The organism is Pseudomonas caricapapayae, assembly GCF_001400735.1.
Taxonomy (GTDB): Bacteria; Pseudomonadota; Gammaproteobacteria; order Pseudomonadales; family Pseudomonadaceae; genus Aquipseudomonas; species Aquipseudomonas caricapapayae.
Genome location: NZ_LJPW01000005.1, coordinates 1 through 52,296, shown reverse-complemented (window position 1 = coordinate 52,296; position 52,296 = coordinate 1). Strand labels below are relative to the sequence as shown.

The 52,296-nt window shown below is 55.0% G+C and carries 75 protein-coding genes and 1 pseudogene (1 of these 76 only partly in view); 11 read left to right on the top strand and 65 right to left on the bottom strand.

The genetic code is table 11. The annotated features are described in order from the left end of the window. Both ALO80_RS00785 and ALO80_RS00780 read right to left on the bottom strand, forming a co-directional pair. Positions 1-1,814 carry the 5' portion of a conjugal transfer protein gene (locus tag ALO80_RS00785; protein WP_055007574.1) on the bottom strand. It extends 1,240 nt beyond the left edge of the window, so only the first 1,814 of its 3,054 coding nucleotides appear in the window; its start codon is at positions 1,812-1,814; the stop codon falls past the left edge of the window. After that, entirely contained in the window at positions 1,789-2,448 is a 660-nt protein-coding gene (locus tag ALO80_RS00780; RefSeq protein WP_055007573.1) for a hypothetical protein, read from the bottom strand. Before ALO80_RS00780 ends, ALO80_RS00785 begins: the two co-directional genes overlap by 26 nt. 184 nt (positions 2,449-2,632) lie before the next feature. On the opposite strand from ALO80_RS00780, the gene relB (ALO80_RS00775) reads away from it, so the two are divergent. The 4 genes from relB (ALO80_RS00775) (at position 2,633) to ALO80_RS00760 (ending at position 3,824) form a co-directional block, all read left to right on the top strand. Continuing rightward, positions 2,633-2,833 carry a type II toxin-antitoxin system RelB family antitoxin gene (gene relB / locus ALO80_RS00775; RefSeq protein ID WP_055007572.1) on the top strand — a complete coding sequence of 67 codons (201 nt, stop codon included), beginning with the start codon at positions 2,633-2,635 and terminating at the stop codon, positions 2,831-2,833. Further along, a complete protein-coding gene (locus tag ALO80_RS00770; RefSeq protein ID WP_055007571.1) occupies positions 2,811-3,086 on the top strand; it encodes a type II toxin-antitoxin system RelE/ParE family toxin in 276 nt (91 codons plus the stop codon). The genes relB (ALO80_RS00775) and ALO80_RS00770 overlap by 23 nt, the downstream gene beginning before the upstream one ends. A gap of 287 nt (positions 3,087-3,373) precedes the next feature. Beyond that, the gene (relB, locus tag ALO80_RS00765; RefSeq protein ID WP_004666885.1) at positions 3,374-3,565 is read left to right on the top strand and encodes a type II toxin-antitoxin system RelB family antitoxin; all 192 of its coding nucleotides are present in this window, start codon (positions 3,374-3,376) and stop codon (positions 3,563-3,565) included. Beyond that, positions 3,555-3,824: a type II toxin-antitoxin system RelE/ParE family toxin gene (locus tag ALO80_RS00760; protein WP_055007570.1), complete on the top strand. Its 270-nt coding sequence runs from the start codon at positions 3,555-3,557 to the stop codon at positions 3,822-3,824. Before relB (ALO80_RS00765) ends, ALO80_RS00760 begins: the two co-directional genes overlap by 11 nt. Positions 3,825-3,867: 43 nt before the next feature. Here ALO80_RS00760 and ALO80_RS00755 read toward each other — a convergent pair whose 3' ends face one another. The 21 genes from ALO80_RS00755 to ALO80_RS00660 form a co-directional block, all read right to left on the bottom strand. Further along, positions 3,868-4,254, bottom strand: a complete 387-nt coding sequence (locus ALO80_RS00755) for a DUF6750 family protein (protein ID WP_055004016.1) — start codon at positions 4,252-4,254, stop codon at positions 3,868-3,870. Positions 4,255-4,330: 76 nt separating this feature from the next. Then, positions 4,331-4,873: a conjugal transfer protein TraQ gene (gene traQ, locus ALO80_RS00750; protein ID WP_055004015.1), complete on the bottom strand. Its 543-nt coding sequence runs from the start codon at positions 4,871-4,873 to the stop codon at positions 4,331-4,333. Between the two features lie 8 nt (positions 4,874-4,881). Beyond that, a complete protein-coding gene (gene traP / locus ALO80_RS00745) occupies positions 4,882-5,601 on the bottom strand; it encodes a conjugal transfer protein TraP (RefSeq protein ID WP_055007569.1) in 720 nt (239 codons plus the stop codon). After that, positions 5,598-6,956, bottom strand: coding sequence for a conjugal transfer protein TraO (traO, locus tag ALO80_RS00740; RefSeq protein ID WP_055007568.1), 1,359 nt, complete (start codon positions 6,954-6,956; stop codon positions 5,598-5,600). Before traO ends, traP begins: the two co-directional genes overlap by 4 nt. Before the next feature lie 5 nt (positions 6,957-6,961). Continuing rightward, positions 6,962-8,020, bottom strand: a complete 1,059-nt coding sequence (locus ALO80_RS28780; protein WP_083493093.1) for a DotH/IcmK family type IV secretion protein — start codon at positions 8,018-8,020, stop codon at positions 6,962-6,964. A 56-nt stretch (positions 8,021-8,076) separates the two neighbouring features. Continuing rightward, positions 8,077-8,742 (bottom strand): DotI/IcmL/TraM family protein, encoded by a 666-nt coding sequence (locus ALO80_RS00730; protein ID WP_235812430.1) that lies wholly within the window; start codon positions 8,740-8,742, stop codon positions 8,077-8,079. Between the two features lie 35 nt (positions 8,743-8,777). Beyond that, complete coding sequence (locus tag ALO80_RS00725; protein ID WP_055004011.1) at positions 8,778-9,131, bottom strand: hypothetical protein; 354 nt, start codon at positions 9,129-9,131, stop codon at positions 8,778-8,780. Positions 9,132-9,156: 25 nt separating this feature from the next. Next, positions 9,157-13,326, bottom strand: coding sequence for an LPD7 domain-containing protein (locus tag ALO80_RS00720; protein ID WP_055007566.1), 4,170 nt, complete (start codon positions 13,324-13,326; stop codon positions 9,157-9,159). Positions 13,327-13,374: 48 nt separating this feature from the next. Next, positions 13,375-13,656, bottom strand: coding sequence for an IcmT/TraK family protein (gene icmT, locus ALO80_RS00715; protein ID WP_055007565.1), 282 nt, complete (start codon positions 13,654-13,656; stop codon positions 13,375-13,377). Positions 13,657-13,684: 28 nt separating this feature from the next. Beyond that, positions 13,685-13,930 (bottom strand): hypothetical protein, encoded by a 246-nt coding sequence (locus ALO80_RS00710; RefSeq protein WP_055007564.1) that lies wholly within the window; start codon positions 13,928-13,930, stop codon positions 13,685-13,687. Positions 13,931-13,966: 36 nt separating this feature from the next. Beyond that, positions 13,967-14,518, bottom strand: a complete 552-nt coding sequence (locus ALO80_RS00705; protein ID WP_055007563.1) for a phospholipase D family nuclease — start codon at positions 14,516-14,518, stop codon at positions 13,967-13,969. Between the two features lie 200 nt (positions 14,519-14,718). Next, positions 14,719-14,967 carry a hypothetical protein gene (locus ALO80_RS00700; RefSeq protein ID WP_055007562.1) on the bottom strand — a complete coding sequence of 83 codons (249 nt, stop codon included), beginning with the start codon at positions 14,965-14,967 and terminating at the stop codon, positions 14,719-14,721. Between the two features lie 37 nt (positions 14,968-15,004). After that, positions 15,005-15,169, bottom strand: a complete 165-nt coding sequence (locus tag ALO80_RS31200; protein ID WP_159420649.1) for a hypothetical protein — start codon at positions 15,167-15,169, stop codon at positions 15,005-15,007. A gap of 9 nt (positions 15,170-15,178) precedes the next feature. Further along, entirely contained in the window at positions 15,179-15,700 is a 522-nt protein-coding gene (locus ALO80_RS00695) for a hypothetical protein (protein ID WP_235812429.1), read from the bottom strand. 120 nt (positions 15,701-15,820) lie between these two features. Continuing rightward, positions 15,821-16,993 (bottom strand): plasmid transfer ATPase TraJ, encoded by a 1,173-nt coding sequence (gene traJ, locus ALO80_RS00690; protein WP_055007561.1) that lies wholly within the window; start codon positions 16,991-16,993, stop codon positions 15,821-15,823. Next, positions 16,990-17,790, bottom strand: coding sequence for a type IV secretion system DotC family protein (locus ALO80_RS00685; RefSeq protein ID WP_055007560.1), 801 nt, complete (start codon positions 17,788-17,790; stop codon positions 16,990-16,992). The genes traJ and ALO80_RS00685 overlap by 4 nt, the downstream gene beginning before the upstream one ends. After that, positions 17,787-18,260, bottom strand: a complete 474-nt coding sequence (locus ALO80_RS00680; RefSeq protein ID WP_055007559.1) for a DotD/TraH family lipoprotein — start codon at positions 18,258-18,260, stop codon at positions 17,787-17,789. The genes ALO80_RS00685 and ALO80_RS00680 overlap by 4 nt, the downstream gene beginning before the upstream one ends. Positions 18,261-18,296: 36 nt before the next feature. Beyond that, positions 18,297-18,788 carry a lytic transglycosylase domain-containing protein gene (locus ALO80_RS00675; RefSeq protein ID WP_055007558.1) on the bottom strand — a complete coding sequence of 164 codons (492 nt, stop codon included), beginning with the start codon at positions 18,786-18,788 and terminating at the stop codon, positions 18,297-18,299. Positions 18,789-18,790: 2 nt separating this feature from the next. Then, entirely contained in the window at positions 18,791-19,063 is a 273-nt protein-coding gene (locus tag ALO80_RS00670; protein ID WP_055007557.1) for a hypothetical protein, read from the bottom strand. Positions 19,064-19,080: 17 nt separating this feature from the next. Continuing rightward, complete coding sequence (locus ALO80_RS00665) at positions 19,081-19,287, bottom strand: hypothetical protein (protein ID WP_055007556.1); 207 nt, start codon at positions 19,285-19,287, stop codon at positions 19,081-19,083. 374 nt (positions 19,288-19,661) lie between these two features. Then, positions 19,662-20,195: a transcription termination/antitermination NusG family protein gene (locus ALO80_RS00660; RefSeq protein ID WP_055007586.1), complete on the bottom strand. Its 534-nt coding sequence runs from the start codon at positions 20,193-20,195 to the stop codon at positions 19,662-19,664. A gap of 244 nt (positions 20,196-20,439) precedes the next feature. Here ALO80_RS00660 and ALO80_RS00655 point away from each other — a divergent pair, with 244 nt between their 5' ends. Beyond that, positions 20,440-20,781, top strand: a complete 342-nt coding sequence (locus tag ALO80_RS00655; protein ID WP_055007555.1) for a helix-turn-helix domain-containing protein — start codon at positions 20,440-20,442, stop codon at positions 20,779-20,781. Here the strand turns inward: ALO80_RS00655 and ALO80_RS00650 are convergent. The 10 genes from ALO80_RS00650 to mobA form a co-directional block, all read right to left on the bottom strand. Continuing rightward, a complete protein-coding gene (locus ALO80_RS00650; protein WP_234829153.1) occupies positions 20,778-21,005 on the bottom strand; it encodes a hypothetical protein in 228 nt (75 codons plus the stop codon). The two genes, ALO80_RS00655 and ALO80_RS00650, sit on opposite strands and share 4 nt — an antisense overlap. A 37-nt stretch (positions 21,006-21,042) precedes the next feature. Beyond that, on the bottom strand, positions 21,043-22,014 hold the full coding sequence (locus tag ALO80_RS28775; RefSeq protein WP_083493092.1) for an oligopeptide/dipeptide ABC transporter ATP-binding protein: 972 nt from the start codon (positions 22,012-22,014) through the stop codon (positions 21,043-21,045). Then, positions 22,011-22,997 carry an ABC transporter ATP-binding protein gene (locus tag ALO80_RS00645; protein ID WP_055007553.1) on the bottom strand — a complete coding sequence of 329 codons (987 nt, stop codon included), beginning with the start codon at positions 22,995-22,997 and terminating at the stop codon, positions 22,011-22,013. Before ALO80_RS00645 ends, ALO80_RS28775 begins: the two co-directional genes overlap by 4 nt. Before the next feature lie 2 nt (positions 22,998-22,999). Further along, positions 23,000-23,875, bottom strand: coding sequence for a D,D-dipeptide ABC transporter permease (gene ddpC, locus ALO80_RS00640; protein WP_055007552.1), 876 nt, complete (start codon positions 23,873-23,875; stop codon positions 23,000-23,002). A gap of 1 nt (position 23,876) precedes the next feature. Further along, on the bottom strand, positions 23,877-24,893 hold the full coding sequence (locus tag ALO80_RS00635; protein ID WP_055007551.1) for an ABC transporter permease: 1,017 nt from the start codon (positions 24,891-24,893) through the stop codon (positions 23,877-23,879). 71 nt (positions 24,894-24,964) lie between these two features. Next, positions 24,965-26,545: an ABC transporter substrate-binding protein gene (locus tag ALO80_RS00630; protein ID WP_055007550.1), complete on the bottom strand. Its 1,581-nt coding sequence runs from the start codon at positions 26,543-26,545 to the stop codon at positions 24,965-24,967. An 84-nt stretch (positions 26,546-26,629) separates the two neighbouring features. Continuing rightward, complete coding sequence (gene ddpX, locus ALO80_RS00625) at positions 26,630-27,169, bottom strand: D-alanyl-D-alanine dipeptidase (RefSeq protein ID WP_055007585.1); 540 nt, start codon at positions 27,167-27,169, stop codon at positions 26,630-26,632. A 29-nt stretch (positions 27,170-27,198) separates the two neighbouring features. Beyond that, on the bottom strand, positions 27,199-28,059 hold the full coding sequence (locus ALO80_RS00620; protein ID WP_055007549.1) for a MurR/RpiR family transcriptional regulator: 861 nt from the start codon (positions 28,057-28,059) through the stop codon (positions 27,199-27,201). 227 nt (positions 28,060-28,286) lie between these two features. Beyond that, entirely contained in the window at positions 28,287-30,239 is a 1,953-nt protein-coding gene (traI, locus tag ALO80_RS00615) for a TraI/MobA(P) family conjugative relaxase (protein WP_055007548.1), read from the bottom strand. 10 nt (positions 30,240-30,249) lie between these two features. Continuing rightward, positions 30,250-30,579, bottom strand: a complete 330-nt coding sequence (mobA, locus tag ALO80_RS00610; protein ID WP_055007547.1) for a plasmid mobilization protein MobA — start codon at positions 30,577-30,579, stop codon at positions 30,250-30,252. 258 nt (positions 30,580-30,837) lie between these two features. Here mobA and ALO80_RS00605 point away from each other — a divergent pair, with 258 nt between their 5' ends. Together ALO80_RS00605 and ALO80_RS00600 are read left to right on the top strand one after the other, a co-directional pair. Further along, positions 30,838-31,182 (top strand): hypothetical protein, encoded by a 345-nt coding sequence (locus ALO80_RS00605; protein WP_055007546.1) that lies wholly within the window; start codon positions 30,838-30,840, stop codon positions 31,180-31,182. 298 nt (positions 31,183-31,480) lie between these two features. After that, a complete protein-coding gene (locus tag ALO80_RS00600; protein ID WP_055007545.1) occupies positions 31,481-31,762 on the top strand; it encodes a hypothetical protein in 282 nt (93 codons plus the stop codon). Positions 31,763-31,838: 76 nt separating this feature from the next. On the opposite strand, the gene ALO80_RS00595 is transcribed toward ALO80_RS00600, so the two are convergent. Both ALO80_RS00595 and ALO80_RS00590 read right to left on the bottom strand, forming a co-directional pair. Further along, on the bottom strand, positions 31,839-32,027 hold the full coding sequence (locus ALO80_RS00595; RefSeq protein ID WP_055007544.1) for a hypothetical protein: 189 nt from the start codon (positions 32,025-32,027) through the stop codon (positions 31,839-31,841). 131 nt (positions 32,028-32,158) lie between these two features. Further along, a complete protein-coding gene (locus ALO80_RS00590) occupies positions 32,159-32,536 on the bottom strand; it encodes a hypothetical protein (RefSeq protein ID WP_055007543.1) in 378 nt (125 codons plus the stop codon). 717 nt (positions 32,537-33,253) lie between these two features. Here ALO80_RS00590 and ALO80_RS00585 point away from each other — a divergent pair. After that, positions 33,254-33,781 (top strand): PBECR2 nuclease fold domain-containing protein, encoded by a 528-nt coding sequence (locus ALO80_RS00585; protein ID WP_055007542.1) that lies wholly within the window; start codon positions 33,254-33,256, stop codon positions 33,779-33,781. Between the two features lie 185 nt (positions 33,782-33,966). On the opposite strand, the gene ALO80_RS00580 is transcribed toward ALO80_RS00585, so the two are convergent. After that, positions 33,967-34,407 carry a TrfB-related DNA-binding protein gene (locus ALO80_RS00580; RefSeq protein WP_055007541.1) on the bottom strand — a complete coding sequence of 147 codons (441 nt, stop codon included), beginning with the start codon at positions 34,405-34,407 and terminating at the stop codon, positions 33,967-33,969. A gap of 222 nt (positions 34,408-34,629) precedes the next feature. On the opposite strand from ALO80_RS00580, the gene ALO80_RS00575 reads away from it, so the two are divergent. After that, positions 34,630-35,259 carry a recombinase family protein gene (locus tag ALO80_RS00575; RefSeq protein WP_055004170.1) on the top strand — a complete coding sequence of 210 codons (630 nt, stop codon included), beginning with the start codon at positions 34,630-34,632 and terminating at the stop codon, positions 35,257-35,259. A 341-nt stretch (positions 35,260-35,600) separates the two neighbouring features. On the opposite strand, the gene ALO80_RS00570 is transcribed toward ALO80_RS00575, so the two are convergent. The 5 genes from ALO80_RS00570 to ALO80_RS00550 form a co-directional block, all read right to left on the bottom strand. Further along, entirely contained in the window at positions 35,601-36,281 is a 681-nt protein-coding gene (locus ALO80_RS00570; RefSeq protein WP_055004169.1) for a GNAT family N-acetyltransferase, read from the bottom strand. A 159-nt stretch (positions 36,282-36,440) separates the two neighbouring features. Further along, positions 36,441-36,854, bottom strand: a complete 414-nt coding sequence (locus tag ALO80_RS00565) for a TraR/DksA family transcriptional regulator (protein WP_055004168.1) — start codon at positions 36,852-36,854, stop codon at positions 36,441-36,443. Positions 36,855-36,876: 22 nt separating this feature from the next. Then, the gene (locus ALO80_RS00560; protein WP_055004167.1) at positions 36,877-37,107 is read right to left on the bottom strand and encodes a carbon storage regulator; all 231 of its coding nucleotides are present in this window, start codon (positions 37,105-37,107) and stop codon (positions 36,877-36,879) included. 50 nt (positions 37,108-37,157) lie between these two features. Next, a complete protein-coding gene (locus tag ALO80_RS00555) occupies positions 37,158-37,712 on the bottom strand; it encodes a hypothetical protein (protein ID WP_055007540.1) in 555 nt (184 codons plus the stop codon). Positions 37,713-37,991: 279 nt separating this feature from the next. Then, positions 37,992-38,306 (bottom strand): hypothetical protein, encoded by a 315-nt coding sequence (locus ALO80_RS00550; protein ID WP_055004178.1) that lies wholly within the window; start codon positions 38,304-38,306, stop codon positions 37,992-37,994. Between the two features lie 120 nt (positions 38,307-38,426). Between ALO80_RS00550 and ALO80_RS31820 the strand changes: the two are divergent. Next, positions 38,427-38,605: pseudogene (locus ALO80_RS31820) on the top strand (tyrosine-type recombinase/integrase); the annotation flags it as partial. A 531-nt stretch (positions 38,606-39,136) separates the two neighbouring features. Here ALO80_RS31820 and ALO80_RS00545 read toward each other — a convergent pair. From ALO80_RS00545 to ALO80_RS00430, 24 genes are all read right to left on the bottom strand, one after another. After that, the gene (locus ALO80_RS00545; RefSeq protein ID WP_055007539.1) at positions 39,137-39,400 is read right to left on the bottom strand and encodes a hypothetical protein; all 264 of its coding nucleotides are present in this window, start codon (positions 39,398-39,400) and stop codon (positions 39,137-39,139) included. A gap of 15 nt (positions 39,401-39,415) precedes the next feature. Continuing rightward, positions 39,416-39,655: a hypothetical protein gene (locus tag ALO80_RS00540; RefSeq protein WP_055007538.1), complete on the bottom strand. Its 240-nt coding sequence runs from the start codon at positions 39,653-39,655 to the stop codon at positions 39,416-39,418. Between the two features lie 91 nt (positions 39,656-39,746). Continuing rightward, a complete protein-coding gene (locus tag ALO80_RS00535; RefSeq protein ID WP_055007537.1) occupies positions 39,747-39,959 on the bottom strand; it encodes a hypothetical protein in 213 nt (70 codons plus the stop codon). Between the two features lie 57 nt (positions 39,960-40,016). Continuing rightward, the gene (locus ALO80_RS00530; protein WP_055007536.1) at positions 40,017-40,277 is read right to left on the bottom strand and encodes a hypothetical protein; all 261 of its coding nucleotides are present in this window, start codon (positions 40,275-40,277) and stop codon (positions 40,017-40,019) included. 203 nt (positions 40,278-40,480) lie between these two features. Then, positions 40,481-40,864 (bottom strand): C2H2-type zinc finger protein, encoded by a 384-nt coding sequence (locus ALO80_RS00525; protein ID WP_055007535.1) that lies wholly within the window; start codon positions 40,862-40,864, stop codon positions 40,481-40,483. 463 nt (positions 40,865-41,327) lie between these two features. Next, positions 41,328-41,561 carry a hypothetical protein gene (locus ALO80_RS00515; protein WP_055007533.1) on the bottom strand — a complete coding sequence of 78 codons (234 nt, stop codon included), beginning with the start codon at positions 41,559-41,561 and terminating at the stop codon, positions 41,328-41,330. Between the two features lie 13 nt (positions 41,562-41,574). Further along, positions 41,575-41,808 (bottom strand): hypothetical protein, encoded by a 234-nt coding sequence (locus ALO80_RS00510; RefSeq protein WP_055007532.1) that lies wholly within the window; start codon positions 41,806-41,808, stop codon positions 41,575-41,577. A 27-nt stretch (positions 41,809-41,835) separates the two neighbouring features. After that, the gene (locus ALO80_RS00505) at positions 41,836-42,108 is read right to left on the bottom strand and encodes a hypothetical protein (protein ID WP_055007531.1); all 273 of its coding nucleotides are present in this window, start codon (positions 42,106-42,108) and stop codon (positions 41,836-41,838) included. Between the two features lie 364 nt (positions 42,109-42,472). Then, a complete protein-coding gene (locus tag ALO80_RS00500) occupies positions 42,473-42,847 on the bottom strand; it encodes a hypothetical protein (protein WP_055007530.1) in 375 nt (124 codons plus the stop codon). 78 nt (positions 42,848-42,925) lie between these two features. Continuing rightward, positions 42,926-43,171, bottom strand: coding sequence for a PapB/FocB family fimbrial expression transcriptional regulator (locus ALO80_RS00495; protein ID WP_055007529.1), 246 nt, complete (start codon positions 43,169-43,171; stop codon positions 42,926-42,928). Between the two features lie 209 nt (positions 43,172-43,380). Next, complete coding sequence (locus ALO80_RS30355; RefSeq protein WP_144434189.1) at positions 43,381-43,695, bottom strand: hypothetical protein; 315 nt, start codon at positions 43,693-43,695, stop codon at positions 43,381-43,383. 201 nt (positions 43,696-43,896) lie between these two features. After that, on the bottom strand, positions 43,897-44,085 hold the full coding sequence (locus ALO80_RS00485; RefSeq protein WP_055007527.1) for a hypothetical protein: 189 nt from the start codon (positions 44,083-44,085) through the stop codon (positions 43,897-43,899). Positions 44,086-44,188: 103 nt separating this feature from the next. Next, a complete protein-coding gene (locus ALO80_RS00480; RefSeq protein ID WP_055007526.1) occupies positions 44,189-44,437 on the bottom strand; it encodes a hypothetical protein in 249 nt (82 codons plus the stop codon). Between the two features lie 135 nt (positions 44,438-44,572). Beyond that, positions 44,573-45,091, bottom strand: coding sequence for a hypothetical protein (locus ALO80_RS00475; RefSeq protein ID WP_055007525.1), 519 nt, complete (start codon positions 45,089-45,091; stop codon positions 44,573-44,575). An 85-nt stretch (positions 45,092-45,176) separates the two neighbouring features. After that, positions 45,177-45,452 (bottom strand): 4-fold beta flower protein, encoded by a 276-nt coding sequence (locus tag ALO80_RS32385; RefSeq protein WP_083493094.1) that lies wholly within the window; start codon positions 45,450-45,452, stop codon positions 45,177-45,179. A gap of 253 nt (positions 45,453-45,705) precedes the next feature. After that, a complete protein-coding gene (locus tag ALO80_RS00470; RefSeq protein ID WP_055007524.1) occupies positions 45,706-46,371 on the bottom strand; it encodes a competence protein CoiA in 666 nt (221 codons plus the stop codon). A 12-nt stretch (positions 46,372-46,383) separates the two neighbouring features. After that, positions 46,384-47,079: a hypothetical protein gene (locus ALO80_RS00465; RefSeq protein ID WP_055007523.1), complete on the bottom strand. Its 696-nt coding sequence runs from the start codon at positions 47,077-47,079 to the stop codon at positions 46,384-46,386. Between the two features lie 11 nt (positions 47,080-47,090). Next, positions 47,091-47,342: a hypothetical protein gene (locus ALO80_RS00460; protein WP_055007584.1), complete on the bottom strand. Its 252-nt coding sequence runs from the start codon at positions 47,340-47,342 to the stop codon at positions 47,091-47,093. 66 nt (positions 47,343-47,408) lie between these two features. Further along, positions 47,409-47,621, bottom strand: coding sequence for a hypothetical protein (locus ALO80_RS00455; protein ID WP_055007522.1), 213 nt, complete (start codon positions 47,619-47,621; stop codon positions 47,409-47,411). 88 nt (positions 47,622-47,709) lie between these two features. Continuing rightward, positions 47,710-47,988 carry a hypothetical protein gene (locus ALO80_RS00450; protein WP_055007521.1) on the bottom strand — a complete coding sequence of 93 codons (279 nt, stop codon included), beginning with the start codon at positions 47,986-47,988 and terminating at the stop codon, positions 47,710-47,712. 216 nt (positions 47,989-48,204) lie between these two features. Further along, positions 48,205-48,825 (bottom strand): hypothetical protein, encoded by a 621-nt coding sequence (locus tag ALO80_RS00445; protein WP_055007520.1) that lies wholly within the window; start codon positions 48,823-48,825, stop codon positions 48,205-48,207. Positions 48,826-49,118: 293 nt separating this feature from the next. Next, positions 49,119-49,760, bottom strand: a complete 642-nt coding sequence (locus ALO80_RS00440; protein WP_055007519.1) for an SOS response-associated peptidase — start codon at positions 49,758-49,760, stop codon at positions 49,119-49,121. A gap of 56 nt (positions 49,761-49,816) precedes the next feature. Then, positions 49,817-50,140: a stability/partitioning determinant gene (locus ALO80_RS00435; RefSeq protein WP_235812428.1), complete on the bottom strand. Its 324-nt coding sequence runs from the start codon at positions 50,138-50,140 to the stop codon at positions 49,817-49,819. After that, on the bottom strand, positions 50,130-50,828 hold the full coding sequence (locus ALO80_RS00430) for a ParA family protein (protein WP_055004034.1): 699 nt from the start codon (positions 50,826-50,828) through the stop codon (positions 50,130-50,132). The genes ALO80_RS00435 and ALO80_RS00430 overlap by 11 nt, the downstream gene beginning before the upstream one ends. A 548-nt stretch (positions 50,829-51,376) precedes the next feature. On the opposite strand from ALO80_RS00430, the gene ALO80_RS00425 reads away from it, so the two are divergent. Continuing rightward, complete coding sequence (locus ALO80_RS00425) at positions 51,377-52,219, top strand: DUF3800 domain-containing protein (RefSeq protein WP_055004033.1); 843 nt, start codon at positions 51,377-51,379, stop codon at positions 52,217-52,219. Positions 52,220-52,296 lie beyond the last annotated feature (77 nt).

Below are 52,296 nucleotides of genomic sequence, written 5' to 3'. Positions count from 1 at the left end.
TTGCCGGTGGAAGGATCGATGCACATGGCCGTGAGCATGCTGATGATCCAGTTACGCTCCGGTGCGATGGGGGAGCGTGCGCCCAGCTGGATATCGAACAGGTTCCGGCAATGCTGAGCACTGTTCTGCAGCACGATCCCCACGACCTCGTCCTTGCGCTCCGGCGGCAGACTGTCGCGTAGCAAGGCGACTTGACCTTGCATCGAGAAGCCTTTGTCCACCCCTGCCATGAACGGTAATCGCTGCTGGGCGCTGGACACCATGACATTGCCCAGCTTGTTCAACAGCACCGACTTGCCCAGGCCCGAAGAGCCGCAGACCACACTGGTGAGCTTGTTCTGCTGGGTGGTGGCCAGACCGACCGGATAGAGCTTGCCATCGAGCGTGGAGAACAAGGCGTTGCCGTCTTCCTGCCACGCCGAGGCCGGGCGGGTCAGCGGTAACAGGTTCAGCGCCTCGGAAAGCGGCGGATACAACAGGTGCGGACCACTGCCCTTGCTGGAAGCCACCAGGGTCGAGGCCCATGCGCGTACCGGGTTGCCGAAGGTTTGCGTCACCTCGCACACTCCCCAAGCCTGAAAGGCCTGGGTCAACAGCGTCAGGTTGCGCGTGACCGTAGCCTGACTGTCACCCCAAGTGGACGCCATGATCGTCATGACGCACACCGGCTCCTGCTGCTCAACGGCCATCAGCGTTTCGATGGAATTCCACACAGGGCGAAGCGCCGGCACAAACGCAATGAAATTCAGCGTGTTTTTCTTCACCCCTAACGACTTGATCCCACCCGGCATGATGTCCATGCGCACCCGCCAGGGTACGCCTCGGGGGACCAACGCTTTGAGCTTGGCAAAGGTCTGCGGCGTCTGCGGCCCCAGAACCACCGACAGGCTGCCATGCCACATCCCGTTGACGCACAGCTTGTTGCCGTTGGTTTCCATGTCCTGGTTCATCAGCTGAAAATTGAGCTGAGGGGCCAGAAAAGGGGTGTGATCGTCGCCGTTACGCACACCGTGCGGGGTGATCGGATCATCAGGGAGCAGCGGGTACCAATGCTCACTGGTCCCAAGCCGGTCCACTTGAGCGCGCAGCGCCTGGCCCACCGCGTGGGCATCGAGCAGTTCCATCAAGACGCCTTGGCCGTCATCACCGAAGGCACCTTCAACAGCGCTCATGAAGGCGTCGTGACGAATTTTCAGGCCGGCCATTTCAGCCAAGACAGGGTTTTGCCCAAACCGTGCGTCCGGGCTTTGGCCGATCATCTGCTTGAGATGGCGGTTTTCATCGACCAGCTCATGGGCCGAGAGCGCCTTGCGCCCGGTGTAACACACCAGGTAGCAGCGTTCGCGCGAGACCCAGGGGGCCAGCTTTTCCACGTTCTCGTCCAGGATCGGCGTCAGGTCGATGCCCGTGCGCTTGACCGAGGCGTATTGAGGGATCAGCAGGCGCTCGACTTCCTCACGGCCCCGCTCCTGGTCATCTTCGAACACCAGGCTGATTTTGTGCCCATGCCGGCGATAGTGGGCTGTCAGGGCGTGCGTCATGCGCTCCAGGCGGCCGGCCCAGGAATAAGGGGCCTCCAGAGGTGCGGCTTCGTCGGTGTCACAAAAACTGCCGGCAACGGCATACACCGAGCAGTAATCGCCATCGTCGTTGACCAGTACATAGGGAGCGTTGAGGGCTGGGTGGCGGGTGCGGTCGTCATCCTTCAGACGCAGCACCGTGTTCAGGTCGCAATAGTCGGGCAGGTCCCGTGACACGGCAAACCGGGAAGTTTCAGTGATCAGGTCTTCAACCCAACGGATCAGGCTCGGCATAAAAGTCACTCCGGGTGTAGGTGTCCCAACTGCGGGAGGTGAGCGCTGACGCAACGGTTTTGCCGGTGGGCAGCAACAACGTCAGATCGGCAAACATGTCAGCGGGCAAAATCAGGGCGCAGCCCTCAAGGCGGGTTTGCAGCGCCAAGCGCTTGTGGGGGGCAAGGCGCTGCAGAGCCAGTGCGAACTCCCCTGCGCGCGCTGTGCCCCAGGCCTGCTCCACTTCCCGGCCATGTCGAGCCAGCCAGAGCAAAACCCTTTTGCCTTGGGCACGCTGCGGGCGGGTGCCGCCCAGAATGGCAATCAGTGCACGGCGCTGCAGGTGATGCACGTCGGTCATGGCCATGCCCGGCAGGTAGGCCAGAAGCCCATGCGCCGCCGTAGGGCTGTCCAGATGCCCGGCCAGGTAACACAAGGTGCAAACCGCATGGGAGGCGGTGAACCCTGATCGAGCCCCCTGCCACAGCTTTTCGGTCCACAGCCCACAGCAAGCGCATTGCTCACCCGGCATTGCCGTCGGCACCGGTGTTTCGGGCTCGCCGCTGATATCAAGCATCAGCGGCGTCAGTGACGGTTGCTCACGGTCAGCTCGAAACGCTGCACTCAAGGGGGTCTCTGATAGATCGACATCCATAGGTTCTCCTTCCGGATTAGTTTCAGAATTTGGAAAAGTCGTGGTTATTTGACGTGCACGGCCAGTCGCCGCAGGTTTGCGTCAGAAATACAGCGGTTGATTGGCAGTGGGGCACCTGGTCCGGTCTAAACGACAGAAAGACCCGGAAGGTTTAAGCTGTTGGGTATCTATATAGGAGGTCTCTATGAGCACCCAACTGTCCCCCATCGTTTCCGAGTTCGAAACGCAGGAACAAGCAGACAGCTACGACCGGTGGTTTCGCGCCAAGGTGCAGGAAGCCATGAACAGCACTAAGCCACGTTTGCCCCACGACGAGGCAATGGCGAAGGTGCAAGCCGCTTTAGCAGAGCGAAGGAAGGCCCGTGCTAACAATTCGCTGGGCTGATGAGGCCTCCACCGACTTGGTGGAAATTATCGACTACATCGAGCAGCGCAACCCCATCGCCGCCGAGGCGCTGCACGCCAACATATTGAAGGCCGTTGAAGGCCTTCCATCAGCACCCTACCTGTTCCGCCACGGTCGCGAACCCGGAACGCGTGAATGCGTTTTGCATCCCAACTACCTAGTGGTTTATCAGGTAGGAGCCGACACTATCGACGTGCTGCGCATCCTACATGCCCGCCAGCAATACCCCTAAACGGTAGCCCTGCGATGACGCAGGAAAGGTTGGCCTAGCCCACATCCACAGGCGAAAGGCCGACATTTATGTTCAAGGGGGTCTCTGATAGATCGACATTCATAGGTTCTCCTTCCGGATTAGTTTCAGAATTTGGAAAAGTCGTGGTTATTTGACGTGCACGGCCAGTCGCCGCAGGTTTGCGTCAGAAATACAGCGGTTGATTGGCAGTGGGGCACCTGGTCCGGTCTAAACGACAGAAAGACCCGGAAGGTTTAAGCTGTTGGGTATCTATATAGGAGGTCTCTATGAGCACCCAACTTTCCCCCATCGTTTCCGAGTTCGAAACGCAGGAACAAGCAGACAGCTACGACCGGTGGTTTCGGGCCAAGGTCCAAGCATCACTCGATGACCCGCGTCCCAACATCCCCCACGATCAGGTGATGTCTGAAATGCGTGCACTCATCGAGTCCAAGAAGAATAAGCATAATGCTGGTTGAGTGGCGTCCCGAAGCACGAGCCGACCTCTGGAGCATTTTGAACTACATCACGGATCAAAATCCGATGGCAGCCGAGAGGCTGAACCAGACTATTGAGGCGGCTACAACGGCCCTTCCACAACACCCTTATCTATACCGATTTGGGCAAGTTTCTGGTACTCGGGAAATGGTCGTACACCCCAATTACGTAGTGGTTTACCGGGTGACTGATCGAATTGAAATCGTCAACGTCCTCCATGCCCGCCAGCAATACCCCTAAACGGTAGCCCTGCGATGACCGAAGTCACCGCAGGAGGGTTGGCTTAGCCCACATCCACGGGCGTCAGGCCGACCTGCGCTTGCGAGCGCTTGATGATTTCCGGCACAACCACCAGGCATACCCCGAACAGGATGGACGCGATAATCGCGCCGGTTTTGATCTGCGGGTTGTCCTTCTTGTTCTTGGCCGCGATTAGCCCACCGATCACGAAGATCACACCGGCAAACTGGGCGATGGTCAGTGCAGATTTCTTCAGCGACGTGGCGCCCACAGCTGCCGAGCTGCCCATGCCGGCAATGTCGGCACCGGCAAAAGCCAGCACCGGGTTGGCAGCCATCGCGGCCGTCAGGCCCTTCAACACACGTTGACGCAAACCGTCTTTGAAAACCGACAGGCGAACAGCAGCGCACAGCATTACGTCTTTGGACATAGCCAACTCCTAATAGATTGATCAGTTCGATGTAACAATTGAAGGTGCGCCTTGGCGCGTTGGGTTCCCGCCCCGCTTACAGCAGGCCGAGAGACTTTTGCAGGGCGCTCAGCAGGTACGGACTGCACACGCAAAAAACGCCCAGAATAAACTTGAGGGTGCCGCTTGAAACATCCTGACTGGCCGACAGGCCGGTATGCCCGTCCTTAAACGAGCGCTTCCAGGAGAGCATGCCTTGCAGCGCGAACCAGACGCCCAGCATGCGCACCAGGCTCAACACGGCGTTGGCCGCGTCTGCGGCCACCCCAAAGGTGCCCACATCCACGTAGCTGATGGCGTCGAAGGTTGCACCCTGCCAACCAAGCTGACGCGCGGCGGCACCGATCATTTGATCGAGGCCGACCAATCCACCGCAGAGCAGTAACACGGCGATGACCTTGCCGCCGCCTTCGGCCTGGCCAGGCGCTTTGCGAGCCGTGCTGGCGTGAGTCGCAAGATAGATCACCGCGCCCGTGACACCCAGCAACCCTCCCAGGGTAAAAGCCAGGTTGACGAAGGAACTCAGCACGTTGTGGGACAGATTGACCAACATTTGAATCGCGTCAGTACTGCCGCCCATGATTTACCTCATTTGATTGTGCCCGCGCTGGTCAGCACTTCGCGGGTCTGGGGATTGATGCCGGTGACGGTCACCTGGCCCAGTTTTTCACCGGCACTGACGGCCCAGGTCTTGTCCTGCCAGTACACCCAGGCCATGCCGTTCTGAATGGCTTGCACGCGCATGCCATTCAACGGCGAACGTGCGTTGGCGACGGGCTTGCCGGTCTGTTGAGGCGGCGCTGTGGTCATCGCACTAGGTCGTCCTTCCAGGAAAGACACACGTGCCGACAAGACGCTGTTTTGCGCTTGTGCCTCGCTCAATTGCTGTTGCAGCGCCTGTTGCGCAGCCCCCTGAGTCTTGACCGTTTCGGCCAAGCGCTGGATCGCGGTGCGATTAACCTCTGCGTAGGTACGCACCCCGCCGATCATGGACGCGACCTCGTTTTTGAACGGGCCCAAATCAGACTCGGCAGCGGCGGCAGCAGGGTGGGTACTTGACTGTTCAGCAGGCAAGGGCTGCTGTTCCAAGTCATTTTCAAAAGCCAGACGATTGACTGACGCGCTTTTTTCGGGGCCAAACAAGTACCAGCCGACCAGTGCCAATAACAGGGCAATGCCGATCAGCCAGGGGAGTGAAAGCCCCATGACAATAGGGCGTTGCCACACTTTAGGGCTGGGAGCCGGGGTGGGGGCCGGCCTTTCAATCGTCGATGCCTTGGGCTCTGCTGTGGAACTGAACTCGCTCATGGTTGACTCTCCTGCAGCTTGCGCTGCGCCTGGATTCGCGTCTGGGTCTGTGCACGCCATTGATCAGGCGTCAGCGGTTGGGCTGGGGACTGGGGTTGGGCCGACATGACGGCCTGAGCGGGTGCCGCAGGTTGCACCGTTTCACCGCTTCGCCCAGGAGCCACGGCATCACCGGCGTATACGCCTCGCATGAACTGAATAGCGACCACCTGCCCCTTGAACACATTGACCTGGGTGGCCGGGGTGCGGGCGGCGTCTTCTGTCAGCACTTTGGCCGCCTGACCAGCGGCACCGCCCAGAATGGTGCCGGCGACGGCGGTTCCATCCGGCATGCCTGGTCGGGCGGTCTGGGTGGAAAAGCCGTTGCTGAGCACCTGGGTATTGGCCTGTGAGTACATGTCGCTGATATTGCCGATGCCGCCCAGTACCGCAGGCAACACAATGCGTGACATGTAGCGGTGGTTCACTTCAGAGGCTACGTTGGCCAACAAAGTGTCGTCCTGAAGCGCGTAGGCATCGACTTTGTAATTGACGCCTTTGAAGGCCATTTCAGTGAAGTGGATCACCACCCCATCGCCCGCCAACCTGGCACCCTCGGGGGCCTTGAGTACAGCGCCGGCATACGGGCCGGACAGCTTGCCCAGCACCGGCGTGGTGCTGTTGTCCGAGTCCACACCGATATCGATCACGCCGGCCCCGCGCCAGTACGGCGGCACCACTTCGACGGGTGAATACGGTTGTGCGGTACTTTGGGTGGAAGCGGTTTTCAGCTTGCCACCTCCCGGCAGGGTTTCACTCCAGCTTTCATAGCCCCCGGCAGAGCCCGCCGTCGTATCGCCAGCGCCATTCAAACCGTTACTCCCCCCTAAAACATGGGCAAAGACCAGTCCAGACTGCCGCTCTTGGGGTTTGGTTTCAGGGTTGATCCGTTGAAGCAATGCCTTCAGACGCGGATCCTCTTTCTTCTCGGAGTCCTTTGCGTTCTCGTCCTGGTAAGTACGGCTACGCCGGGCGGTGGGCTCTGGCTGAGGCGCAGGCTTGGCCTTTGATACAGGCAGCATCACGCTCGTCTGCTCCATGGGCATACTGGCAATGAAACTGCTGTTTTCGTTTTTAGCCGTGCTGGCCCCTTCCTGGTTGTATTGCTTGAGCAGGTCGCGATAGGCCGGGCTTTCCGTACTGTGGCTGCGCGAAGCCTGTGCCACTCGACCCAGGTCTACCTTCGATTGCGCCGGCGCAGGCCTGGCCAGCCAGTCCCAAAGGCAATAGGCACCGCCAAGAACGACTACCAACACAGCTCCAACCAGCGTTACGGTGAGTTTCATGTCGCGCTTGGCATCGTTTTCGTTTGCCATGGTGGTTACTCCAAAGCGACGTTGAGGGCCGCTGTATGGCCCATGACCGAGAACGACACATAGGGCGTCACGGGTAATTTCCACAGATGCGTACCGTCAGCCGACGACAACGTGGATTCGAACTCGTCCCGGATATCAGCCCGCGTGCGGATGTACAGGTCGTCGCCCATTTGCCACACCGTGGTGTCTGGCACGTTGCCGGTGGTTTTGAGTTGTTTGGCCTCCTTGGGCGGAACGCCATCGAGAAAACCCTGCAGCACCCGATCGTGCAAGCCGATACGGACCTCGGGAGCCGCGCCTGGCTGAGCCCCTGGCCCACGCCTGGGCACACGTAAGTCCAAGCGACTGTCCACTGTCCACGTATGGGTTTGGGTATCCGACTCCCCGCTGCTGACGTTGAGCATGATCGGCACCGCTAACCCTTCCAGGTAAACCGTGACGTTTCCGCTGGCAAACGGCTTTTCGGCGTACAAGACCATGACCGGGCTATTGGGTACGTAATACGGCGTGATGTCGGGGTTGCCACTGATGGGCGCTGCGCCCAGTTTCCACGGCGCCCCGGTGCTGTCGATAAAGGTCAACGAACTGGGGTAGTTCACCGCCGTGCGAACCAGCGGCAAACTGGCCCCCGGAGACAGATTCACCGTCTGCGCGCTGATTCTCGGCACAATGGCGACCTGCGGTGCGGCCATGGCTTTGTCAACCTCTCCCACCTGACCGCGCAGTTGCCGAATCTCTTGGGTCGTCAGCGGAGAAACACTGTCCTGGGCCTGTTGATAAAGCTCGGATGACGGTGGCGGAAGCGGATCATTTCCAGACGATGGCTGAGCCGGTGCAGCATTCACATGACCATTACCTTGTGCCGGCGCTCCGGCTTTCTGTGCTGCTGGGTTAACACCCACGCCCGTAGCCCAGCCCGAGGGTGTAGCCCCCACTGCCCCCGTAGCAGGCGTCGCGGGGGGAGCAGCGGATTGAGCAGGAGCGGCCTCTGGGCTGACCGTTTCATCCGCCCAGGCGTAGCCGCCTGCCGCTAGCCATAGGGCCAGCGCAATTGAAGTTTTCATAGGAGGTTCCTGTCTAGCGGAGCCGATTAAACGCGCACCAGATGCACCAGTGCGTATCAGTTAGCGTTGGTGGTGATGACCTGGGTGACTTCAAGACCGGCGCTTTTCACACGAACGTCCGTCTGCTGAATGCGCAGCGTAAAAATGAAGCGTTGAGGCGGACTTCCAGATTGCTGACCGTCCAGCTTCAACGTCACGGGGTACTGATACTCCCAGGCAAACTTGTCCCCGATCGTCCCGCTACCGCGAATCACTCCTGGACCCACATCCACCCAAAGGTTCATGCGCTGATCCTTGACCGCTTTGAGCACGTTGGAGGCCACCAAGGCTTTGTAATAATCCTCAAAGCCCACTTCCGAGTAGCGCTCCCCCAGTTGGGTCATCTGATCGCGGTAATGCACAAAGTCCAGGGTGAAACTCTGGCGAATGGTGTCGGCCCCAAAAGCCGACACATCACGTCTGCTATGCCCGGGTTTGTCGGTTGGGATGATCTGGGTCACCCGCCCCCCCTCGGTCGCGAAGTACTTCACCGGGGGATTGGCGACTTGCCAGCCCAGGTAGCCATTCACGCAGACCGATAGCACCAGTGCAGGGGCCATCCAGAGCACTGCGCTCAGACAGCGATGGGCGAAAGCCGCACCTAACGCCCGGTCACGCTGCAACTGCATGGCATGCTCGAACGTATGCTGATCTTGCGCCGTGGGGAGGGAGGGTTTTTCCAAAGATGCTTCCACCGGCAACTTTTCTGATGAGTCCGTCACAATGAACCTCCTACCGACTGCCAAGGGTCCGAGCCGCTGGGGATGTGGCTGTTGACCTTGTCCACCGCCGCCTGGCAGACCTGATCGACCACCTGGTTCATCAGGTCTTCCAGGCTTGGGAACGAGGGAAGGCTGGTGCTGGTAGTGCGAATGCGCGACAAGCATTCCTGGAGTTCGTCTGAGACGGTGCGCTCGCGTTCTGCCCACACATCCGACGCCTTCCTGGCCCGCTCATACGCAGTCTGACTGCCCACACTGGCCGCTTGTCCGGAGCGGCACACCGCTGCGCTTCCCACAGCGGGCAGGCAGCACACGGCCATCAGCAGTGCACCGCACATGCTTTTCTTCATGATGAGTTCCTTTGCTGTTTGCGTTTTACACCGGGCGTGGATCGCTCGGCTGTACTGACGGTGCCGCTGTGGGAGCTGACTTTGGGAGAACGTTGTCCTCTTTCCAGCGCTCATTGAAGCCCAGTAGGGAATGCAAGGCCGGGGGCACCTCGCCTGGCGCATCAAGCTTGCCAATGCGCACAGCGCTGTCGCCTTCAAGCTTGAAGGCAATGTGCTCTCGCGAAACCGGCTCGCCACCTGAGCGGTTGATGCCATTGCCCGTGCCGATCGGCTGCAGGCCCTCAGGCGTAATGGCGTTAAACACCATCGACGGCCCATCGTCACGGCCAGGCAAACTCACCAACACATGCTGAATCTGATCACCCTGACGCACCACACCTTGCAGATAGGGACCGTCACCGCGCACCAGGTACATGTCCAGATGCCCGTCCTGTGACCAACTGCTGATGACGGGTTGTCCCGCTGTGTGGTTGGGGTCGATCGGCGGACGAGGGGCTGACAGTTCATCACCCGTTTTGGCGCTGCCTTCACCGTTTGGGGTCAACCAATACAGGCCATCGGTAGGGGGTGTGGGCATGGGGACCTCCACACCCAATTGCGCAAGCCAGCCCTGTTGCACCACGGCAAAACGCCCGGCGTCATAGGCGCCGAGTTTGACGCCCTCATCCTGGCCAGAACGTACTGCGGGGTTACCCGCGACCTTAAGGGCCCATTGGTTGCGATGGACGTCTTTATCGTCGTAGCCCACGGTGACGCCGTCATTGTTTTTGCGGGGCACCTTGACGGTAACCGGGTAATTGCCCTGCCACTGCAACGTCACCATCTTGCCTGGCTGCACACGGGTTTGGCGCAGCAGCCCCGCCAGTTCCTTGCCCCAAAAAGTCTGGACACCGTTCTTGGTACGCAGTGTGATGAAGGTGCTTTCGGGCTTCTCAGGCTCAAAACGAAACGGTGCCTGGCCACACTTGAGTATCTTGCCCGTCACGCCATCCTTGGCCGCCTGGAAAGGCTGATGAATGGCGGGCGACACCTGCTGATTCGCGGGTGTTGCAGGCTGATCCGTTACTGGAGCTGCCGATGGCGGCTCAATGACCGGAGCTTCGGTCTGTGCCTGTGGCGCAGCGGGTTGTGCCGGCGGGCGTTGCAGACCCTCAACCTCCAGGGGCTGATAAGCAGTACTCACTGGCGCTGACGGAGTCGAAAGACCCGGTGCCGGCGCGGCTTGTTGAGCTTGCGGAGCCTGTGACGGCTGTGGGCCACCATACGGCGGCGGTGTATCACCATGAATGGCATCAAGCGTTACAGGCGGCTGCGTCAACGCATTACGGGCATCGTCCAGCAACATTTGCTGGGCAGGATTCTTCATTTCAACGTTGATCTGGTGCAGAGCGATCAAGCCGATGGCTTTTGCCTTGAATTCATCACTGCCGGTCAGTTCGATGCGCCCCCGGTAGAACCGTGCTGCCGTGAGCAACGCAGCGATTACCTTTTCATCGTCCTGACCGGCGCCCTTGGCCATATCCAGGCGCGACCCACGATCAACGAAAGCAGGCTCGGCATCGAGCTTGTAGAGCACCGAATTGTCACCTTGAACCTCGCGGCTGATGCGGGACAACAGAGCGTCTTTGTCGATGTTGCTGGCTTGCGGTTGTGGCTCGTCAGCACCAATGGGAGCCCCTACAAAGATGGCATCCGGTACGACCGCCGGACCGGTCTTGCGAGCGGTAGAGAAACGACGCGGCAGGGACCCAAACACCGGAGCCTCCCCGTCTGGAAGGCTTGCATTGGCCTCCTCTGGCGCCGTGCCCCTCGGGGCGATGATCGGCTGATCATCAACAATAGCGGAAGTGTCCGGATCGGCCTCAGCCGACGTCTGTTGCTTAACGGGTGGCGCTGCCTCGACCGACGCCGAGGCAGGTTGGGCAGCTTCATCTGACACTTCGGTCCCAGGCGCTGATGCAGGCTTCGGCTCCTCTGCCGGCAATGCTTCGGGCAACGCAGCCGGCGGTGTTGGCTCAGGCTCGATCACCGCCGCAGGTGGCTGAACAGGCACGGCCAATGGCGCTTCGGGCACTGGACCCGAGGCAGGCTGCGGGTCCTCTACAGGCTGGGCTTCGGGCAACGCTACCGACGGTGTTGGCTCCGGCTCAATCGCCGCCGCAGGTGGCTGAACAGGCGCATCCACAGTGCCGCCGGCCAACGGCGCTTCGGTCACAGGCACTACAGGCGGGGTACTTGACTGATCAAGTCTCGTTGCGACTTCATCGCGAATTGACTGGTGGGTTTCTTGCTTATCCTCACTCTCAGCCGTTGATGTTGGGTCGCCAGATTGCACCAGGTCGGCCTGCGGCTGTACCGCTACATCCGGTATCGGCAAGGCAGGTGCGACATCCGGTGCCTGGGTATTCGAATCTTTTGCCATGGGGGTTACCTCGTCGTGCCGCTGAATCAGGGGAGCGGTCTGTTCGCGCACCGCGTCCAGTCCTCGTGATTGGTGAAGGTCGTTGAAGTCCGTGAAACCACGGGCAATTTCGGCGTCGTTGAACGTTGGGTGCAGAACCTGCCCCCCCACCGCTATGGCCGCCTCATTGGCCATGATCAATCCCTTGTTCACCTCCTTGGCATGATCAAAATCGGCCATGAACAGGTGCCGGCTGTCGGGATACTGCTGATGCAGCACCTTGGCCACCGCCACCATGTTGCCGGCGTCGATGGTCATCACCACCGGCAGTTCAGTGGCCAGGTTCAAGCTGCGCGCCGTGGCATAGCCCTCGGCATACAGGATGGGTTTGGCCGGATCGAGCGGGCCGCCCACCACCAGGAAATGCTCTTGTTTGGGGGCATCCTTGAAGAGGAACTTCTCACCCTCAGGAGGGATGTACTGCAGCGTCTTGAACGTTCCCGAGGCATTAAAAAACGGCACCACCAGGGCACCGTTTCGTGTTTGACGAATGTCGGGCGTCGGGGGTATTCCCTTTCGCACCAGGTAAGGGTGCGCAGGATCTGCGGCGGGCAACCGGTCGTAAAGCCTCTCGGCAGCCAACGTCTGCTTGGCGTAGGTAGCGGCGCGATCACGGGCCGCGTCTTCCTGAGCTTGCTTGGCCCCAGCCCGAATGTGCACGCGGGTGATCGGATCAGACTCTCCACCCGTCGCCGCCCAGTTGGTCACATCCTTGGGCGAATCAGCGCGGTGGTAGTTGATGAACCAGCCTGCAGGGCGACGATCCAGAAAACCGCAATAGACGCCGCTTTTCTTGCCATGCTTGTCATCGACCGTCGCGACACGTTGCCGGCTACCGTCCATCACTGGCATGCCTTTGACCAACAGGCCGGCTTGAGTCAGTACATCCAGAAACTCTGATTCGGCGTCACCACCGCCGGCGCGGCGGCTTGGATCAGGCAACCAGGCGTTGATGCGATCAAGGTCACACCCAGGTCTGGCAAACCACAGCTTTTCCTCCTTGTTCCAGGCAATGGCCGCACGACCGTCAGCGAGCCGTCCGGCAGACAGACGCGCTTGTTCACGATCGTCAGGCGGCACGGCCAGCCAGACCGGGTATTCGGAGGTGCGGGGGGCTGCGTCAATCTTGAACTGGGCATTGTCCGACGCCGGGAAGTTCTGTTGCGACCGGCTGCGGTCGTGCATCCCTTCCGCCACCATCGTCGTAAGGTTGATGAGGTCACTGACCTGCATCGCACGCGTACGCTCTATGCAGGTTTCGTGAAAAGAGCGGGCACCTTCCAGAGCATCAGCAGGGGTGTGCTGCTCGATGTTTTCACAGGCAAAGGCAAGCACTTCCTCAGCTTTACGTAAATCGCTAATCCCCGGATAAAGCTGATCTACCTTGGTCCAGAGGGCTGCCGTGCCGGGCTCAGTACGCGCATCAATCAGTGCGTTTAGGACTGCTCTTTTTTCGGCGGGGTTGAAGGTATTGATCCCAAAGTGTCCAAGGATTTCGTGCCTAAGAGATCTTGTAAACTCTTCGTCCTGACTAAAGTTGGCAGTGGCAAAAACGGCTCGTCGTCCTCTAGGATGAAATGAACCGAGGATGGTTCCAGCGGCTTCTCGGGTGGCTTGCGGTCCATAAAGCTCCTCCTGGGTTTCTCTGATTTTGTAGCTGATGGTGGACGCTACCGGGTAGGTCGCACAGAATTCAATAACCAACTTTTTCGCATGATCAATGGTTAACGTCATTGTCTATCGCCTCCATTATGGGCGCCATTTGCAATAGCAGGTTCATCGCTACCCCCGTTCAGTAAAGCGTCGATACCACCAGGGCCGACCGGACAAGCGCTTACCGCGCATCAGGTAAGCCAGTCGCACCACCAGGACCTTGAGCGTCCAGCCAAAGAACGAGAGCAGCCGAAAGCCACCAATAATGGCGGTGATGACGCAGAGCGTGATCATGCTGGGGAAGCGAAACCACGCCAGGTACAACAAGAACAAGGGGGCTGGTATGCCGTACAGATTGAGAAGGCGTGAGGCGTTGCGCCAATAGCCCGGTTGCAGTTGCTGGTCAGACATCGATAACTCCTATGCTGCGGTTGGGCCGCTAGCCCGATTCGTGATCTCCTTTTTTAGCCGGTGCGAGGTCCGGAAACTCAACCAGCAATCCCGTGTTGCCTTGGGCAATGTGTTTCATCACCGCCCGCCTGATGTTTTCACGCACGTGCCCTATCGACACGAAGTACATGCCCCAGGCCTGATCAGGCGTGCAATGGCCTATCTGTTCCTCAATGTCGCGGTAGGCCTTGCATTCCTCTGGGGTTAAACAGCACTGCTGAGCGTTTTGGCACATGACATTTCCTTCCCTAGTCGTTTCAATACACCCTCTTCAGTAAGTCGGCTGATAAGGCTGACCCTGTACCCAGCGTGATTGCCAATGCTCCAGGTAAACGCTGGCCACCGCAGGAACGTCCCTCATCACCACCGCATTTTCGCTGTTGGCCTTGGCGGCCGAGGCCGAGTAGTTGAACGAGCCGGTCTCGACGTTCTGGCCATCAGTGATGATCACCTTGTCGTGCTGAATCTTGTACGCAGCGTTGGTGCGCACCGGGATTTGCGCGTTGGCCAGCAGGTTCATCGCTGCGCGACTGGCCCTGTTTTCGTTGCCATGGGCATCGACCACCACCTGGACATCGACGCCGCGCCGTTTGGCTTGCACTAAGGCCTTGACCACGCTCGGTGAAGTGAAGCTGTAGGCCATCAGCCGTATCTGCTGTCGGGCTTGCTGGATCACATTGAGTACCAACTGCTCAGCGCTGCCCTCGGGTGAAAAACCCACCTCAATTTCCGCCGCCTGAACGGTAAAGGTCAGATGGCACAGCAGCGCCGAGGCCACCAGCCCACGACTGAACGGTCGGGTTAACGCCGATAAGGCAGTCATGACACGGCTCTCTGTTCAAAAGCGCTGGAGACTCCTCGATGCGCTTCTGTTTGTTTGTCTGGACGGTATGAGTTCAATGGCGTGCTCATTTGAAGTGAGTCTCTGCGTAACTGTGCACGTCGCAGAGCCGACGCCGTAATGCGTTGTGCGGGATGGTTGTCCCATGATCAGGATGACCCTGCTGGCCCTGCACCAAAGGCTTAATCATGGTGCGCCCCCTTTGGCAGGGCCTGAGCATTGCGCTGGGCCTGCAGGTTGTTGCTCTCGATCTGGAGCGACATCTGGGTTTTCTGCAGTGCCAGGGCTTGAAGCTGGTTGGCCTGAATCTGCAACAGATTGGTATTGATCAGCAGCAACTGGTCGTTATGCTGCTGGAGTTGGGCCGAAGTAGCACAACCTGTCAGGCAGGTAGTGACCGTAGCGGCCACGAGGATGGCGCGAACATTCATTGTTAAGTCCTTTGGCTGGAGGATTACGGACGTTTTCTTAACGTGGGTTGAACAGGTCAATCTGCCTGTTGGCCGGATCGGCCTTAGGCGCGTTCAGTGGATGACCCAGCTGGCGACGTATCTCGGCCAGCCAAGCCTTGTGAATCACTTGCGAGACGATGGATGTTGTATCGGCCTCTCGATGCGCTCGTGCTTGTTGCACCAAACTCAATCATGGCGTGGCACCCTTGGCAGGCTTGCACAGAGCTGCACCGAGATTTTCAGCGGCAACCCTGAGCCATTCGTTTGCATCACGCATGGCACCGGCGTCTATGGCTGTGTCGGTCTTGTCCTGGCGGCACAACATGAGAAATTCATAGGCTTTCTTGACCTGATCGATCTGCTCCCGACTATCCTTTTCCGACCCAGCCAGTTCGGCCTTCAGCTGCTCTATCTCGGCCTGGAGCGAGTCGACAATTTTCGGAGCCTTGCCAGAACCAATTGGCGAAGCTTGCACCATTGTTGCCAGTACCTGCGCCATGTCGTTCCACGAAACACCTATGAACTTTCCATCAGGAGCGCACAGCTCCAGAAACTTCTCTCCGCCGCGCAGGCACATGAGATGCGTCGGTTCAAAGATGGATTCGAATCGGGCGATTTCGCCTTGCAGGAATTTGATCCGGTCCCGACTGCCTGCCAGGAGGCAGCGAAGTGTCTCTATCTCTTCGTCTATCTCTTCGAATTCGTTGCTCATTTCAATTCCTTCGCGCTTTGCGCATAGAGGGCCTGACGCTGCGTCGAGCAGTGCTTCCACCCGAACTGGGCCGCGCCTTGTTTGCCAGACTGGCGGAACTGAACTGCACCAGAAGCTCAATCATGGCGTGGCCCGCTGTTCGAGTTCCCGCAATTGAGAGGCGGTCATGGCCACCGCCAGTTCGCGCCGGTCAATGCGTCCGTCCAGGTGAAGACGCCAGGCATGATCAGCGAAGCGTCGTTGCTCCTGGCGAATGATGGCGTCGATATGTCGGCCCCATTCGGGGTAAGGCATGCTGGCCAGCTTGGCGCGCAGCGCATCGTCGAAGACGATGTATTCGCGCACGGCCTGGCGTTTGCCATCAGTGGTGCGCAGCAGCTTTTGCACGATGATGTATTGCAGAACGCTCAGTAGATCGTGGGCCGTAGCTTCGCGCATTTCCGAGGGCACCATGGTCAGGCAGCGAGGAATGGCCTCTCCAGGTGAATGGATGTGCAAGGTGCTCAGGTTGAAGTGGCCCACCTGGCCCGCCAGAACAGCCGCCTGGAAGGTCTCCAGGTCTCGCATTTCCCCCACTCCGATAATCGACGGTGCCCGGCGAAGGTCTGCTCGGATGCCGTCGGCATAGTTGTCAACGTCTCGCCCAATCTGCAGCTGCGTCGTGGGCAATACATCCCCTGGCCGCGCGAGAATGAACTCGATCGGGTCTTCGATCGTGGTCACCTTGCGGTCAGGATCGGTATCCAGGCAAAAGCGGTAGATACCCGCTGCCAAGGTACTTTTACCCGACCCCGTGATTCCACCAATGAGCCCCAGCCCATTGGAGGGCAGCAACGCCTCGAACAGATCCTGCTCCAGCCCCATCTTCGTTAGATCCGGGATATCAGACGGAATGATCCGCATCGTCAGGGCTATGGTGGTGTCCAGCCGTCCAGCAGTGGCCTGCACGAAGTTGCAGCGAAAGCGCAATCGCTCGCCACGCCCCAGGCCGTAGCGCTGGTTAATGTCGCCATCCAACTGGATGGCCCGGTCTACAGGGCGCCCCCCGCGTACCATCGGCCGAATCTCAGGGCTGAACAGCTCATCGAGCAGCTTGGACCAGGTATCGTCGGCCAGCACAAAACGGCTGGCCTGGCGCAAGCGGCCCTGATGCCCCACCACCAGGTGGTTACCGCCCTGGATGTGAATGTCGCTGGCGGACTGCCGTGCACACCAGACGAAAAAATCGCGCAAGGTGTCTTCATTAAGTCCCTCTTCAAATGCGTAGGGGGCAAAATCTATCGTCTGTGTCATGGCTGCACCTTGCGTACCACCGGATGCCACTGAGTTTTGTCAGGAACAAAGCCGGCGTTCTCCTTGAGGTTGCGGACGCGATCCCCCGTGGTCAGCTTCTGACGATCCCCCGTTACGGTCTGCTGTTGGTCCGTAACGACCGGCGCCGTGACGAACCCCTGACGCAGTAACTGCGAGTACATCAGCATGCCCCGGTAATCACGGGTCAGGCGGTTGAAATTGGCTTCAAGGGTCTGGTCGGCACTTTGCCGTCCTTCACCCCAGCCCTGACGAACTGCCGCTTGCCATAGCGCCTTCTGCACACGGTTTTCAGGCGTGATTGACACCGTGTCGTCAGTGCCCGCCGATGACAGTCCCGCCATCAGCCAGCTGCGCCATGACGGCGGGTTGCTGACGAACCGTTCGGGCACGATGATTTCGTAGACATGGCTTGCGGTGCGGATCTGCCGTGGCGTGATATGGGCCACATCCACGGCCTCGTCGATCACAGGCGGTAGCCAGCCTTCGCGGCTGATCAGGGTGCGAAAGTCATACAGGGTATCGAGCCGCCCGATCTGCCCGTCCAGTGCCTGGCGTAACTCCCACGCTCGCTCAGCCTTACCGCCGCGAAACCCTGTGTTGCGCCCTGATTCCTCAAGCAGCTGTTGGCGCGATTCGGACACGTCCGCTGACGGCGGATCAGCAGGCACCAAATAGCTTTCCAGTGACGCCGGCGTGTCGGTGGTTGTGGTGGGTGGCGTATGCGCACACCCTTGCAGGCCCTGCAGCAGGGCAAGCGCCAGAATGGATTTTTTCACTGACGCCCTCCCACCTTTCTGACAGGCTCTGCCTGCGCAAAGGCCAGGGTCAGTTGCCCTGGAAGCTGAGTCAGGGTCGCACGCCAGGCCGTTTGCATCTCGATCAGGCGCAACAGATTCGCATAGGTGATGCCATTGACCTTGAGGTTCACCGGTAAAGGCAGGCGCACACCGGTCCAGGCAAACTTCTGGCCGCGCTGGCGGGCCAGATGGGACAGCAACTCGATCGCATCACCGCTCCAGTCAACGGCCACCAGGTCGCCCTGAGCACTGATAGCATCGGCAGGCAACGTTGACCGGGTATTGATCGCACCTTCCATCCAGAGCGTTTCTTGCTGTAACGCAACCCGATCAAGCACCGGCGCAGCCCTGGCAACTGACGCAGGAGCCGCCGGCGGTTTCTCACAAAAACTCTGGCAGCCAGACAGCAGCAATGCCGCCGCCGGCGCAGCCCAAAGGGAGTATTTCATCGATAGTCTCCTGACACCCCGAACCGGGCGCAGTCATTAGCGGATAGCGAGGTGGGCCGGTGCAGCGCCCAATGCTTTAAGGCGGTTGTAGAGGTTGCGCACTTGCTGCGCATACTGCAGGCGCCGTTGCTCCTGGCGTGACGAAGGATCAAAGCCTGCGTTATACGACCCCAGGCACCGCCAGGTATTGCCGCACACGCGAAGGTGTTGGGCCAGTACCCATGCCCCAGCCTGTACGTTGAAGCAGGCGTTGGTGAGCAAGTCCTCCGCACGCTTGATCAGCCCCATGCTGACCAGGCGGTTAGCATTACCCGTGCTGATCTGCATGACGCCATAGTCGGTGCTGAGCACGTTTCCAGACGAATCGCGGTTAAGGTTCACAGTACCAGGCTGCAGGTTGCTTTCCTGTATGGCGATCGCTTGCAGCAGCAACGGATCAACCCCATAGCGCCGGGCAGCCTCCTGGAAACAGAAAGCAGAGGCCTGCAGCGGTATCGACAACACCAAAACCAGCCATAGGCAGCGCATGGCTAACCCCCAGTAACAGGCACAGGCCTGACCGCAGGTTTGACTGCGCGAGCCGGTGCTTTGGTGGTCGGTGTGGCCGGTGCCGACAGGGGGGTGAAGGACGGAACAGCGCTGGTCTGGTGCAACCGGCGTTGCGCCAGACTGACCGAAGACGCGCTCAGCTGGATCTGCTCGTCCACCCACTGACCCGCCGGCTTCTGTGTGAACGGGGCCGCTGGATGGCTGCACCCTGACAAATAGATGAGCAGTACGGAAAAAAGGAGTCTCTTTTGCATTGCGGCCTCCCGAATGACTACCTTTTGGAGTCGTCGATCATTTTTTGGATGGCCGCTTCCAGGAAGTTATCGATGACGTAACGAGCCACTTTGGAAGGGGAGATTTGCCGAGGGCTGTTGGTTTCATAACTCACCCGTATGGCGGCTTTGTTCAGAGCATCGACCCTGCTGGGTCGAATGTAGACACTGCTGGTCTTGGTGGTCGCATCTTCTGATAACGCCATGGGAACTCCTAAAGGGCTGTGAGAACGCAAAAACACACCGCCAGGCAAGACCCGGCGGTGTTGGCCCGTTGCCCGCTGCTGATTACAGGGCTGGCCGGTCATCGTCGTTTGGGGCGGTGAGCTTCCTCCTCAAGGCGTCAATCAGTATCTATCTGTTCGCCTTGGATCACAGGTCCCTACAACATGCACGCTGCAGCTCGTTTGCCCGGATAGGTGGGCAGGGTGCATGAGGTCCGGCCCCCTTAACGCCGAAGCTCAGAGGACTAATTCAAATCGGGTCTGCCCCTTCTACCGATGGGATTCGCCGACAGCCAAAAAAACACCGCCAGGCAAAACCCGGCGGTGAAATGGGAAATCGTGGGAAGTGGTAATGCCTAGGCGGCACGTACCCTCGAGTAGCAAAGGGTTCCGTGACGCCTGACAACGCGTTCCAGCGCTGCGTCCTGGGCCAGGAGCGCAAGAAAAGCCGCTCTACGCGCAGCATCAGACTTCATGTCGATGATCAGACGCAGCGTTTTTTCCAGCTCTGTCGGCAAATTACGAAACTCGATGCAGTCAAGCTGACGGTTAGAACGAACCAAGGCAGCGGCTTTTAATTGCTCGACCGTAGCGTCCTGCACAACACAGGCCCTACCGCCAAACTCACAGGAGCTACCGCCAAACTGAACGAACCCATGAGCGCCATTCAGCGCGGTGATCGTCGTCGTGTGCGTGACCTGGGGATCGAAGCGCAGCAGCAGATAGCCAGGAAACAAACGCACCTTCGTCTCTACCGATGAAGGGCGATCCGGACGTTTGCGGTAGGTCGTGCTTTCGGGGGAATACACCTCCACGTCCAACTGTTCGATCAACGTGATAAGTGACTGATGTACAGCAGAATTATGCATCAAAACACGCCAGTTTTTCATGCTCATAACCTTTTGATCAGGCGCTCTTTCGAATTCCCAAACCGCTGAGCGCAGGGGCGAGTGGTGTGCCGATGGAAATCAGCTCCATCTGTGACTGGGCCAGGAATGACCAACAGGTGATGGATTTGTAGGGAACAAAATAAATCAGCTAACAGCAAAAGTAAACACATTATGTACTAAAGATACGCATGTTGCCTTTTTATGAAACCAAGCTTATGAAATTATTGGCTTTTTTGGAGACACTGTGGACACCCTAAGGAGCGTAGTCGGAGCAAAAATCAAGGTTCTCAGGAAAATAGCCGACCTGAGTCAGGCCGAGTTAGCCGCCCTGATAGGGTGTGATGCTCCTATTATCGGACGATATGAAAGAGGCATACACATGCCCAGCATTGAACAATTGATTAAGCTTTCCACTGCCCTGAAGGTATCTCCAGCTGAGTTACTCCCAAATCAAGATGATGAAATCCGACAACAGCTAATTAGCTTAAGATCGCAGCTTTCCCTAATAGGAATGAAAATCGACTCCCCACTAATATTGGAGCAGTTAATTGAGCACGCAAAAAAGCTAGACCCCAACCTAGACTAATCCACGCCAAAAAACTTACTACTTTCAACCGAAAGCTCTTCTATTATGACTTGAATCCTCTTGCATCTAATAGCCTGACACTTAAATGACTCTTCATCTTCATAGACAACATCATCACTAGATATATAATAATATTTGCTTGCCACTTCAGATAGCATATGTAACTCTTTTACTTTTCTTGCTATTTCTTCCATCATACCCTCATCCTCCCCACCAGCTTTCATGCATATTTACCGAGACGAATCAAGACACAAAAATTAATCATTGACTTTGTAAGTTACATCGCACCAGTACTGATTCACACTTTATCAATTTTTGAGGATTACTGCACTCGGATGTATAATAGTTACAGCGAGCCCTGAAAAAACATCCAACTGGTAGTTTGCGGTTACCTGGCAATTCGATAGGAGCCGCAATTGATTCAACATTAGGTACAGCAGCTAACCGCGGTACTGCTTCGAGTAACAGTCGAGTATAGGGATGGCGTGGTCGATCCAAAACTTGAGAAGCGCTGCCAAGCTCAACGATTTGCCCCAGATACATTACCGCTATACGGTTCGACATATGTCGTACTACTGATACATTGTGGGAAATTAAGATATAGGTTAGTTTCCGTGCCGCTTGCAACTCTGCTAGAAGATTTAGTATCTGTGCCTGAATCGAAATATCCAAGGCCGATGTAGGCTCGTCCAGGACAATAATATCTGGATCAGAAGAAAGGGCTCGGGCAATCGCAATGCGCTGCCGTTGACCTCCGGAAAACTGGTGGGGGAACCGGTCTAGGTACTCTGGACGAATGCCAACCTGGGCCGCGACTCTTGCTGCCACATCCCGCATCTGTGCACGTGGGGCAGGGCCTAGCACGTATAATGGCTCAGTGATTATTTTCCAGATGGGAAGGCGTGGATCAAGCGAAGACTGAGGATCTTGTAAAACGATTTGAATGTTACTGCTGTTTTCACCTCGTCGCTCGGCCCAATGCAGCTCACCGCTACTGAGTGGCACCAAGCCCAGTAATACTTGCGCCAATGTGCTTTTACCGCAGCCTGACTCTCCTACAATACCCAATGTTTCACCGGCGTGTACCTGAAGGTCAATGCCATTCAAAGCGTGTGCATATCCACTTGGTCGCCCGAGCCAGTCCTTGCTGACGGGAAAACGAACGCGAACATCGTTCAGTTGAAGAACGGGGGATGCCTTTTTATTAACGGTGTGAATGACGGCATTGTTCATAGCGAACACTCCTTCAGTGGTAGCCAGCACGCGCTTCTATGCTGGTCGCCATCGTTGATTGCGATGAGGTTCGGGCGCTTGGCACAAGAAGGTACGGCGTATGTGCAACGCTCCTGAAAAGTGCAGCCCATTGGCAAGGAGGCTAAGTTCGGAACTTGACCTGGGATCGTCATCAACGACTCACCAGGCTTTACCACTTCTGGAAGGCATCTGAGTAACCCTAGCGTGTAGGGATGCTGTGGATTCCCTATGACATCGGCAGTGCGGCCCTCCTCAACCACAGCGCCTGTGTACATTACGTACACCCTATCGCAGAACTGCGAAACCAATGCGATATCATGAGTGATCAACAGAATGGCGGTGCCCCGTTGCCGAGCTTTTTCTCTTAGCAGAAGCATCACCTGACGTTGCACGGTAACGTCCAGTGCAGTGGTGGGTTCATCAGCAATTAGCAATGTTGGTTCACAGGAGAACGCCAGCGCGATCATTACGCGTTGACGCATGCCTCCGGATAATTCGAAAGGATAGCTCTCCAATACCTGTTCTGGGGTAGCGATGTGCATGTCGCGCAACAGTGCTATCGCCTTGATACGGGCCTCTTGATGGCTTATTTTCTGATGATGGGTGATCACCTCTAGCATTTGCAGGCCGATGCGCCTTGTCGGATTCAGGGCAGTCATTGGCTCTTGGAAAATCATCGCTGCATCGCGACCTCGAATTCTGAGTAGCTCCTTCTCTGAAGCCGCCAACATGTCTCTGCCGAGCATACGTAAGCTACCGGCAGTCACGCGATAGCTGCGCTCCGGCAACAGACGCATGCTCAACATGGCAGTCACCGACTTGCCAGAGCCCGATTCGCCCACGACACCGACGATTTCACCGGGATTGATGTGCAACGACAATCCGTTCAGAGCCTTGACGTTGTTCTTGTAGGCAGGAAATTCCAGACACAAGTTGTCGATGGTCAGTACTGGACTCTGCATGCTTATTTCCCCTGTTGCCGTGGATCAAGCAGATCGCGCACACCATCTCCCAGCAAATTGAAGCCAGTTGCCGTAATGAGAATTGCCAGACCCGGAAAGGCCGAGTACCACCAGTTGTCCAGAATATAGTTGCGTCCGGTGGCAACCATCGCACCCCACTCTGCTGTAGGTTGTTGCGCTCCCAGACCTATGAATCCTAGGGCTGAAGCCATAAGAATCGCGCTTCCGATGTCCAAGCTCAGTTGCACCAGTAAAGGCGGCATCGCATTACGTGCTACATGCCAGTGCACCAAGTGCCAGCGACTGGCACCGAAAGTCTGGGCGGCCTTGACATACCCCATCTGTCGAATACTCAACGCTTGGCCACGGGCTAACCGCACGTAGGAGGGAATACGCACAAGGGTGATTGCCAGCATTGCGTTGAAGAGGCTCGCGCCCAAAGCAGCTGAGAGAGCCATGATCAATACCAGTGATGGTACTGATAGCATGATGTCCATAAGGCGCATGATGACCGTGTCGCACCGACCGCCAATTATCCCTGAAGAGCATCCAAGTAAGCCGCCGATGAGACAGGATGCAAATGCCACGAACAAGCCAACACCCACCGATTGTTGGCTGCCGAAGATAACCCGACTGAACAGGTCGCGCCCAACCTCGTCGGTTCCGAACCAATGAGCCCAGGTCGGTGGCGACAGGCGCTCGGCTAGATTCAGTGCGTTGGGGTCGTGGCTGGTGATCCAAGGCGCACAGACCATGCACAGCAAAACCAGAAAGATAATGGCAAGACCTGCCAGGGTCAGCGGGCTGCGACAGACTTGGTGTGCCAGGTAGGCGATTTCTGCATTCCGCCGTGCGCGGGTCGTCAGGATTACGTACATGTCAATTCACCTGGCCAATGCGTGGATCAATCACGCGGTATATAAGATCGATCGCCATGTTCAACAGTACATAGATGAACGAAACCATGATTGCGAAGCCCATGACCGCAGGAAAATCCAGCGACTGGATCGATTTGACGACATAGGCTCCCATGCCTGGCCAGGCAAATACTGTTTCAGTCAGTACTGCGCCATACAGCAAATCCCCCAACGTCAGTCCAAGGACGGTCACTGATGGGATCAGGGCATTGGGGAGCGCGTGGCGCAGAATAACGGTCCATTTGGACAGCCCATACGCGCGTGCGGTACGGATGTAGTCTTCACCCAGTTGATCGAGCATCGCTGAACGAATCTGTCGTGCGATAACACCAAGGGTCACAAAACCTAGAGTTGCAGCAGGGAGAATAAGATGCCGCGCAGCATCGAGAAATAATCGGCCATCACCGGCGATCAACGAGTCGATCAGATAAAATCCGCTGTTTGTAGGTGGAGGCACGAGCCCATCGGACAACCGTCCGCTTCCGGGCAGCCAGCCAAGGTGACCGTAAAACAGAACGATTGCACCAAGGCCGAGCCAAAAGGCTGGGGTGGATATTCCGGTCACCGCCAAGGTACGGGCGATATGGTCTACGGCACGGTTGTGGTATACCGCTGACAGCACGCCAAGTGGCACGCCCACCAAAATCGCCAGCATCAGCGCTACCAGCGCCAGTTCCAAAGTAGCCGGAAAAAACGCTTGCAAGTCCTCGAGCACGGGACGGCGAGTCCGTATTGACGTTCCCAGGTCACCGTGCAGCAAGTCCATCAGGTAACGACCGTATTGCTGATATAGCGGTAGATCCAATCCCAACTGATGACGTATACCTGCCACCAAGTCGTCACTGGCACGGTCGCCAGCTATCAGCCGGGCTGGATCACCCGGGATCAGGTGCGATATTGCAAATGTAATAAGCGAAACACCGAATACCACCAAAATCAGGCCAAGCAGGCGCTTACGCAAAAAAGTCGGAAAGGCCATTTGGCACCTCGCTAATGCGGACATCGAAAATCAACGCTCTAGCCACGAAAGACTAGCGGGAGGAAGTAGGTTTACTTGGTCATACTTCCCAAGTTGAATACTTGCTCAAGCATGGGGTTGAATACATACCCCTTGACTGAATCACGCATCGGTACGGTGTAGTTCTTCTGATAGAGGTAGACATACACGCTATCCTTGAGCACCATTTTTTGGGCAACCTGGTAAAGCTCAACACGCTTTGCGGTGTCGCTGGTGGCTGCCGCTTCGCGGATCAGCGTGTCAACTTCCGGACTGCTATAAAATGAGCGGTTGCCTTGGAGGCCCTGCATCTTGGAGTCAAACCAGAAGTTCATGAACATGTACGGATCAGCAAAGTCAGGACTCCAAGTACCCGCCGCAATGTCATAGTCCGCTTGGCCCACTCGCTCACGCAGAGTGGCATTGGCAAGTTTTTCCAGCTTGAGATTGATGCCTAGTGGTGCCAGTGCTGCCTGCAGAGTCAGGCCGATCGGCTCCCAGTTAGGGTCCTTGTCAGAATACATGTAGCTGAGCGTAGTGATTTTCTGTTGTGCTTTGGCGAGGCTGCCCTTGGCGGCTGAGATGTTCTGGTTCATGGCTGGCAGCGAGCTGTCGTAAGCCCACATTCCGTGCGGGATCGGCCCGTTCATAAGCTTGGCCTTGTCCTTCAAGATACCTTTGACGATACCGTTATAGTCAACCGCTTCGGTAATCGCACGCCGCGCATCAACACTGGTGAGTGAGCCCCTTTTGTTGTTCAGGTAGAGGTATGTTACCCGCAGTGACGGAAACTCTTTAACGGTTACTCCTGGTTTGCTGCCGAGTGCAGCGAGCTGGTCCTCGGGCATGTCTTCGACGATGTCCAGGTCGCCACGCTCCAACTGCAAGCGGCGGACGGAAGGCTCACCGATGATTTTGATGACCACGGTTTTTAGCCCAGGTTTTGGGCCAGCGAAATGGGTGTTCGGCTCCATGGTCAGCGACTGGCCTTTCTGCCAATTGCTCAAGCGGAAAGCGCCAGAGCCAGCGGTGTGGCTCGACAGCCAGGCGTTTACATCCGGACTCTTATGAACCACATCCGGATTGATGATCGAAGCGCCGTTGTGGGCCAGGGTAAACAGAAACGGCGCAAAGGGTCTTTTCAGGGTGAACCGAATGGTCTGCGAATCGATGACCGCCACTACCATGTCCTCTGGAAATGCCCCAGAAGGACCTTGCTTCATAGTCATAAGACGATCAAAGGAGAACTTCACGGCAGCGGCATCAACTATGGTGCCGTCATCGAATTTATTGCCCGGTTTGATTTTGAACTCCCAAACAAGGTTATCCGGGGAAATGGTCCAGCTCTCGGCCAGATCACCCTCCACTTCCGTACTGCTTTGACCACCCTCGACTTTGTATCCGACCAACCGTTGATATGATGGGTATGTAATGGTCCAGTCATTGTTATCAAAGGTAACGGCAGGATCTAGAGTTTGCGGATCGGCTGGTTTTCCGATAACCAGAGTGTCATTAGGTACAGCCGCCATTGCCGCCTCCCAAGACCCTAAACTCAATGCGCTGCTCAAAACGGTCAGCAGCAGCTTGCTGGTGCTGAGAAAGGACTTGCTGGTTACGGTACCCATGAGTGTCATCCCTGTTTTCTAGATCATTCGATGTATGCAAGAACGCTATCATTTAGCAGCTGGTTATATTCTTTCTACTCCACGTACCGTCTCTTATTCGTCATCAAGCAATGGATGATCGTCGGCATTTGGTAGCTCGTAATGCCACCACTCAGTAGCAATTTCGCGAAAACCAGCAGCAAGCATGATGCCCAGCAGCAACAGACGATTGCGTTGCACACTCACTGGCAAGTCGGCGTAAAAATGGTGTGACGATTCCTCCATAGTGTCGAACGCTGTCCCCATGTCCAGCGGCTCGCCTTCAGTACCTACCAGGGTCAAATCCAGTGCCACGCCACGGCTATGGTGTGAGCCCGAGAGGGGGTCACGTACATAGTCATTATTCGGTAATGCTTCCCACAACAGCCGCTGCGCATAAGGTGGCCGATAAGCGTCATAAATACGTAGGGTGAAACCTGCCTGACGCGCGAGCCGACTTGCCTTGATCAAACATTTGCCGGCATCACGATGTAACCGGCAGCGCGTACTCTGGTAGATCACTCTTCCCGTCAAGTTGGCCGAACCGGCGTAAATCAGATCGATTTGGACCTGATAGTGCTGGGCATCAATCTCTACAAGGGGACTGTTGTTCACGCGTGCACTCATGGTGAGGGTCAATGGGATTAGCCTTCGAACTGACCGAAAGCTTTTTGCAGTTGGCGGTTCTTGACCAAGCGCTCGTCGAGGCGATCACCGTATTTCTCTGCGACGGCGGAGACGATGAGATTCAAAAGGCAAGCCAGTGGTGCAGTGGAGTCCCAGAACTGTCCCACGTCGGTTTTCAGTTGCAGCAGGTCGAGCGGGTAGTCCCTGGCCCAAGGGCATTGCATATCTGTAATCAGTGCCAGTGGCAGGTCGTTGTCTATCGCTGCTTTGCAGAAGGTGGGGGTCACTCTAGAGTAAGCCCGACAGTCCGAAATAATCGCATAAGGATTTTCAAACTCGGAGTTCAGTGATTCCGCATAGGTTCCTGACAAGCCATCGACGTAGAAGACCTTGGGGCGTATGTATTCCAAGTGGCTATGGAACGCTGTAAGAATCCCGCGAGTAGACTGGATGCCAACAATGAACACAGCATCAGCTTCATGGATACGCTTTACGATATCGGAAAAAGCAGTACTGCGGGCCAACTCGTAGGCATGACGGACGGCTTCAATCTCGCGATTCAACGAACGGTCGAGAGCGTCAGCATTAATGTTTTCAGCACGGAAAGCGCTGACACGGTCAGTTATGAGCCATGACGCCGATGGTTCACCGCGCAGACTTTGCTTAACATCATCGATGTTCCGGTAACCCAAGGAGCGAAAAAAGCGCCCAACAGAAACACCACTGGTGGAGGTCTGCTTCGCAATACTGTCGGCGGACTCAAACGGAAATCGCTCCGGGTTACCCAGCAGGTAGCTAGCAATCCGCTTACCCGTGGGGCTCATGCTGGAGGTGTTTTGCTCCAGCATGAGTAGAAAGCTATTCTTTTTTGCTGCCATAACCTAATCCCTTAATTGACCCGTCAAATCCATTTCATAAAAAAACTGACGTTATTAATCTAACACTAGATTTCGTGGCGACGCAACGATGACAAGAAAATTCGGAGTAAAAGTTATTACGCAGCTAAAAGTAGCATTGAGCCACTTAATTAAATGTTTATAACCATATAAAGACAGAGTCTCAACCTATGCAGGCTGAGTCGCCGGGCGCTAAGAAGTCTCGGGGTTCAACCGCCAAATGGGCTTGGAGGCTGGAAGCGATCATCCGGAGCATCATCCACCGGATCATGCCGTACAGGGGACTGGCGACGGGCCGGCTCGTCGTATCCGTAATACTGCCGGTGATCCCTCTCGATCACGTTATACCGCGCCTTCTGATCTGGATCGGTTACCTGGAACACATACTGATCGTCACGATGGTTGATCGCGCATCCCGCATCCAGCACCTGATCAACGAACTGCTCATCACCGACGATCCTCACCACATCACCGCTTTTCGTGGAGACCAGGTTGGCGGCCAGCCGATAGTTGTCCAACTCATCGTCGTCATTAAACCCAGGCTTCACATGGACTCGATCGCCACGGTCGATCACACCCACCCGGCCATCGCGCAGATATTCGACAGTGCCGTCACGGTGCAGGTGCGTGGCGTAAGTGCGCAGCTTATAGACAGCAGAGTCATCTGCCGGGCCGCATTGGATCAGACGATCAAAACCACCGTCCGGAGTGCGCTCCTTACGCTTTTCTCGATACGCAAAACCGCGCAGTTGGCTGACGGCTGCGACGTCTCCTCTGAGAGCTTGCTGCTCGACCCAGGGGCGGTAGGCAAGTGGCCGAAGCACGCCTTTGTCAGCCAGCACCTGTCGCTCTTCACGGAGCTCGATGCGCAGTTCTGCCATGGCTTTCATACGATCAAACTCGGCGACCCGATACAGCAACTTTCGAAGTAAAGGATCGTGCTGAGAGCGTTTTACGTCCTCCTTCATTGCCTGGTACCGAGCGGCTACTTGCTGGTACCGATCCTTGACATGAAGATCAGGTTTTTCCCATGCGTCACGATAACGCTTGTAGCGCATTTTCAAGTCCAGCCGAGCCTCAGCCCTTGCCTGCCGGCGATCAAAACGCGCGTCTTTGTCTCGAAGCTCAAACTCCGGCTGGTAGGTGGCAAAAATTCCATAGCTCCACTCTTCATGTTCGAAGATGGGAGGTCCTTCAAACGCGCCTATGTGAGCTTCCAATCGAAACTTGGTCAACGTCGGATGAACAGAAGAAGCCTTGACCACCGGCCCTTCGGGTCGCAGGAAATCATAGATCACCAACCCCTCGCCTTGCTCCCTCAATCCCAAGCCACGTTCATGCAGGGCCAGATGGACTTTACGCCAGGTAATCTCTCGCGATTGGATGAGCGCAGATATTTTTTCGCGCACCTCATTGACGGCGTAATGGTAGAGGCTTTCCGTGTTGGAATAGACCTGCAAGGGCACTGTCCCTTGCGGAGCGCTGCCATACCGAAAAGGCGCGCGGACCAATTGGTCATTGACACCCCACTGCCAACTTCCGTTGTCCTGAATGAATCCGTATTTGCGTTCGAGAACGCGGCAGCTCTTCTGCAAAGTGTCAGCATCATTCCACAAGGCGGCGGCTTTGTAGGTAATGGGATTGACTCGGTTAACGGCCACATGACAGTGCGTATTGTCGGTGTCTTGGTGAACAGCCGTGACGTACTGGTGCCCTTCCATGCCCAACTGACGGATGCAGTGCTCGGCGCATTCGAAGATCTGCGCGTCTGTGGGCAATTCGTTCTCACGCCACGACAAGATGAAGTGATAGACCGGATCCTGACAGCGACGACTCTGCGCCGCGACCATGTTCATTTCCGCCGCAGAGGTCTCCCAGGAGAAGCAGTTGGTCTCGCAAGAAATGCCCCCGCTGATCAAGCGCTGACGACCATCAGGAAACACGTCTGTGATCACGACTGCACGGTTATCTCCATCATTTCGATCCGCATAATCGACGAGCCGATCGAACATCGCTTTCTTGGTGCGCGAAGCATTCTGGCGAGGTGCAGCGCTTAACCGGTCATCATCTTTGGGCTTGTCCCCACGGTCGCTGATGTAGCTCACCAGCCGGTTGAAGCTGGAGCCTTTTTCTCGACGCTTAGGGGGAATGATGACGTTCATGGTTGATTGGCTACTTGATGCGCGTCTGGGAAAGATCGATGGCATTGACGGCATTTCGGATGGCGACTAACACGTCGGAAAACTGCTTGCTCAAATCAGCCGTCATGCCCTCCTGCATCTGATTGAACAGGTGCTTCTGTAGTCCACCCAGTTGCAGCAACGCCGCCATCAGTTTCTTGTCGGTCGGTGTCTTGATCTTGCGGCCTAGGGCTGCGCTACGCATCAGGTCAGAAACTGATATCTCAGCGGCCAGCGCTTTCTCACGGATCAAGGCTGCATCCTCTTCGGTGCAGCGAATCTCAAACCGCGCTGTTGCCTGACGCGCTGTGCTTTTCGACATGTTCTGACTCAACCTTAACTAACTGAATGACGCTGTCGGGGTGTCGGGGCGCAGCCCTGATCCGGGTTTTGTCGGATGGACCGCGTGCGGGCCGTCCGTACAAAACATTTCCAGTCACGCTCTTGATCTCACTTTACATCCAATTAATACCATATTAGCCTATAACTTACAAGAGCGCGTCGGGGAGGGTCGGCCCATAAATAGGGGTATGGCCTTGATATCTTTGAGGGGTCAGCGATACGTAAAGGGTTGATTTTCATGGCAAAGAAAAGGGTGTACACCCAAGACGATCTAGCCGCGGCCAGGGAGTTTCTGGACAGCCTCCCCTCTCTCAAGGTGGATAAATTTGAGCGATTCGGACCTGAGGCAACAATCCGAGACCAGCTGTATGCGGCCTTGCATGATGAGGAATTCACTCTCACTGACATTTTGCGCTTCTTGGAAAAACATGGTTTCAGCTCCACAGTGGACAAGCTACGCACCATGCGTCGAGTCATGTTCACCCTCAGCATTGATCAGCCTGAAACCGACGATCCATCACGCTATATTGATATCAGCCGAATGCGAGTGCACTCGTGGATAGCCAAAAGAAAATCACGCTAGATGTGGTCGAAGCCGCCAGGCGTGCCCTGAAGGCTTTACCGGATCTCAGTCAGGAAAGGATGTCAAAAACTCAGTTCTTGAGCGCGCTTTCAGATAGGCTTCACACGCTGGTTCACGAGAAGGGATACTCACAGCTGGCCATACAAGAAGCGCTTAGACATCTTGACGTTACAACCTCCCCTGCTCGCATCAGTTTGCTGGTAACTGAATATGCCAAACGGGTGAAGAGACGAAAGTCCATTTCAAAGCGCTAATTTTCGTAAAGAGTCAACCATCAGAGCATGAGGATATTTTCCCTATGGCAAAGCAAAAGACATTCACCCAAAACGACCTCGAAGTAGCTCGGCAAAAATTGAACGCGTTGCCCGACCTGAGCCTGGATAAAATGAGCCAGGCTGAAGTGCTTCAATCCCTCAAAGAGCAGATTGTTGATTTGTGCACGACCAAAGGCTACACCGCATCCGAGGTTAAACAGGTGCTGGCTGATGTCGGTCTGAGCGTGAGTATTAAGGAAATTACTGAGCTGACGACTACACGTAAACGCGCTGCTCCTCGGACAAAACCGCAGGTCGCTTCATAGACTGAGCTAGAAAATTTAGAGCCCATAAAAAAGCCCACGGGGTAGGGGGCTTTTTTTGCGCAATTTCGGGAGTAAGCTACCGCTCTGCAAGGTCGATGTGTTTCGATTCACCTTGGCTGTTCGTCACGAAAAAAATACACGCGGTGTCGGGCTCTCCAGCTGCAATCCTATCCTGAAAATAGCGCTCGGCGATTTCTTGGGCAACAGCTTTGTGATCGCCGAGATTTTCGCAGTACATGGTCCAGGTCACGATATAAGGGCTCATGGTATTTTCCTTCGTTAGGTTGGATGGCTCTTCGACCGAGCTTGATGTCATGCGGCGCGTTGGTGGCCCTAGAGCGCTTGAGCCAAAGACCATTGGACGCGATTCATTATCACGTCCTGATCAATGCCGTTTTAGGCGGAGAAAAGGTCGCCTTGACGGTCGGCATAGCTGCACCAGCGGGCAAACGAATCGTTACCGCACCAGGTCTGAATTTTTTCCACGAAACCCTCACGGCGAGCTGTGGTGATCAGCTCAGCGATCACCTCGGCCGAGTCGCCCATTTCAAAGCAGTTGTCGAACTGGCGTTCGCCCAGACCTTCGAAACCGTTGTCCCAAAGTTCATACCTGACTACGGCCTCCACCAGATCATGCTTGAACGTCAGCACCAGGAACTCAACGCGCGCGTTGAACTGGTTAACCTGGCGACTCAGTTTCAAAAGTTTTTTGCAGGTCTCGACCTGACCGCTTGTGAAGCGCTTCATCAGCTGTTGCTTTGCTTGTCTGTTCATTTTGTCTCACCTCTGTGCTGGCTTTGCTGAGTGCCTTTCGCCATGCGCTTAGGTCGATCGGGCGCATAGGTGCGTGACAAGGGCGCGATGCGAGGCCGCAGCTAAGGGAGCGAAGCGAGTCTGAACGGGGGAGTGTCGCGGGCGCAGCCGAACCCTTGTCAGGTGCCGCGCTCGATCTACCGTCAAGCGCACGGCGAAAGGTGTGCAGCTAAGCCTGCAGGTGATACGGGAAGTATAGGCAGCGACGGCAAGCGGAGCGCGCAGGCCGAGAGGCCGGAGACGTTAGAGCCAGCTTGCCGGCGAGGATTGAAGCCCGAAGGGGCGAGACGGGCCGGCTTCATGGCCTGGCTCGATGCGCAGCACGAAAGCCCGGCCCTGAGCGCAGCGAAGAGAACGCCCAGGAGGAACCCTCAGTGCTCCAGCTGCACCTGGCCAAAAGGTGGATGCCCACTCCCTACCTTCCACCATTCACCAGGCATCTGCACATCAGCTTGTGCACTACCTGCCTGGCCAGTGCCAACTTCGTCGGCAGCCTGGGCGAGGCTGTGTCTCATCATTCGCAGGTGTTATAGAGTCATTGCAAGAAGAGATTGGTAAGCTGCACTCCACGCTGTTGCGGATCGAGCACATGCCAGATCCAAACACGTCACCCGCAGCCCCCATGGCTGGCTATGACGATCCGCTCGGCGATATTTTTTAGCGTTTGAAGAGCCGGCGATGATCAAGGAATTACCAGGGCAATCCGGTTGGGAGGATTTGGGTCTACCAGATCTTCGATACCTTGTAAGGGAGCTGCGCTCACCAGCTATATCGGAAATCAAGAGAGGCGACACGTTTGAAGAGGCTTTGGCAATTATTCACGAGCACTTCGGCATGTCGGTGCCCACGGTCACATCCCGGACGTTCGAAACCCCCGTAGGCTCAGTAACGGTTCTCAAACCAAGCTTGTCACATATTGTCGAGAAACGTCCGGACTCCCGGGAACGCTACGTCAGACATGCCATAGACACGCTTTCCGGGCCATTTGAGGTTTGGCGAGTGCAGTACGACAACGGCGACTATCGCCTAGCGTTCGTTGGAGCATACGAAGCGAAAAACGACATGCTGGTTATCGTCGATGTAAAAGGAGGAAATATCCTTTGGAATTTCATGCATTGCTCGTCAAAGAAGATGAACCCTCACCGACGCGGTGAGCTTCTGTACCGCCGTTATGAAATCGAAAGCAAAGAAAAAGGGCAGCTGTGAGGGCTGCCCTTAAGGTTTTAATCCTGATATTGGCATCCTCAGGAAATGGGATGAGAGGTCTCACCACCACCGATTTTGCAGAATCGCCGGGGTACCTACGTCAGTCGTTGCCCTGCAAGGCCACTGATTTCGCGCTCTGTAGTCACACTACCTATCAATGATTATGTCGTCAACCCCCGCTGACCCTAGCGGTATGCTTTCTCCCCTACCGCTTGATGCGCCAATCTCAGTTCAGCAGCCAGGTCTGCTACCTGCCTGGCAGCAGCAGGCGGCAACCAGGCCTCCACCTTCACCCATTCACCTGGCAACTGTTGCAGGCGAGCTCGAATCCGCATCATCAGCCGGTGCACCACCTGCCTGGCCAAGCCCACGTCAGCGGCAGCTTCAGCCACACTGGCCCCCATCACCAAGACGAGCCTGGCGGCATGCAGTGATTTTGCTGAGAAAGCTCTCTGCCCAGTTTTGCAAGACATGAAAGCCACCACGTGTTCAAACGCTTCAGGGCTCATCAGCGCGCAGGGTGACGCTGGACTGATCAAGCGTATGAGCTGGGCGATCTGGCCCGGTGCGAAGGTTCGTTGAATCTGCGAAGCTGTGGCCGCAACTACGTCATCTGGGGCAGTCATCGAAAAACCATCTGCATAGCAATACGTAGCCACATGTAACCACATAATGGCAAATACATCGCAAGTAATTCTGTCGCCTGTTGTAACTACTTATAGATGTTATTTTAGGGTATACCTAAAATGATACAAATTCAGAATAGCTCCTCAGCTGTCAGCGCGTTATTAACGTACACCCAATCTGATACACTTTTACGAACACACCCAAAATGAGACGAAAAGCCAATGTTCATCCGCGCTTACCTTAGAGCATCTACAGATGACCAGGACGCGAGTCGAGCTCGTGAGTATCTGGAAGAATTTGTCGCCGGCCATGGTAAGGCTATTGCATCGACCTACATGGAAAATGCCAGCGGCAGCCATGCTGATCGTCCTGAGCTAATCCGCTTGCTCAAGGATGCTCGCCGAGGCGACGTGCTCCTGGTGGAAAGCATCGATCGGTTGTCGCGTATGGATGACCAGGCTTGGCGGTCATTGAAGGCAGCAATTGATAGCCAAGGTGTACGCATCGTCTCTGTGGATCTGCCAACGAGCCACCAAGGCATCACCGTGCAGTCTGGTGATGAATTTACTGATCGCATGCTGGCCGCAATCAACTACATGATGATTGACATGATGGCCGCGATCGCCAGGAAGGATTATCAACAGCGTAGGCTGCGCCAGGCGCAAGGAATAGCGAAAGCAAAATCTACAGGCGTATACAAAGGCCGACCTGTGGACGTCGAGCTGCGTAAACGAGTGAGGGAGCTGTTGGATGCTGGTCTCGGGGTACGTGCAGTCTCCAGGCACGCAAAGTGCTCAACTACCACAGTGATGAAATTGCGCGACGAGTTGCAGGATGTTAGTCAGCGCTGATGGGCTGCCAAAAACGGCGTAAGACACAAGATTTGTGCGGCACTGGTCACGGGTCACGGGTCACGGCGAAAGCCTGTGCTACGGTTCCAAGGCATCTTATGCAATGCAATGAAACTCAACGGAGTCCATATGATTACAGATATCAAGCCAGGGCCGAAGCCAAAGCGCGAAGATGGGAAGGATGACCGGCGACGGCATGTAAATCCGCCCAATGATAAGAAGCATCCCACGCTCCCTGTCCATAAACATAAGCCTGGCGATTAACTGTGGCCGTGCGAGCCGGTTGTCTGTGACGACGGGCTCGCACGGTGCAAATATAAAGCTACATCAGCTATTGATATCTATGCCTTGGAAGCAAGGTAGAACGCCTCGGCCTGCCGGCAAAGCTCAGCAGTATGCCGTTCCATCTGTTTTTGTGCCCTCTTTATTTCCTTCATACCCCAGCGCTGCAACAGGCTTTGCTTTACAGCATTTGCCTCATCCGACTCATAGATGGATTCCACATTGACAATCGCCATTTCACCGTCACAGCTTGCGGTGCGCGTGTTCATGACTACCTGGGTTACGTGATGATCCAGCACTTGAAAACCAAGTGACTGGTAGAACGGCACCGTCTTGATCGCACAAGTGAGCTCCGTATAGGGATAGAGCTCTATCAAAGTCTTCACCAGCTCACTGCCGATGCCGCGCCGGCGGCAGGACTCTTTGACAGCCATATAGTTGACCCCACACGCCTCAAGGTGCGTAGGTACGGGGGAGTACAGGAGAAACCCTACAACTTCATTGGGCGTCGCATTATCGAAGGCTAATAGCAGTTCTACCGGCTCGCTGGCGGTCAGTCCGATTCGGCCCATATAAAACCCGACTTCCGTCGATAACGCCCAGCGGTAGAACTCGTACAGCAAATTGCTGGGGGGCACGGCGACTAGGCTCAAGTCAGTAACGTAGTCCTTGACCATTGCGATGACTTGATCACCCTCGGCCTGGGTCGGAGGGTAGGTATGGTAGCGGGTGATGCGCATGGGGTGTCCTTATAAGGGCAGCCTGTTAACCGAATTACTGTCTCCGGGTCACATAGAAGTCACAACGTTCGGCACAGATGATTATATTCACGTCGATGAGCGGGGCTTTGTTTGCAACTGAGCGACTTCTCCTGGATCACTTCGCAGCGGCGACTTTGGCTAGTCCACTTGGCGCTGGTGCATCCCCTTGGCCTCCAGCGCTCGCATCGATTCGACCGAATACAATGACTCGGGGACCAGTAGCAGGCGCTTTATGCCTATGGCTTCGCCAGTCTCCTGGCAAAAACCGTAGTCGCCCAGAGCGAGAATATCCAGGGCCTTGTGCACATCGCTCAACGTCTGTCTGTCCCTTTCTATCATGGTTGCAGCCACCGCTCTGTTTTCCTCATCGGAAGCGAAGTCTGCTTCGTCCGGGTGACGCTCGATCTGGCAACTGGCCTGACAGCTGAGCAAGCGATCACGAAGCCCAGCGGCTTTGACCTCCAATCGATCTTTGAAAAAGGCCAGCTGGTCTTTGCTCATGTACTCGTCCTCAGCTTGATCCAGCAGTTGCTCAACGCTCATCAATGCCATCTTGTACTCCTGGTATGGTTGGTCATTCAAACCGAGTGACCAACGAGCGCCACCGGCGCTTATGAGTAATAACAGGACCAGGCTTGCCATCGCTCACTTCGTTATCAACGTTTCTGCTCTGGACTTCGACAGCGTCCGGGGCTTCAATCTGGATACGTACATACCCAGTATCCTCTGAAACGCGTAGAACTTGGATCTGAATACCACCGCCAATCATAATATTTTCACCTTCGCGGCGAGTCAGAAGGAGCATATGAAATTCCTACGCCAATGTTACCTTTAAGCTTAGCTTATGGTTGGAGTTCATTCAAATCGGAGCAACTTACTGCGAATCAAAAATTCCTCTCCCAACAACATGGGCTTGAAGGCAAAGCCCTTAAGGCTATCCGGGTGTTGACTAAATACCCCTCCATATCCTTCCGGCAAATTATTGAGCTTAGCAAAGGTCGTTGACAACGTAACGTCGAAGATTTCCATTGAGGGTAGCGTCAACCAAGCATGCAGGTTGACTAGGCTGCTTCTAGGCTCTCCATCAAGAAGGGACTTAATAAGTGTATCTCCAAACTTGAATATTCCGTTTTTTCCATCATCAATCCAGCCCAGGGTGAAATAAACAGGACACCCAAGCCAATTCTGTAAAACGGGAAGTAACTTAAAATGTATTGCTAGACACTGACAAACCAAATCATCCATGGTTAATCCCGCCAAAGCTGGCTGAATAATTCTCGGAAGCTCTGCTAATCTTGAAGCCGTAAAATATTTCTCCTGCGGCGCCGTATATATGGCTGGTACAGAAAGGCCGTATTGCTTATTGCGCTCTAGGGCTTGCATCCAATCAGCTTTGTAGATTCCTGTCATTATTTATCTCCTCAGTTCGTTATGGCTTTCTAATATACATTTTGGCCTAGCAGCGCGATAGTGCGCATGTCGCGATCTTGAAAGTGCATTGGCATTTTAATCAAACGGCGTCGGATCGAGTTCTGCATGACGCTTGGCCTCGGCCACAGTCTGCTCAATCAGACCTTCCGCCTTGAGATGAATTATTCTGTAGTGCGATTGCGCGTAGCGCCTTGATCATCTGACTCACGGTCGACTTTTCCGCGATTAATCAGCCTGGACGAGGGACCTGTTGCAGATCTATTTGGCCGGACTGACTGATACCAGCTCGATATACCTGTATTTCTTGCGAGCGATCTTCAACGCATCCATTTCAGCCTGAAGGAGGCTGAGCGTATCGGCCTCGTGGGTGATCAGCTCTGTCTTGCCTTCATACTCATTGCCTACACGCAATGTGACTATCAGTTTGGGTACAAAATTCTTAGCCGTCTTACGCCTATCCACTGAATGCTCAGGCCTTATGACCACAGCATGCGCTTGAGCCTGTGGGGTCGCTGAATGTCCGGGAGTCCCGCTAGAGCCGAACAGTGCTTGCCGCATTTCTTCTTCGGTCATATTCATTTCGGCTTCCATAAATGATTTTTCTACCTACTTGGTCGAGCAGGTGGTAGACGAGTTTTCCTCAAACAGTTCGTCAGTTGTTGTCCAGCCCTAAGAGTCATGCCTGCTGCAGAAGGTGACCTGCAGGAGCGCTGGGGTGTAAAGCATCTGCGGAACCACGGCAAGGGCGGCAAAATCCGCTATCTGCTCCTGCACCCGGTTGCTGCTGAACAAATATACGTGTACCTAGTGTGCGATGGCGATCGCAGTCACCCGGTGCACTCTACGGCTCGCTGAGTGGTAAGAAGTCGGGTGTTTACTCATTTACTCATCATCACGAAGGACCCAACCAGTTTTGGTAAAAGCCCACCTTGCCAAGGCCAAGTCACCAGTGTGGCCAAATTGAAAATTGTCCCATTCTGTGCGTGGAACACTGACGCATTTTGCGTTTTTGATTGGTGTGCCGGTGTTCCCTCCCCGTGAGGTTAGCAGTACAGAATCATCTGACTGCAGGTTGAGATCGATGCGAACCAACAAAGGATGACCATACCCATTGCCTGTCACATTCAGCGGGACCGTGCAGGTTATGAATTCTTCGGTATGTGCCTGGTTTCTACTCATGAATGTCACACTCCCGTGCCGTTTGTTACTGTTCCACGATGCCGTTCGGTGCTTTCGTAAATCTCAAGCAGACTCGCGGCCTGAGCAATTGTAATCCTCGCACTACGCTTTAGCGTACACGAAGTGCACCAATAGATCGCCGGCGGCAGCCGCCTGCAGTACTTACTCGCGGCGAACCTCCAGCTCTTGCTGCAGTAGACAGTTGAAATTCATTTTTCATAGCTCTAACTGATATCGGGGCCAAGACGTCGGATGATTGCATTTCGGTCGAATTCAGCCAGGAGCATATCCTCTGCAAACAGTGCAGTTTGCTCCTTGTACCGTTCCCAAACCTGCCGCTGTAAAGGCGTCATCTGAGCAGTACCGAGCTCAATAAACTCTACTGCGGCTGCTAGCTCCTCAAATGCTGATGCACACCAGGCAGTGGAAACTTTCCTTGGATACTGAACCTCTGGTAGCAATTCACTGATGTTTTTCTTGATAGCCATTACCATTTCCCGTTATCAGGTTGGGTCACTAACGTTGCATTCAGTGACGTGGTAGATTCGCTCACCGGTCGGCTTAGCATTCTCGTCAAGGACTTCCGCAATCCGCCACTCACGGCAGTCAGGATCGCCGCATGCGTACATGCAGTCGTCAGGTTGCGCGCCGTCCGCTGTTGGGATCAGCTTCACCAAACAAAGGGGTTCCCCGTCCTCGTCCTGCACCTGGACAACCTCACCGAACGATCTGCGTTTGCTCATGGTTTTTTCCGTTGTTCGTGGATCTGGTGGTGGACTGGGTGACTAGTCGTCCTGGAGAACAGCAGCCAGCAAGCCTTTAGCGCGCTAGCCGTTACTCCATCTTGTAGATGTCAGCGAGCCCCTGAACTCTCCCTTTTTCCCAATCGGCAGCTTCCTGCCCTTCATAGGGATGCTCCTCATCTCGCGAGTCATATCCAAAAACAATGCCGGCATAGTAGCCTTCCTGCCAGGGCACGGTTTGCAGCACCTGTAAGTCATGACTCATGACGGTTTCACCGCCGCCGCCGTTGTAGTGATCTGTCATCGTTCAATTCCTAGACCTTGTATGCAAATCGGCTCAGGTCACTATCGAAGTAGGGGTTCATTGGTCCAGTCTCTGGATTTTATTCTTAACCAACCCGTGGAAAAAATGACAAATCCAGAAGATTGCGGCCATTAGCATGATGAGCGGTGTCCAGCCTTGGGCAATGGCTTTTTGGTCCACTGGTTGTTCGGCGGCTAAACCCAACACAACGATGGCCACCATCGCGAAAAAAACTAGTACGCCGCAGAAGAATGCAGATTTACACGCTTTGCGTAGCTTTGCCTCGACTATCAGTAGGTGGGCTTTTTCGTTGCTCATAGCTTCATCCTTTTGATTTCTTGTTCCGTTGTTCGTGGAGCTGGTGGTGATGGAATGAATACGAACGGCATGTTTCCTCCTGCAAGATCCCAAGGCCGCAAGTGGCCTGTTTCTACGTCCTCGGCCCCGGTTTTTTAGGCCAGGGCTTGAAGGTGCAGCTGAGCGTTTTCCATTGTCTGTGGTGCTGCTGAAGGACCGTCTAACTATCCTGCGTAATGTCCCCAACGTTTTATTCCTGCTCTTGCCTCGGCTTCACCGACACCGCTCACAAGAGAGTCCGCAAAGGTCAAGTGAGCATTCATGTAGGCGTCAAAATCTTTCTCCGGAACTCCATTCGCAAGGGCGCGACTCCACCAGGAATAAACGACAACAAGCTTGCCAAGCTCAGGATCATAATCGGCCTTTAAGCGCTCAAGGCCACCATCGTTGAAAGCTACAGCCCATCCGAACGATTTTGAAAAATCGCGAACCGTTTGGGGTTGAGCCCCACGAGCCAACTGTTTATGTCTAGCAGCATGCGTTTTACGGTCCTCCTCCAGTGATGGAACGTAAAGAAGTCCGCAGATGCGACACGTGGACGCGTTCATAAAGTCATTCCCTCGATAGTGACGCGAAACCCGCGCCTTGGTATTGCCAAGGCCTGCTCAGTGGCGGGCATGTGATCTATGGCGATTTCCGTTAGTGATGGGGCATGGCTGCTGGGCTGCTCAATAAGGCGACAATGTAGGCTTGGTCTTCCAACGCCATAACGCGAACTACGGGGCCTGGCGATCCAGGATCTATCAGCTCACCGGCACCTGTAAGTCCAAGACCAGAAACCTCCCAAAGACGGTTACCCAACCAAATTTCTGGGTTGCCCTCATCGTCAAATTTAAAGGTAAGAGTGTCATCCGCCGCCATAGACCGGAGGTGGGCCGACGGCTTTAGTAGAGCGTCACCCACTAGTACGGGCTCAAGCTTCTTCATAACGTATTTCCGTGGATACGTAAGTCTTTGATAAACATTGTGACCTTGCTCATTCCGTTGCACTTGGCAGCGCTTCCCGTTGAGTCAGTCGAGGCCACGCAGGGGCAGTCCAAAATCATCGCGCAGAACGCGCAATTGCTCTTTATCCATTTCGTCTATGTCAGAGCAATCTGCATCAGCCAAGCCCTGACGGCGCAGCAGTGCTGCTACGTCCTCAACCGGGACGATGAATCGGGCTAGGTCAGCAGCTGCGTACAGAATGCCCTGCTGCAACTTGGTCGGCTTCCGTGGACGCCGGGGCTTTAAGCTGCTGGTCATTGTCTCGGTTTCCTTATTCTGCCGCGATGACGCGGCCAGCTTCGACATAGCGCACGCGCTGCACATGCTCGCGGCCCTTCCAATAGCGATCACCGTACACCAATACCTTGAGCCGGCCGTCAGGCATGGCTTTTATGACGTGACAGGGCATGGTGTAGGTCTTCGTCCAGCGGCACACGTGCTGACAGATCAGTCGATGCGGCGCGTTCGCGGTGGTCGGTTCTTGCTGGGTCTGCTCGATGCTCATGGGGGCGCTTTCCGTGAAGTTGGTGGATTACTCGGCGACAACCCAGTCGCTGGGCTCGCCCAGCTCAAGACTGACCATGGATTCAAGCAGGCGGCCCAAGCGCGCCTCCGCCTCATCATGGGCCTTGCTCAGCGTATTCCAACCAGGCTCACCCGGCCCATGGGCGAACATCGCGTGCTTGGCCTGGCGCAACTCGTTCAACGCCTCCAAGTAGGTTCCCTGCAGCGTGACGGTCAGCGGTTCGGTAAGCAGCGCCGGGGGCTCGGCGCGGATGTACTTACGCGGGGCTGTGTTGGTCATGTGTGGGGCTCCTTGGGGCAAATAGAGAAAACGGAAAAAATCGTACGCTAGCGTAAATTCTGTCAGGTTGAGGTCATAGAAGTTGACGGCGATCCGTCAGGAAATACAGAAAACCGCCCTAGACTGACGCAGTGCCGATGAGCAGCCTGACGCCGGGTTGAGGTACACATCAACCTGACATGCCTGATAATCGTAAGTCATTGAAATCTATTGTGATCTTGCTTAAAAACTGATTGGTCATGACTGCTTAGCGTGCAAAAATCTCCGTTTTCTGCGTTGTCCCCTCCTTGCGAATCTTGAAGGGTGTGGGTTCTACTGCCTCGGCCCAGCGCATGGCTGGGCTTGGGCGTACCAGGGCGAATTCCTACGCGCTGACAACAGAACAATATTCTTCAGCCATTGCCATGGCATTGAGCGCTGTGGTCACAACGACGTTGTACCCATCAGCACCGTGATAGATGTCGCACGCACCCTGAAGAGTGAGTGCTTTGCCGTCCTGGTCCACAGCTAAGATATGCAGCATCTTCTTGTAGCCTTCGGGAGCATCTGATGCTTTGCCGTATACGGGACCGAAAATCCAACCTCGATAGGCTTCCGGTACGGAATCAGGCCATCCTTCAACAAAGAATTGCTCTACAAGATTCAGCACGCAGAGGTTCTCACTGGCCGAGAATTTCTCGATGTCGACGATCGACACTCCATCCCAGATCCAGTGGTCAATCGTCTCATTCAGATGCATTTTCTGAGCCCTCATTGATTTGCTTAAATGAAGTTTATTCTACACTAAAGCATGGAAAATACAAGTTAATTTCCATACTTACATGTAGAATTTTGTCGCTTTGCATACGAAGGTATGCTTGTCATGTATCCCCTTCAACCTGTTATAGAACTGGCTAGGTGTTACGCCATGCTTATCGGTAGCTTCCTTGGCGGAAAGGCCACCAACGAGGTGGTCACGCAGAGCGGCTATGACCTTTTCACCGCTGGTTTTGGTGTCGCTTAACAGAAGTTCAAAGTGCTCTGAATCGACCTCACCTGGCTTTAGAATTGGTGCATCAGCCATCGGTCAATCCTCATTACTAAAATCGAATTCCATAGTTTACTATAGACCATAGACGGCCCGCAAGTTTCGTTTACCACGATCATATGGCAACTTCAAATGCGCGGCGTACAGTTTTCCATTGTGTCTGTGACTGTCGGCAGACGACCCGCTGAATCGGCTCTCGACATGCCCGCTAGCGGGCATGAACAACTATTCTTTTATCAACCCACCTAGAGCTTCTCAGCAGTTACCCGCATATTTTTCTTGCCAGCAGCGCTAGGCAAGACTAGAGACAGATACGTTCGCGCCTCGAAGTCAGAAAGCTCAATCCATGAGCCAGTTTGCTTGGCGAAAGTGAGTCCATCGATGATCGTATGAGTCAGCGCTTGCAGGTCGGTCCAGACGTCATCACGAGCAATCCGATACTCGCGGTTGGCTGAGTTACCTGCTGAGTTTTGGAGCGTAAGAGAAAGGTACAGGTTGTCGTAACCGTTACCGTTGTCCTTGATGACGTGAGCGAATTGCACAACTTTGTACTTGGCCACAGATTCCATCCTCCGTAATGAGAGCGGTATATACTGCCCTTCTACGTCCTTTGCCCCGGCTTTGGGGGCAGGGGCTTGGGGTACAGCGGGCGCTCTTTCCATGATTGTTCGCGGACGCGAAAATGGGCGTCTCTGCTCGAATTCTGTGAGCGCTGGTGGCTGCGAGCCTGGCGACGTTGTATCGGTCATCGCGTTTTCCTATCAATGTGAGATTCGGGAAATGATCGGTTCCCAACCGGGCCAATCGCTGGTGCCAAATTCACCCTCGCCAGTCACATGCTTTTTTTCCCATTCGACCAGCGCGCTTTTTTCAGCATCAGTCATGACCGTGGCGGCTTTAATTATTCGCTCATAGCGAGCAATTTGTGCTTCAGCCTTTTCGTTTTTCATAGAAATTTTCCGTTGTTCGTGGAGCTGGTGGTGGACTGGGGTAACGTCACTCTATAGAACAGATGCCTGCAAGCCAGCGAGTGCTGGATTGTTTGTAAAGCATTTAGCCTCTCCTGCGGGGCCTCATCCTCCACCAAAAAAAAGATGCTGTGATCACTGCGCCGATTACGGTTGCAGGTGCGACAATGAAAAGCCCTATGATGCCAAGGCCAAAGTCATCTGCAAGCTCAGCTCTTGATTTGGCTCCCGTGCTTGCCATTTCAAACATCACTGCCGCTTCGCCGAGCAACCAGTAGATTGATGGGAGTGCGATCAGAAAGGCAAGTGTTGTAATTGCAGTGCGCTTCATCATTCCTCTTTTCCGTGCTCACTGGAGAGTCTTGCTTGCGGTGGAGTTGAACACATAGAGTAGCTGTCGTCTTGGCAGGCAGCATCCACAAATCCATTGGATACGGCATTCACTTCAAAGTGGATCGCGGACTGCGGCTCAGTTGAGTAAAGACAGGGCACGCCAGCAACGTCTCCACCATGGTTCGGCTGCCCGTTCTTTGCGTAACGACATGAGCGAACTGGCCGTCATAACCGCGTTCTGGAGAATCCTACCTGTATCTTTGTAATCATCAGGGTCAGAAGTCCCCTCCGCAAGACGGCCGCCACTGGAAACATCTCGAACTACGCTATCCACCATTTGGTAGAACCGGACGATTAGCTCCGCTTGGTCAGGCTCCAGATAACCCAAGTTTTGAATATTTCCGGCATAGACCCTGCAGTAGTGGTCCGCGACAGGTACATTGTATGAAACCGCTGCCGCCTCTGGATTCTCTCTGAAATACTGCTCGGTACTCTTAAGATCTGCTAGAAAGTCGCGCTCTTTAATGATGTCCAGTAATGCTAGTATTTCTGCACAAATAGCCCTACCTACCGTATTGTGCTCACGTACTGATTTCATCCACCAAGCCAGTACTGCCAAAATAGCAGGTACTGCAAACTTCAAAAGTTCTCCCATTTTTTTTCCTATCTGATCGCTAAGGCCGAAAGTGTCTGGCTAATACTGTAGAAACCCGTAAGAGGCGGGCTTGGTGAATAGGCGATTATTCTGGTATGTCTGGTTCATTACCCCATACTGCAGAAGCCGCTCGCTGGGCCTTCGCGGATCCAGCACGATTGGCGGATGCAAATGGTGAGCTGATGGCTCTACTTTGTGTAGAGCGGTAGACCAAGCGATCACCAACGATCGAGCCGACGTACCGCCCATCAGTACCGAATACCTTGTCGCCCTTTATTCGGCCTACCACCTTGCCAGAGCGGCTATACACAGTAGTGTCCGACAACTGAAGCGGCTTCCCGTTCTTTGTATACAGATCCATATTCATGTCTCCCCTTTCCTACACGTCAGGTGTGGTGTCACTTACGCCAAGTGATTCTTGAGCAAGAACCAACACATATTGCAGGTTGTTTAGTAAAGCTGACAGCAAATGGTCATGCGGCAGTGAAAGATCCAGAACCCCATACTTGCTTAAGAGAACAACTGAAACGGTTGGGGGTTGCAGTTCTAAAAACTGTGCAAACGAATGACGTGTTCGAAGTCCTATCATGTTGCCGCTTCCTTTTTCCTATCTATCAGAAAGCGGACGCTGGCCCGCCATTTCTGCTGAAATCTGACGTCCCTTGAATCAACGCAGCGGTGAACAGTGAGCGATCTACCAGAAGCGCGACTCCCTCTTTGCTTTTAGGATCGAATTTACACACTCTCCAGAAACCGTACTTGTCACCAAAATCGATGAATACCGGCGTTGTTGTGTGCCAACGGTGAAACAATTTGCTCCTGCCGTACCATCGAAAAAATGCAAATCCATCGGCATCAGGTCGGCTTCGCATATTGGAAAAATTTACGGAGTCAAACTCACTTTTTGTCCCATCGATTACCCACACCATTCGCTGGTAGAAACTCTCACGAGCGTTTACTTCTGCTGGGTCGATAGTGGAACGTTGAAACTCGACAACCACTCCATGCTCCGTGCGGACGTCGGCGATGTGTTTTTCGCCCGTAAGTGCTTCGTATTGGACGACTTCCTGCCAGTCCTCCGGGAACCGATCCTTCCACTGTCGATGCCATTCTGTTTCGGCCTCCCACCAGCGATCACAGGTGCTCAAGGACAGATGAGACCAGTGCCAAATGACATGCTTTCCACATTTGGCAACAACCTCCCCATCGCAGGCGCGGCATACCCCTCGCATTTTCGGCTGTGCCTCAGACTTCACTCCGTTGACGTTCGCATATCGCATTTAGGTTTTCCGTTAACTGTTCAGCTGGGCCACGAAGTGAGCCAGTCGAGCCTGGATGTCGAGAAACAAACCTTCGATTTCATTCGTCAGTCCTTTCAAACCATCGGCTGTGCTACCCATTCCGAGCAATGAAGCCATTCTTTTAGCGTCTTGGTCGTAGCGCGCACTGATCTCGGCGGGATCAGTTTTGAACCCTGCGGCAGACTCAGTTTGACTGCTCCGTTTCTGCATCTCTACGTTCGCAAATTCTCGTGCTCGCTCTGTATCTATGTTGTTCATATTGATCATAGAAATCATCCCTTTCGCGCGCATGTAGAACCTGACGATTTGTTGAGAGGTTGCAGGAGGCAATTGAGCTAAAGACGCGGGGGCAGAATCAAAAATCGGAAAAGAGTTATCGCCAATGGGGAAGACGCAAAGGTAGGGAGCACCGTCGGGAATCTGCATTAGCTCAGCAGCATACTCAGCTCGGTAGACGTTCCAAGCGGTGGTAACCTCTACCAAAATCAACTGAGCCGTGTTGGCAAGGGTCTGCTGACGTTCGTCTTCGACCTGTGCTCGATTATGCCGCCACTCCTGGGTCGCACGGTCAGATTCTCCCTTCTGTGTGCGATGAGTTGCCCACATGGTAAAAAGGCCACCGATGAGTGCACCGATGAGAGCGCTCAAGAGCTCTTTTGATCCAACAACCCCAGTCCAAATATCCATTATCTACTTTCCTACTGTCCGTCAGGGTCTACCGCGACCCACGCTTTCGCGCCGTTGTAGTCATCACCGCCTTCTGCCATGTAGACCAGCCCGGCCATGTCCACGGCGTATGCGCCTGGTCGTTCGCTTTCTGGATCACGCAGTTCGTTTTTCCAGCCATACACTTCGCCTTCCCACACCAGCACAACACCAGCGGGGTGTTCCTGGTTGCTTGCCCGCCACTTTGTGGCGGTTGCGCGTAGCTCCTCGATCAGCTGTTCCATGGGCAATTTTTCCCTTAACGCTTGAGCCGCTTCGAAAAGGCTGTAAGCAAGGTTAGCCAGGCTCATTTAACGAGCACCACGCTGTCGGCCTTTCAGCTCCTGCCAGCTCACCAGCAGGGCGCGCATACCTGCTATTCCCAGTTCGTCCTCCAAGGCTCTAAGGTCACTTTCGTATTCTAGCGGATGCTCCAGCTCGACCACGTCGGTTTTGATGCCGGGCACCGCGCCTTCTCTCGCGGTGGGGTTGATCAGGTAATAGGTCACAAAATAACAAGGCATGGTGGTTTTCCTGCTTACTTCGAGGGTTTGTGCAACGGATCGGCACCGATGAAAACTTCCTCGGACGCCTCGGGCCACTCGCGGCGAATCACGTCGAAATCGCCTTGGTCCCCAGTCGTAGGAACTGCATGCCATCATCGTCGTCCAGGGCGAACTGGATGGCGGCAACGGCCGCGTCATTTGCAAGCGGAATATCGCTATTTTCTGGGCTAACAGTGGCAGGCTTGCCCAGTACAAAGTTGGTGTATGCACAGCCGTTATCGAAGCCCGGTACAACTGCGAGAAGCGACCAACCAGCAGCCAACTGCTCATTCGCCGAATTCTGATCGCGAACCTGTACAACCTTCTCAACATGCTCAAGCGACATGGCCATTCCCTCAACATAGTGGACGCGAAAATGGCGCCCTTTCACTGGGCTAGCCCCGACTGGCGGGGCTTGTGGTGTACCTGGGCGTTTTCCTATCTCTCAAGCTGACGTAAAGTCTCACGTCCCAACAAGCCACGGGAGGACAAAGAAGCATGGAGGTTTGCCCACCCCCGGCACCTGGATGAACAGGGAGTGATGACATTTCAAAGATTCAGGTCAGACTTTGATTTTCGCCATTTCCATCACGATGGCTTCGAACGCGGCTGAGTCGTTATGGTACGCATCGTAGGCGTCGAATTTCTTATCGCGGAATGAATTGTAAAGCGAGCCTTTTCCAAAGATCACAAAGCGTCCAGCTTGCGTGTAGCGCACAACTAGCCTGGCGCCCTCGTTATCCTCTTCATCCCACACACTGCGAGGGGCAAAGATGCCGCCACTCAACTCGGTCAATTCTTGCGCATACCCACCATGCGTAACGGGTTCGCCTACGGGGTCCAGTGCGCCAAGCTCCAAAAGGAAATGAGCTTCGTGGTCGTATGGGCCCGGACTCCAGAAAGTCAGTTTGAGCGGGATGCCAACGTGAACGAATCGATCCAAACCATCATGCTCGACCGACCATTCAAGCTCGCCCTTGGTGGTGATTCTTGCCGCACGAATGTCGTTACCACCACCCTCGGGATAGAACAAGTGGTTTACTGGGCTTGCGATTGCGTTCAACACAGCTGCCATGTCTTCCGGGCGGGTCCATTCGGCCTTTTCTGGTACAACTCCGTTGAATAGATCAAGTACCAGTTTCGACCACTTCTGACGCAGTTCTGACTTCACATCATCGACCATGACGATTTCCTTTTGAGATTGGCATTGTAGCTGGAGACCTTGTGATCCAGCCGAGTCAAAAAACTATACTGATCCGGCTTGAATGCCAGGTCTTGGCTGTCATGGGACTCTCTAACAGGATTGGCGGAAATTCGCTGTCGTTCCAAAGAGAGTCAGCAGTAGGCCTCCAGGAGAGCCTAGCACCAGTGTTTATGCGGTGTTATAGGAAAGTGCTACCGCGCCTACGGCTTGGTGGCCGGTGACAGCCAGCGCGACACGTCACCCTGCCCATCACCAGCTCCAGGTAAGGCTCATCACATGTCCACGGTCAGCCGATCTGCCGGGTACTGGTTCATGAACGCTGCGCTCTGCTCTGGCCGTGCGCTCAACCAGTCCGCATACGAACCTTTGGGCAAAATCACTACCATCCGCTTTTCGTCCTGAGGCTTGTGGTACGCCTTCATGAAGTCGTGATCATCTGCATTCACGGTCAGCATGGTGTAACTGTGCAAGATCTGGTCAGTGGCAGGATCACGCCACTGCTCCCACAAGCCCGCTATACCCAGCAGCTCGCCGTCCGCACGGGCTATACGAGTCGCAACTGCCTTGCCGGATCGCCAATCCGGCTCGAATAAGGCTACTGCAGGAATAATGCAGTGTTGCGCCTGGCGCCATGCATGTCGGAACGACGGTTTCTCGGCCACGGTCTCTGATCGAGCATTGTAGGTGTGTTTGGCAAACTTGCTGTCCTTGCTCCAGGACGGGATCAACCCAAAGGAGCCGGTCAGCACTTCCATGGTTGCGGGAGAATCGTTGTCATCTGCGCGGCCGTCAGGGCGGCGCAGGAATGGGCCGATGTAGCCAGGCCACAGATCGAGTCTGCCCTGGTCGAACAGTGCGACCCCGAACGCTTCAGCGACCTGTTGGGGTGACGGTGCTTCGTAATGGCTGCACATAAAACCTCACAGATGCCTGTAATGTCCGAAAGTGAAGTCCTGATTGCTGACACGCATCATTCTTGAAGGTCTTCTTTTTCGAGCGCGTCTAAAGCCAAGCTCACCAAATCACCAAGGACTCTGATGCCGCGTCTCTCGGCGATCTCATAGAAACGGTCATGACAAGCTTTCGTCACTTTAATATTGAGCTGCTTCTTGGGCGAACAGGAGTTAAACCGCGCACGCTTTGCTGGCTTAGCTTCAGGCGCCGCTCGAGAAGGAAAATTGTTATCTTTAGATATCTTTTCGATAACCTCCACATCTGCTGGACGCTGGGCCTCTCCTTTCGGCTTGAAACTGCCCAGATTTGCAAATGGGTCGATTCGTTTATCAGTCATCATTCACCTCCCCCACCGGTTGGAGTTTTGATACGAGTTCTGCAGCGAATGAATCAGCGTTGGCCACAGCCTTATCGATGCCAGGTACCTCAGAGGCATTCAATTCACACAATGGTTGTTGAAAGGAGAACATCGCTTTAAAAGCTTCACGCTCTGTCATTACTGTTTCGAACATAGGAATCTGCTTCTCCACAAGACTCCTACGAAGATTTGACATAGTTCGGGTTTGGTAGGCAGGGGGTGTGCGAGTTAGCAGAATTGAGAATGGCAGACTATAGCCTGGCAGATGCCTTCTCATAGCTAGCTCTTGATCATGTATCAGGGAAACTGCCCTGCCCGCCTGCTCTGCGTCCAGTAAAGATCCTTGCATCGGCACAACGACAAAATCTGCCTCTTGTAACGCCAGCACCACAATTTTGGCCGCAGTACCTTCCAAGTCGACTATTACGAATGGATCGAGATTGGCAGCTTCACGAATTTTGCTCGCGATGTTGTTTTCAGTCACTCCTGAGATGACTGTCATATTGGAAGGACAATGCCCACCTGCCGCCCATTTAGCGATAGGGTAGTTAGGGTCAGCGTCGATTACTGTCACACCCACTCCTCTGGCGGCTAGCTGGGTAGCCAAAGCGAGGCATGACGTAGTTTTACCTACACCACCCTTGGGGCTGATAAAAGGAATTGTTGGCATTCAGATATCCCCTGATATCCTTGGTTATCGAAAGCTATCTGTTGATAGCTAGTCAAACAACAATAACAGATAACGAAAAGATAACAACAGCTATCAGAGGATAACCATGAGTATTTCTTGGATACCTTAAGATAGCTTATGGTACCCAATAATGCTTTTCAGCGAGCAAAGACAGATTGACAGCCAAAGGCTGTGGATGAAGGCACAATAGGGGTGGATAGAGAAAACGGAAAAAACGTACGCTTAGCACTCGGCCTGTCAGGTTGAGGCAATAGAGTGTGACGATGAGGCTTCAGAAAATGCAGAAAGCAGCCCTACCCTGACGCCAAGCGCTTAACCCGACTAACGCCCGGTTGATGTGCTCTAACCGGAGAACTCATCCTGCCTTACTGAAGCTCACGGTGTGTCAACAATACAAGTTGACACAAGCGTCACCTTGCGTATGATTGTGCTTAACGCATGAGAGCTTGCTTTCGTGCCTACCTTCCGAGACCCGCCTAGCGAAAGCTGCGGGTTTTCGTGTTTTTGGGGCAAGGAACCCGGTAGTTATGACGCACTACGTCGCGTACCTTGACGAATTCGGGCACGTCGGCCAATACGTCTCACGCAACCACCCAAAGTACAAAACCCATCCCGCTTTCGGGTTTGCCGGCCTGATGCTGCCGGCTACCGAAATCCGCGAATTCGCGATCTATTTCTACAAGTTGAAATGCCAGCTCTTGGCTTGGGATCTCGTCAACGAGAACCCTAAAAACCTGCCTGCCTACCAGTGGGAAAAAAAGGGCTCTCAGCTCTATGCGCTCCGAAACGTCACCAAATATGAGCAGCTCCGTCGCTCAACGTTCCGCCTCTTGAACCACATCGAAAAAACCGGCGGCCACGTTTTCTACACGGGCGAGCATAAGACCACGGACCCTGATGTCCACAACTCCACCGAGACGTTCAAGCGGCAGCTTTTGCAATCTGTGCGCAAAATCGACCGATTCTGCGCGCATAGCGGGTCGACCTTCATGTTATTGCTCGATGAACAACGCGCTGGTAACGAGTGGCGGGAGACCAACGTGGAGGTCTGCACATTGGCTATGTTCGAGGATGCTTCAGAGAAGTGCAGGACACTCATCGAACCGCCAATCCAGGCTGAAAGTCACCTGTTCCAAACCATCCAGTGTGCCGACTGGATCTGTGGCCTTATCGGTCGCCTGACAGCTTTGTGGCTTGCGCCTGATGAATATTCGGAGTTGGAGCCTTTCGACAAGTACTTCTCTGCTCGTATCGCCAAGGTCACCATGCCAGGCAGTGGCCTGGAACACCAAAAGACCGCTGAGATACCCGCAGAACTTGCCGGAGAGGCCATGCCAGATGCAGCCGGTGCCCTTGCGGGCGGTCAGTAAATTCTGGCCGCTATAGCCGGTTGTCAAACCTTAGCGTACGATTTTCTTCGAATTCTCTAGGTGTAGCGGCTCGATAA

Excerpts from the sequence above, each read along its gene's own strand:
- ALO80_RS00545 (WP_055007539.1), bottom strand. The coding sequence starts at position 39,400 with ATGGCTATCAAGAAAAACATCAGTGAATTGCTACCAGAGGTTCAGTAT.
- ALO80_RS00510 (WP_055007532.1), bottom strand. The coding sequence starts at position 41,808 with ATGAGCATCGAGCAGACCCAGCAAGAACCGACCACCGCGAACGCGCCG.
- ALO80_RS00450 (WP_055007521.1), bottom strand. The coding sequence starts at position 47,988 with ATGTCGCTTGAGCATGTTGAGAAGGTTGTACAGGTTCGCGATCAGAAT.
- ALO80_RS00700 (WP_055007562.1), bottom strand. The coding sequence starts at position 14,967 with ATGAATGTTCGCGCCATCCTCGTGGCCGCTACGGTCACTACCTGCCTG.
- relB (WP_055007572.1), top strand. The coding sequence starts at position 2,633 with ATGAGCACCCAACTGTCCCCCATCGTTTCCGAGTTCGAAACGCAGGAA.
- traO (WP_055007568.1), bottom strand. The coding sequence starts at position 6,956 with ATGGCAAACGAAAACGATGCCAAGCGCGACATGAAACTCACCGTAACG.
- ALO80_RS00720 (WP_055007566.1), bottom strand. The coding sequence starts at position 13,326 with ATGACGTTAACCATTGATCATGCGAAAAAGTTGGTTATTGAATTCTGT.
- relB (WP_004666885.1), top strand. The coding sequence starts at position 3,374 with ATGAGCACCCAACTTTCCCCCATCGTTTCCGAGTTCGAAACGCAGGAA.
- ALO80_RS00710 (WP_055007564.1), bottom strand. The coding sequence starts at position 13,930 with ATGTGCCAAAACGCTCAGCAGTGCTGTTTAACCCCAGAGGAATGCAAG.
- ALO80_RS00605 (WP_055007546.1), top strand. The coding sequence starts at position 30,838 with ATGGCAAAGAAAAGGGTGTACACCCAAGACGATCTAGCCGCGGCCAGG.
- mobA (WP_055007547.1), bottom strand. The coding sequence starts at position 30,579 with ATGTCGAAAAGCACAGCGCGTCAGGCAACAGCGCGGTTTGAGATTCGC.
- traI (WP_055007548.1), bottom strand. The coding sequence starts at position 30,239 with ATGAACGTCATCATTCCCCCTAAGCGTCGAGAAAAAGGCTCCAGCTTC.
- ALO80_RS00665 (WP_055007556.1), bottom strand. The coding sequence starts at position 19,287 with ATGGCGTTATCAGAAGATGCGACCACCAAGACCAGCAGTGTCTACATT.
- ALO80_RS00570 (WP_055004169.1), bottom strand. The coding sequence starts at position 36,281 with ATGCGCATCACCCGCTACCATACCTACCCTCCGACCCAGGCCGAGGGT.
- ALO80_RS00540 (WP_055007538.1), bottom strand. The coding sequence starts at position 39,655 with ATGAGCAAACGCAGATCGTTCGGTGAGGTTGTCCAGGTGCAGGACGAG.
- ALO80_RS00440 (WP_055007519.1), bottom strand. The coding sequence starts at position 49,760 with ATGTGCAGCCATTACGAAGCACCGTCACCCCAACAGGTCGCTGAAGCG.
- ALO80_RS00535 (WP_055007537.1), bottom strand. The coding sequence starts at position 39,959 with ATGACAGATCACTACAACGGCGGCGGCGGTGAAACCGTCATGAGTCAT.
- ALO80_RS00670 (WP_055007557.1), bottom strand. The coding sequence starts at position 19,063 with ATGCAAAAGAGACTCCTTTTTTCCGTACTGCTCATCTATTTGTCAGGG.
- ALO80_RS00550 (WP_055004178.1), bottom strand. The coding sequence starts at position 38,306 with ATGACCGAAGAAGAAATGCGGCAAGCACTGTTCGGCTCTAGCGGGACT.
- traP (WP_055007569.1), bottom strand. The coding sequence starts at position 5,601 with ATGAGCGAGTTCAGTTCCACAGCAGAGCCCAAGGCATCGACGATTGAA.
- ALO80_RS00600 (WP_055007545.1), top strand. The coding sequence starts at position 31,481 with ATGGCAAAGCAAAAGACATTCACCCAAAACGACCTCGAAGTAGCTCGG.
- ALO80_RS00580 (WP_055007541.1), bottom strand. The coding sequence starts at position 34,407 with ATGACTGCCCCAGATGACGTAGTTGCGGCCACAGCTTCGCAGATTCAA.
- ALO80_RS00705 (WP_055007563.1), bottom strand. The coding sequence starts at position 14,518 with ATGACTGCCTTATCGGCGTTAACCCGACCGTTCAGTCGTGGGCTGGTG.
- ALO80_RS00445 (WP_055007520.1), bottom strand. The coding sequence starts at position 48,825 with ATGGTCGATGATGTGAAGTCAGAACTGCGTCAGAAGTGGTCGAAACTG.
- ALO80_RS00505 (WP_055007531.1), bottom strand. The coding sequence starts at position 42,108 with ATGACCAACACAGCCCCGCGTAAGTACATCCGCGCCGAGCCCCCGGCG.
- ALO80_RS00465 (WP_055007523.1), bottom strand. The coding sequence starts at position 47,079 with ATGGATATTTGGACTGGGGTTGTTGGATCAAAAGAGCTCTTGAGCGCT.
- ALO80_RS00435 (WP_235812428.1), bottom strand. The coding sequence starts at position 50,140 with ATGATGACTGATAAACGAATCGACCCATTTGCAAATCTGGGCAGTTTC.
- ALO80_RS00470 (WP_055007524.1), bottom strand. The coding sequence starts at position 46,371 with ATGCGATATGCGAACGTCAACGGAGTGAAGTCTGAGGCACAGCCGAAA.
- icmT (WP_055007565.1), bottom strand. The coding sequence starts at position 13,656 with ATGTCTGACCAGCAACTGCAACCGGGCTATTGGCGCAACGCCTCACGC.
- ALO80_RS00635 (WP_055007551.1), bottom strand. The coding sequence starts at position 24,893 with ATGGCCTTTCCGACTTTTTTGCGTAAGCGCCTGCTTGGCCTGATTTTG.
- ALO80_RS00455 (WP_055007522.1), bottom strand. The coding sequence starts at position 47,621 with ATGCCTTGTTATTTTGTGACCTATTACCTGATCAACCCCACCGCGAGA.
- ALO80_RS00660 (WP_055007586.1), bottom strand. The coding sequence starts at position 20,195 with ATGAAAAACTGGCGTGTTTTGATGCATAATTCTGCTGTACATCAGTCA.
- ALO80_RS00695 (WP_235812429.1), bottom strand. The coding sequence starts at position 15,700 with ATGAGCAACGAATTCGAAGAGATAGACGAAGAGATAGAGACACTTCGC.
- traJ (WP_055007561.1), bottom strand. The coding sequence starts at position 16,993 with ATGACACAGACGATAGATTTTGCCCCCTACGCATTTGAAGAGGGACTT.
- ALO80_RS00755 (WP_055004016.1), bottom strand. The coding sequence starts at position 4,254 with ATGTCCAAAGACGTAATGCTGTGCGCTGCTGTTCGCCTGTCGGTTTTC.
- ALO80_RS00495 (WP_055007529.1), bottom strand. The coding sequence starts at position 43,171 with ATGGCTGATGCACCAATTCTAAAGCCAGGTGAGGTCGATTCAGAGCAC.
- ALO80_RS00630 (WP_055007550.1), bottom strand. The coding sequence starts at position 26,545 with ATGACACTCATGGGTACCGTAACCAGCAAGTCCTTTCTCAGCACCAGC.
- ALO80_RS32385 (WP_083493094.1), bottom strand. The coding sequence starts at position 45,452 with ATGGATCTGTATACAAAGAACGGGAAGCCGCTTCAGTTGTCGGACACT.
- ALO80_RS00480 (WP_055007526.1), bottom strand. The coding sequence starts at position 44,437 with ATGATGAAGCGCACTGCAATTACAACACTTGCCTTTCTGATCGCACTC.
- ALO80_RS00645 (WP_055007553.1), bottom strand. The coding sequence starts at position 22,997 with ATGCAGAGTCCAGTACTGACCATCGACAACTTGTGTCTGGAATTTCCT.
- ALO80_RS00760 (WP_055007570.1), top strand. The coding sequence starts at position 3,555 with ATGCTGGTTGAGTGGCGTCCCGAAGCACGAGCCGACCTCTGGAGCATT.
- traQ (WP_055004015.1), bottom strand. The coding sequence starts at position 4,873 with ATGGGCGGCAGTACTGACGCGATTCAAATGTTGGTCAATCTGTCCCAC.
- ALO80_RS00500 (WP_055007530.1), bottom strand. The coding sequence starts at position 42,847 with ATGCATCTGAATGAGACGATTGACCACTGGATCTGGGATGGAGTGTCG.
- ALO80_RS28775 (WP_083493092.1), bottom strand. The coding sequence starts at position 22,014 with ATGAACAATGCCGTCATTCACACCGTTAATAAAAAGGCATCCCCCGTT.
- ALO80_RS00575 (WP_055004170.1), top strand. The coding sequence starts at position 34,630 with ATGTTCATCCGCGCTTACCTTAGAGCATCTACAGATGACCAGGACGCG.
- ALO80_RS00595 (WP_055007544.1), bottom strand. The coding sequence starts at position 32,027 with ATGAGCCCTTATATCGTGACCTGGACCATGTACTGCGAAAATCTCGGC.
- ALO80_RS00675 (WP_055007558.1), bottom strand. The coding sequence starts at position 18,788 with ATGCGCTGCCTATGGCTGGTTTTGGTGTTGTCGATACCGCTGCAGGCC.
- ALO80_RS00530 (WP_055007536.1), bottom strand. The coding sequence starts at position 40,277 with ATGAGCAACGAAAAAGCCCACCTACTGATAGTCGAGGCAAAGCTACGC.
- ALO80_RS00650 (WP_234829153.1), bottom strand. The coding sequence starts at position 21,005 with ATGAAAGCTGGTGGGGAGGATGAGGGTATGATGGAAGAAATAGCAAGA.
- ALO80_RS00565 (WP_055004168.1), bottom strand. The coding sequence starts at position 36,854 with ATGGCATTGATGAGCGTTGAGCAACTGCTGGATCAAGCTGAGGACGAG.
- ALO80_RS00590 (WP_055007543.1), bottom strand. The coding sequence starts at position 32,536 with ATGAACAGACAAGCAAAGCAACAGCTGATGAAGCGCTTCACAAGCGGT.
- ALO80_RS00460 (WP_055007584.1), bottom strand. The coding sequence starts at position 47,342 with ATGGAACAGCTGATCGAGGAGCTACGCGCAACCGCCACAAAGTGGCGG.
- ALO80_RS00525 (WP_055007535.1), bottom strand. The coding sequence starts at position 40,864 with ATGAACGCGTCCACGTGTCGCATCTGCGGACTTCTTTACGTTCCATCA.
- ALO80_RS00725 (WP_055004011.1), bottom strand. The coding sequence starts at position 9,131 with ATGAAGAAAAGCATGTGCGGTGCACTGCTGATGGCCGTGTGCTGCCTG.
- ALO80_RS00620 (WP_055007549.1), bottom strand. The coding sequence starts at position 28,059 with ATGGCAGCAAAAAAGAATAGCTTTCTACTCATGCTGGAGCAAAACACC.
- ALO80_RS00680 (WP_055007559.1), bottom strand. The coding sequence starts at position 18,260 with ATGAAATACTCCCTTTGGGCTGCGCCGGCGGCGGCATTGCTGCTGTCT.
- ALO80_RS00515 (WP_055007533.1), bottom strand. The coding sequence starts at position 41,561 with ATGACCAGCAGCTTAAAGCCCCGGCGTCCACGGAAGCCGACCAAGTTG.
- ALO80_RS00425 (WP_055004033.1), top strand. The coding sequence starts at position 51,377 with ATGACGCACTACGTCGCGTACCTTGACGAATTCGGGCACGTCGGCCAA.
- ALO80_RS28780 (WP_083493093.1), bottom strand. The coding sequence starts at position 8,020 with ATGAAAACTTCAATTGCGCTGGCCCTATGGCTAGCGGCAGGCGGCTAC.
- ALO80_RS00555 (WP_055007540.1), bottom strand. The coding sequence starts at position 37,712 with ATGACAGGAATCTACAAAGCTGATTGGATGCAAGCCCTAGAGCGCAAT.
- ALO80_RS00585 (WP_055007542.1), top strand. The coding sequence starts at position 33,254 with ATGATCAAGGAATTACCAGGGCAATCCGGTTGGGAGGATTTGGGTCTA.
- ALO80_RS00430 (WP_055004034.1), bottom strand. The coding sequence starts at position 50,828 with ATGCCAACAATTCCTTTTATCAGCCCCAAGGGTGGTGTAGGTAAAACT.
- ALO80_RS00475 (WP_055007525.1), bottom strand. The coding sequence starts at position 45,091 with ATGGGAGAACTTTTGAAGTTTGCAGTACCTGCTATTTTGGCAGTACTG.
- ALO80_RS00560 (WP_055004167.1), bottom strand. The coding sequence starts at position 37,107 with ATGCTCCTTCTGACTCGCCGCGAAGGTGAAAATATTATGATTGGCGGT.
- ALO80_RS00485 (WP_055007527.1), bottom strand. The coding sequence starts at position 44,085 with ATGAAAAACGAAAAGGCTGAAGCACAAATTGCTCGCTATGAGCGAATA.
- ALO80_RS00780 (WP_055007573.1), bottom strand. The coding sequence starts at position 2,448 with ATGGATGTCGATCTATCAGAGACCCCCTTGAGTGCAGCGTTTCGAGCT.
- ddpC (WP_055007552.1), bottom strand. The coding sequence starts at position 23,875 with ATGTACGTAATCCTGACGACCCGCGCACGGCGGAATGCAGAAATCGCC.